The following is a 55,915-nucleotide window of genomic DNA, read 5'->3' as shown; positions in this document are numbered from 1 at the left end:
GCTTCGTCATCGGCTCCATGACCGAGGGCATGAAACCCGCGCCGCTGTCCGTAACCCCCGACGTGGTGGCGCGCTACGTCGTCGACGCCATCGGTGGGGAGGCGGACAAGGCCGCAGCCGGTGGCGCCTTGACCAGTCGGACACTGTGGATCCCCGGCACGCTGCGCCTCCTGGCGTGGGTGATGGCCCTGGTACCGCGCCCCATCTGGCGGCACATGCCGCGCTAGTCCATGGGGCTGATGATGCCCTCCGGGCTGACCGCGCTGGCGTCGAAGATGAACCCGCGGGGAGCCAGGACGCGCAGCACGACGTCGGCGTCGCCCTCGGCCAGGCCGTGCAGGACGAGCCCGCCGAAGGGCGTGACGGTAATCGGCACGCCCAGGTGGCCCAGCAGCGTGGCGTACTCGGCCGGCAAAACACCCTCGGGCAGGGCAGTGCCCAGATCCACGAGGCCGTCGTCGCGGTGATCGCCCAGCCAACCGATGGGCCCGACCGAGCCGGTATCCGTGTTGGCATCACCCGTGCCGGCCCCGCCAGCCATATCGGCGGCGTCGGCGGCTTCTTGCTGAAGAAGCTCCCGGACGTGCTCCCAGGCATCCTCCTGGGCAGCGTGGCTGGCCAGTTCCTCAGCGCCGCGGAAGACGGTAAAGGAAGACCCGGCTAAGGCTACCCGGAAGCGGGCCGGCACAACCTGCAACGGCTCGTCCCCAGCGCCGATGGCCACGCGGGCGCTACCGGGCGGACCAACGGCCCCGTCCTCGGCCAAGCGGTCGGCGAGCCCGCGGGCGAATTCGCGGGCGGCATCAGACAGGGGAGAAGCCAGAATTTGATGCGCGCTGCCCGGCCACGACAGCTGGCCCAGGCCGTGCGCTACGGCCTCCTGATCCTGGATGCCGTGCAGGGCCACGCGGCTCCACGCACCCAGGTAAACCTTGCCGTCGGCAAAGTCGTAGGCCGTTTTCCCGAGCGCAAACCAGTCGTCCGAGCGGGTAAGCCCGCCGGGGATGAGGGTATCAGCGGACGGCGCGGAACCTGAGTGGGAGAAATTCAGCAATGCCATAGGCAGTAGTCTAATTGCCGCCGCCGTGGGTGAGTCTCATCGCCGCCTTCGCGCCTGTTCCACATTGTCCAGTCAGGCAGGTAGGCTAGGGAATTATGCCGTTTCTGCTGTTTGTTGCCTACCTGGTTTTAGAAACCCTGACGTTTTGGGCTGTGGTCTCGCTCATTGGCGTGGGCTGGGCGCTGGTCGCTTTGTTCGCCACGATGTTCTTCGGGATGTCGATCGCCGGTTGGGAGGCCCGCCGGATCATGAGCTCCAAGGTGGTGCGCCAAGAGGACGGCACCGCCGTTATGCAGGACGATACCCCGGGCAAGACCGCCGGCAACGTCGGCCTGACCATGGTCGGCGGCATCCTGCTCACCCTGCCGGGATTTTTCACCACGCTGGTGGGCCTGCTCTTCCTGTTCCCGCCGACCCGGGCGCTGCTGCGCGGCTTCATCGCCTTCCGCCTGCTGCGTTCGGTGGAGAACTTCGGCGTGCGCCTGTATGACCGCAGCCCGATGTCGCAGCAGCATGACAGCTACGGCAGCTTCGGCGGGCCCGCGGGCGGCGCCGGCGCGTCGCACGAGCCGACCGTGCTCGAGGAAGAAGAGATCCGCCGCTGGTCCGAAAACGCTAACCCGTCCGACTTTGGAGAGCCGGATTCGGGGAATACAGGCGGCGAGGACGGCTCGCAGCCGGGGGATAAGCGCTAGTGTGGCGACTGCTCGCCCGGTGGCTGCTGGCAGCCGGGTCGGGGGCGGTGGTCTATACCGGTTATGCCCCGCTGAATTGGTGGCCCATGGCCTGCGTGGGCATCGCGTTGTTCTATTTCAGCCTGTCCCCATGGCGCGGGGAGCGCGTCTCGCTGCGCTTGGGCGCGGGGCTGGGGTTCGTCCACGGTTTCGCCACCTACGCGCTGCTGCTGCCGTGGATCGGGGAGCTGGTAGGTAACACGCCCTACCTGGCCCTGGCGGCGGCGCTGAGCCTCTATGCCATCCTGACCGGGCTGTGTGGGGCAGCGGTAGCTCGCTGGCGCTTCGGATTCCTCGCCTTCCCCTTCGTGTACTTGGCGGTGGAATTCGTCCGCTCGTCCGTGCCCTTCGGCGGCTTTGCCTGGGTGCGCCTGGCGTGGGGGCAGGTCAACGGGCCGCTGGCGCAGTTGGTGCAGTGGGGCGGACCCGCGCTGGTGACGGTGGCGGCCAGCCTGATTGGCACGAGCCTCGTGGCGGTCTGGTCGCGGCGCCACGCCGTTCGTTTCACGGCCCTAGGCGTCATCGTGGCGGTTGTTGCCGCCAGCTTCGTTGCCGGCTGGACCCGCGGCATGGCCGGCGAAGAGACCGGGCGGGTGACCGTGGCGGCCGTGCAGGGCAACGTTCCGCGGATGGGCCTGGATTTTAACGCCCAGCGCCGCGCGGTCCTCAACAACCACGTGCGGGTAACCAAGCAGCTGGCCGACGACGGCCACGAGCCGGACCTGGTCATCTGGCCGGAGAATTCCTCCGACGTCAACCCCTTCACGGACGAGGAAGCGCGTGCTGCCATCGAGGGCGCGGTCGAGGCCGTCGGCGTACCGATTATGGTCGGCACCTTGACCTACGACGAGGTTGGCGCCCGCAACACCATGCAGGTCTTCGAGCCCGGCGGGCACTCCGGCGACCGGCACTATAAGAAGTACCTGCAGCCATTCGGCGAGACCATGCCCATGCGGGATTTCTTCGCCAAGCTGTCCGACTACGTCGAGCTCGCCGGCGACTTCAAACCCGGCAACGGCAACGGCGTGGTGAGCATGGCCGGAGTCGCAGTCGGCGTGGCAACCTGTTACGAAGTCATCTTCGACCAGGCTTTCCGCACCGCGGTGCAGTCCGGCGCGCAGATTCTAACCACCCCGACCAACAACGCCACTTTCGGTTTTTCCGACATGACCTACCAGCAGCTAGCCATGAGCCGCATGCGGGCGCTGGAAACCGACCGCGCGGTGGTGGTCCCGGCGACCTCCGGTGTCTCCGCCATCGTTCACCCGGACGGGAAGGTCAGCCAGGAGTCGAATATCTTCGAGGCCAAATACCTGGTCGAGGACCTGCCACTGCGCAGCGGCGAGACGCTTGCGGTACGCTTTGGTTCGATCCTGGAACTGGCCATGGTTATTATTGGTGGAGTATTAGCGCTGGCTGCCCTGATCTCTGCCGGATCCCGGCGGTCGGCCGCCGCGAGCCCCACGGCCGCAAGGGCGAAGAAGAACACCCGCTCCACGCGGGCCAAGAAATAGAAGGAGTCTCCCACTCGTGACCGCTAACTCAGCGTCGACGCTGGTCATCATCCCCACCTTCAACGAGCTGGAAAACCTCCCGCTCATCACCGGCCGCGTGCGTTCCGCCACCCCGGACGTCCACGTCTTGGTTGTGGACGATAACTCCCCGGACGGCACTGGCGACCTGGCCGATGAGCTGGCCGCTAAGGATGAGAACCTTCATGTGCTGCACCGCGAGGGCAAGGGCGGCCTGCTGGGCGCCTACCTCGCCGGCTTCGAGTGGGGCCTAGAGCGCGACTACCAGGTCCTGTGCGAGATGGACGCGGACGGCTCCCACGCCCCGGAGCAGCTGCACCTGCTGCTGGAAGCTATCGATGACGGCGCCGACCTGGTGATCGGCTCCCGCTACATCCCGGGCGGCGAGACCGTCAACTGGCCGGCCTCCCGCGAGTACCTGTCCCGCCTGGGCAACATCTACATCTCGGTGGCCCTGGGCGCCGGTCTGTCGGACATGACCGCCGGCTACCGCGCCTTCCGCCGCGAACTGCTGGAGGCCCTCGACTTCGACGAGCTGTCGAACGCCGGCTACATCTTCCAGGTGGACGTCGCCTTCCGCGCCGTCAAGATGGGCTTCGACGTCCGCGAGGTGCCGATCACCTTCACCGAGCGCGAGTACGGCGAGTCCAAGCTCGACGGCTCCTTCGTCAAGGATTCTCTCTTCGAGGTCACCAAGTGGGGCGTGCAGCACCGCGCGGAGCAGGCCGGCGACGTCGCCCACGAGACCGGGCGCATCGCCCAGCAGACTCTCAAGGAGATCGGCGCCTACGACCTGCCGCACAAGGCGGGCAACAAGCTGCGTTGGCTCGGCGACTTCGGCGAGGAGCTGGGCAACCTGGCCAAGCACCAGTGGAAGGCCATGCGGCGCGGCTAGCGCGGGGCTTGCTATGGGCGCGGTAGTCTAGTCAAAAGTTATTTTCCACTCGGATCGTTCGGCACGTACCTGCCGATGGAGGAGACACCATGGCTACCGTGAGCTTTAAACACGCCAGTTTGACCTACCCGGGCGCACAAGCGCCGTCCGTGGACGACTTCGACTTGGAGATCGCCGGCGGCGAGTTCCTCGTCCTGGTCGGCCCATCGGGCTGCGGCAAATCGACCACGCTGCGCATGCTGGCGGGCCTCGAAGAGGTCACCTCGGGCAGCATCTTCATCGGTGACAAGGACGTCACCAGCCTTGACCCGCGCGAGCGCGATATCGCCATGGTCTTTCAGAACTACGCGCTCTATCCGCACATGAGCGTGCGCGACAACATGGGCTTTGCCTTGAAGCTGGCCGGGGAGTCGAAGGAAGAGATCAACCGCCGCGTCGACGAGGCCGCCCAGACCTTAGGCCTGGTCGATCTGCTGGACCGGAAGCCGAAGGCGCTGTCGGGCGGCCAGCGCCAGCGCGTGGCCATGGGCCGCGCCATCGTGCGCAACCCCCAGGTCTTCCTCATGGACGAGCCATTGTCGAACCTGGACGCCAAGCTGCGCGTGCAAACGCGCACTCAGATCGCGGCCCTACAGCGCCGCCTTGGCGTGACCACCGTCTACGTCACCCACGACCAGACGGAGGCGCTGACCATGGGCGACCGCATCGCCGTCCTCAACGGCGGCGTGCTCGAGCAGGTCGGCACCCCGCGTGAGCTCTACGAGGCCCCACAGACCACCTTCGTGGCCGGCTTCATCGGCTCTCCGGCCATGAACTTGGGCCGGTTCACCGTCGACGCCCAAGGCCGCGCGTCCTCCGGTGAGGCCTGGATCCAACTGCCTGACGATGCCGCCCAGGCCCTGGCCGATGCCGGAGAGAAGCAGGTCATCCTGGGCGTGCGTCCCGAGGCCCTGCAGTTGGTCGCACAGGGCGAAGAGGAGGCCTCCCGCAGCGCCTATATCCCGTTCGACCTGGAACTGGTCGAGGAACTCGGCGCGGATTCCTACCTCTACGGCCAGATCCCGGGCGGCAGTGAGCTCAGCTCGGGGGCCACGACAGAGGAGGCCGCCTCGCCCACGGGCAACGAGCTAGTCATGCGCGCCAAGCCGCGGACCGCGCCGGAAAAGGGCAGCCGGGTCGTGGCCACCGTGGACCACAACCAATTGCATTGCTTCAGCGTGACTACGGGTAAGCGCATCAATAGCGCGGCCACCGTGAAATAGACGCGCAAAGAAAAACCGCCGGCCCTGAACCCTTCTGGATCAGTGGCAGGCGGTTTTTCTATGGCTCGGGGAGTGCTCGCCCGGGCGAGGAGTTACTTCTTATCCTTCTTTTCCTGCTGCTCGCGCAGCAGGCGGGCAGCGGAACGACGGCGCTTGCGCAGCTGCTGGATGCGCTCTTCGAGGAGCTCGTCCAGCTCGTCCAGGGAGCGGCGTTCGCACAGCATGTCCCAGTGGGTGCGCGGCGGCTTAGCCGGCTTGGACTCCACGCCCTCGCCCTCGACCAAGGTGCCTACCTTGCCGTTCTTGCACATCCACTCCTCGGGGATTTCTGCGTCATCGGCAAAGGGGACCTCGTAAATGTCGCCATCTTCGGTGCGGTACTTCACCATCTGGCGGGGCGCAAGGTCGTGGTCGCGATCTGTTTCGTAGCTAACGGCGCCCATTCGGCTGCCACGGAGTACGCGATCTGCCATGCAACATCATCCTTTACTAAATTTACCTATGAAGGTGCGGGGAGATTACTATTCCCGCGTCCAGTCCTAACAGTATAACGAAGAACGCGGTGTGGTTGTTCCCAGGTAGGGGTTAATGGGCTAAGGTGGATTACCGTGATGCGTACTTCGGCTCATTCCCGCACAAAGATCACTTGTCAGTGGTGCAATAAGGAAATGGACCAAAACGGCAGGGGGCGACCCCGGAAGTTTTGCAGCGCGGCCTGCAAGCAGCGCGCTTACGAGCAGCGCAACGCGGTCTCGGGGACTACAATCCCGGAGGACGCGATTATCATGTCGCCCAAGAGCGCGGCCGAACTTGCCGATGGCTTGTTCGAGCTGCGCTGCGGGGCGCAGGATATCCAGACCGCCGTCCAGGAGGGTGCCGAAGCCAGCGAAATCAGCCAGTTATGCGAAGAGATGGTGGCCTTGGCCCGCCACCTAGAGGAGTTAAGGTAAAACGCCATGTTAAAGAAGCTTTTCTACAACCGGACTCTGGTGATCAGCGTCTTCGTAATCCTCATTATCGGGCTGACCATCGTGGGCCTGGGCCCGCTGATCTACTCGATGATCGCTGGCCCCGGAGTGACCACCGAGCCGCTCGATGACTCCCGGGCGAAGGAGGCCAGCACCGACGTCAACGGCCAGTGGCGCGTTGGCGACGGAACGGCCCCGAATCTTACCTCCGTGGGCTTTAGCTTCAACGAGGTGCTACCGGCAGAACGCCGCCTGACTTCGGGCTCGACCACGGCCGTCGACGGCGAGATCGAGGTCACCGACCAGGAGGTGACCGAGGGCTCCATCAAGGTGCTCATGGAGGAGTTGACCACCGATAAGAAGGTGCGCGACCAGAACATGAAGTCCAAGCTCTTCGAGACCGATAAGTTCCCCGAGGCCTTCTTCAAGCTGACGGCGCCGGTAGACCTGTCTGGCGTGCCGGAGGACGGCACCAAGGGGAAGGTCACCATGGAAGGGGAGCTGACCATCAAGGACGCTACCCAGGAAATCAAGCAGGACTTCGACGTCCTCCGCGACGGCGAGCACCTGGTTATCGGCGGTACCATCCCAATCAACCGCCTTGACTACAACGTGAAAACCCCGGAGTTCCTGGCCGCCAAGGTGGCCGAGGAGGGCGACGTGAACATCCTTATCTCCTTCGAGAAGCAGGATTAGTTCCTTTCGCAAACTAAGTAATTTACGGACAAAGCACCGCTCTTCGCCACTTAACCCAATACATCGACCACAGTCAGAGCCCGCCGCATAAGTTGCGGGCGCCACACGAGAACGAGAGGACCCACAATGTTGACCGAACGCATGATTCCGATGCTGTGGTTCCGCCTCGTGGTGGTCATCGGCTTCGCCATCTTCGTGGCCACGCAGAAGATGTGGCTCGTCATGGTCATCGCCATCGCGCTAGCTGGCCTGACCGGCTGGCAGCTCCAGCAGGCCTACCAGAACAAGAAGAAAAAGTAGCGCGCCCGCCATACCGGGGCCCGGGAGATCTGCCGGAGGCATGCCGAAGGCCTCCCGGATATCAAATAGGGATCCGGCGCCGACAGGGTGATCGGTCGTCCCCCCTGATATTCCCGCTATTAAAGTCACAGTGACGTTAATAGGGCGAACTTCCCCCTAGGGGTGAAGGGGTCTAGATCTGCGGATCTCCTGCGGAATAGGTCATGAGACCGAGGTTGTCCACGAGAGCTTAGGGGCTAAGAAGGCTGCCGCCCGGGCTCGGTAAGGCACGGAGATGTCCGCAGGACCCTGCGTCCCAATTTGGATGGCTTACGACTTAGCCGGGCCAACGAGCGCCACAGGAGCATTGGCGGCGTCGAGTGCCACGAAGAGGTTGTCGGCGTAGTGACACTGAGAGTCGCAACAAGCGACCGTCGTTGACGAGTCCGTAGAACCGAACCGGGCTAGCCTTGGTGAACGCCCGATATACGTTATTGTCCGATAATGTACATTATGTCATTTTAGATCCGGGGCCACTCCCCGCCATTTCTACAAACGGCGGTATTGCGTGCCGGCGGCTTGCGGCACGCAGTCGCCCAAGTGGTTGGCCTACTGGTTGTTGTCGAGCGTGTAGTACTCGGACTGGTTCGGGTAATAGCTTTCCCATTCCAGGATGTCCGGGTCGTCGCCGGAGACTGCGGCCATGAGGCGGTCCAGCAGGAACTCCCACATCGGTCCGATGAACTCCGCGCGGTCCTCGAGGCCGGCCAGGCCGTGGCGCAGTTCGAGCTCGGAGCCATCCGGGGTGTCCGTCAGGCGCAGATCCATCCAGGCGTTCGGGCGGTTGGCGAAGCTGACCTCAAAGCGCAGGTATTCCGGCTTCACCTTCTCGGTGACCTCGATGTGGACATCCTTGGTGCGGCCGACGTGGTCGACCAAGTAGCACGGGTGGCCCTCGGGGCTGTCGGACTCCTTGGTCCACTCCCCGTGCCAACGACCCAGATCCTTGGTGTCCGTCAGGTAGCCCCAGATCACGGACGGGCCCTGGTGAAATTCCCGCTCAATCACTAGCTCCGGGCCGCCGTCGGCGTCCTCGATCTCCCCTGTCGGGTCGTAAAAATCCAGTTCTTGACTCATTTATCTTAGCCTAGCTGGCCATTAAGGCCGTCGCGCAACTAGCTGCGGACAGCCTACCCCGTTAAAGGGTAAACAATAGGTGGCCGTGAGCTAGCGCTGTCCGCCACGGCTGCGGTGCGTGGCGACGAACTGGACCGAGTCGAGCATCTCCGCCTTCAGGAGGGCTTCGCGGAGGGCGAATTGGAACATCCAGAGCCGGCGGTAGACGGGATCGAAGCCGGCCGCGGCCGCCTCCCGCAGGCGCCCGGAGAAGAACGAGCGCTGCTGCGTGATGGATTCGCGGTAATGCGAACCGGTGTGGGTCTCCCCGATGATCCGCAGATGTCCGTTCTTCTCAAAGGCCTTGTGCACGTCGGCGACCGTCGGGTACTCCAGGCCCGGCCAGATATAGGCGCGCAGGACCTGGCACGCTGAGCGGGCGGCCGGAGTCATGTGCTCGGTGGCGACCAAGGACTGGACGGCTGCCTTTCCCCCACTGATCAGCAGCCGTGCCAGGGTGCCGATATAGTCGGCGCGCTGCCGCGGGGTCAGCGCCTCGAAAAGCTCGACGCTGATAATCGAATCGTAGCGGCCGCGCCACTGGCGAGGACCGGGAATCGGGGCGTCGATAAGCTGGCAATGCACGGAGTCATCCGCGCCCTCGAGGAGGAAGAACTCCTCCAGCGGCCGCAGGCTGTCCGGATCGGCAGAGAGCAGATCCACGGTCGCCTTGCGCCCGGCCGCCTCCACTGCGGCTCGCGCGCCGGAGGAAGGAAAGACCAGGCAATGCGAGCCGGCGCGGACGCCGGTGGCATCGAGTAGCCAGTTCGCCGCCCGCGTCTGGGCCGACCTGAGATCCTCGCGGTCGACCGCCTGGGGCTCCGTCATGGTGGTCACGTCGACGAAATGGGCACCGGCCGGCAGGCCGCGGCGGTTGTGCTGCTCGGTATCGACGGGTTTGCCCTGCGGGTCGATCGTCTGCCGGGTGGTGGTCGGCACGCCGGTGGCGAAGATTCCGCCCTGGTGGCTCACGCTGTCGCCAGCGTAGAGAGCCAGCAACTCCTGGGGGATCTCCCCGCCTTCGTAGGCGGCCACGGGCGCGGTAGGTGTTTTCGGGGAATAACCGCACTGCACCAGCCGGGTAAGGACGTGGACCAACTTGTCCGAGTTGGGCGTGGTCCACTCCCCGGCCAGATAGGACTCGGCCAAGCCCAGCCAGCCAGAGCTCGCAATCCGCGCGAACAAGGAGTCGTATTCGACCTTCAGGTCTAGGTCTTCCGGATCCTCGGCATCGAGGACCAGCCCCGCGCGGTCGCAGGCGCGGGCAAAATCAGCCTCCGCGTGGCGGGCCCGCAGCCCCAGCAGGCGGCCGCTGGGCACGCGGGCTACGCCTGGCCATTGCTCGGCATCGATCGCCGCAGTATGCTCCAAGGCCATTTCCTTCAAAAGTCCAATCCTGACGCCGCCCGCACAGCACCTGCTACTGCAGGCAAAAACGCTGTGTAGGCGGCCTCGCGTTCAGTCCAATCGTTCCTAGATTAATGCCGAAACCACCCGCGGCCCGGGTGCCATGCCGAGACCCCTGGTTTATATCGGGGTGAAACTATCTGTTCCGGGGAGTAGCGTTTACAATGTTCAACGGTAGGTACTTAGTTCAAGCATTTAGGAAGGTAGTCATCTACATGTCAGCAACCCCTTACCGCCCCAATGGAGGACGTCACCACGTCGTCGTTATTGGCGCTGGCTTCGGCGGCATCAACGCCGTAAAGCAGCTTAAAGGCACGGAAGTCGATATCACCATCATCGACAAGAAGAACCACCACCTGTTCCAGCCGATGCTCTACCAGGTGGCTACCGGCATGATCTCCGCTTCCGAGATCGCCCCGTCCACCCGCCAGATGCTGCGCGGGCAGCAGAACGCGAACTTTGTCAACGCCACCGTCACCGACATCGACCTGGAAAACCAGACGGTGACCGCGGAAAACGATAACTTCCACCGCACCTATGGCTTCGACTCCCTGGTCGTGGCCGCTGGCTCCAGCCAGTCCTACTTCGGCAACGACCACTTCGCCGAGTTCGCCCCGGGCATGAAGACCATCGACGACGCTCTGGAGCTGCGCTCCCGCATCGTCTCCGCGTTCGAGCAGGCCGAGCTCACCGAGGATCCGGCTGAGCGCGAGCGCCTGCTGACCTTCATCATCGTCGGTGCTGGCCCGACCGGTGTGGAGCTGACCGGCCAGATTGCTGAGCTGGCTAACCGTACCTTCACCGACGCCTTCTCCACCTACGGCCCGTCCTCGGCCAAGATCTACCTGCTGGACGGCGCTCCCCAGGTGCTGCCGCCGTTCGGCAAGCGACTCGGCCGCAAGGCCCAGCGCACGCTGGAAAAGCTCGGCGTCGACGTCCGCCTGAACGCTATGGTCACCAACGTCGACCAGGACACCGTCACCTACAAGAACACCAAGGATGACTCCGAGACCACCCTGACCGGTGCCACCAAGATCTGGTCCGCCGGTGTGTCCGCTTCCCCGCTGGGCAAGATGGTCGCCGACCAGGCCGGCGTCGAGACCGACCGCGCTGGCCGCGTCTCCGTCAACGAGGACCTGACCGTGGGCGAGTACTCCAACGTCTACGTCATCGGTGACATGATCAACCTGAACAAGCTGCCGGGCCTGGCCCAGGTCGCTATGCAGGGCGGTACCCACGTCGGCCGCCTCATCGACGCCAAGGTCGACGAGGAGTCCACCGCCAACGAGAAGGAACCCTTCGACTACTTCGACAAGGGCTCCATGGCGATCATCTCCCGCTTCAACGCCGTGGTGAAGATGGGCAAGGTCGAGTTCACCGGCATCTTCGCCTGGTTGGGCTGGCTGGCGCTGCACGCGACCTACCTGGTCGGCATGCGCAACCGCTTCGTCACCTTCATCAACTGGATCTCCAACGCGTTTACCCGCGACCGAGGTAACCTCGCCATCACCGAGCAGATGCGCACCGCCCGCAACGCGCTGGCCAAGAAGACGAAGGATTCCGAGGCCTAAAGAGCCCCCGCGTGCGGTGCCGCCGAGCACCCGCACCTTAACCCCGCCGCAAGTGCGCGCTGGTTTCTCACCAGCGCGTACCGCGGCGGGGTCTTTTTTGTCCCTAGCGGCTCGTAGCTGTGTTCTGAGGAGCCTGCACTGGCCTTGGTCGCGTTCCCCGTTGGGGGTGTTTTCTTCCAAACCAGAAAAATTCCGGGTCCGGCTCTGTTAGGGTGGACGGCACAACATTGGGGTGCCGGAAGGACTGATTCCGGCTGAGAACATACCCATGGAACCTGCTCTTAGTTAGAACTAGCGAAGGAAAGTGTTGTGAAGGAAGCAGTATGCGCTGCTCTCGCCGCTGTGCGCGAGCGCAATCCCCTGGTCCAGTGCTTGACCAATACCGTCGTCACGAACGTCACCGCTAATGCGCTGCTGGCGATCGGCGCCAGCCCCGCCATGTGCGATACCCCGGAGGAATCCCGCGAGTTCGCGCGCCTGGCCAACGGCATCCTCATCAATATCGGCACCCCGTCCGCGGCCCAGTACGAGGGCATGCGCGAGGCGATCGCCGGTGCCAACGAGGCCGGAAACCCGTGGGTGCTCGACCCGGTTGCCGCCGGCGGCCTGTCCACCCGTACGGAATTCGCCCGCTCAGTAGTAGGCGCGAAGCCCGCGGCCATTCGTGGCAACGCCTCCGAGATCATTGCGCTGGCACAGCTGGGCGAGGGCGGCCGCGGCGTCGATGCCACCGACACGGCGACCGCCGCCCTGCCCGCCGCCCAGGCGCTGGCACAGCGCACCGGCGGCGTGGTGGCTATCTCCGGCGAGAAGGACGTCCTCGTCACCCAGGAAGAGGCCTGGGAGCTCGCCGGCGGCGTGCCGCTACTCCAGCGGGTCATCGGCACCGGCTGCAGCCTGGGCGCTATCACCGCCGCCTACTTGGGCACCGGTCAGCCGCCGCTCGCCGCGGTCATCGCCGCGCACGCCCACGTGTCCGTGGCCGGCTCCCTGGCCTACCAACAGGCCCAGTCGCCCGGCAGCTTCGCCGTCGCCTGGATGGACGCCCTCTACGACTTAGGCCCCGAGGATCTCATCACCTACAGCGCCCTCCAGCCCGTGGAACTGGCATGAGCCCGATCGACTGGAGCCTCTACCTCGTCACCGACCCGGGGCTAGCCGGCGGCCGGGACAACGTCGCCGACATCGCCGTGGCCGCCTGCCGCGGCGGTGCTACCGTGGTGCAGCTGCGGGACAAGGAAGCCAGCGACGCCGAGCTGCTCCCCTACGCCCGCCGCCTGCAGGAAGAGCTGGGCCAGATCCCGCTGTTTATCAACGACCGCGTGGAGCTGGCCGCCGAGCTCGGCTGCCACCTGCACGTCGGCCAAGACGATCTCAGTGTCGCCGAAGCCCGCTCGCTGCTGGCCGACGATGCACTGGTGGGGCTGTCCGTCGGCTCCGAGGAGGAGCTCGACGCCGCACTCAGCGCCACGGGAGCGGCCCGCCCGGACGTTCTCGGCATCGGGCCCGTCTTTAGCACCGCCACCAAGGCGAACGCGCCCGCCGGCATCGGGGTCGAGGCTGCCGCAACCCTGGCAGGCCGCGCCAAGGAGGCTGGGATGCCCGCCGTAGCCATCGGCGGGCTGAAGGCCCACAACGTCGCGGAGCTGAAAGGCAGCGCCTTCGCCGGAGTCTGCGTGGTCTCCGCCATCATGGCCGCCGAGGACCCGGCCTCCGCCGCGAGCGAACTCGTCGCCGCCTTTCGCCGTTAGTCAATCCGCCCTCTGCCGCACTGCGCACGGCTTTTGCACGCCCAGCGTTCAATGCTGCGCTCAATTTATTGCTCGATAGGAGTACAACCATGACTCACGTCTACCCACTTGGCACTCGGCCTAGCCAGCCGCTGCCCGTTGCCCGCGTCCTGTCTATCGCCGGGACCGACCCGACCGGCGGGGCGGGCCTGCACGCCGATTTGAAGGCGATTAGCGCCGCGGGCGGCTACGGCATGGCCGTGACCACCGCGATCGTCTCGCAGAATACCCAGGGTGTGGACTCCATCTTCACCCCGCCGGCGCAGGTGCTGCGCGACCAGCTGGCCTCCGTGGCCGCCGACGTGGACATCGACGCGGTAAAGATCGGCATGCTGGGCACCCCGGAGACTATCGACATCGTCCGCGAATTCATCGCCACGCTGGGTAGCACGCCGGTCGTCCTGGATCCCGTCATGGTGGCTACCTCCGGGGATCGCCTGTTGGAAAAGAAAGCCGAAGCCGCGATTCTCGATCTGGCGGGCCGGGTCGATTGCGTCACGCCCAACCTCAAGGAGCTGGCGGTCCTGTGCGGGCTAAGCCCCGAGGAGGAAGCCACCGACGTGGACCAGGCGGTGGCCATGGCCCAGGGCTGGGCGCAGCGCACCGGGACCACGGTCATCGTCAAGGGCGGGCACCTGCGCGACAACCGTGCGGATAACGCCGTGGTCGATGGCACCGGCCTTATCCACCGCGTGTCCTGCCCGCGGGTGGCGACCAAGAACACGCACGGGACCGGCTGCTCCTTGTCCTCGGCGCTGGCCACTCGGCTGGGCCAAGGCGAGGGGCTCGCCGCGGGTCTGGAGTGGTCCACCCGCTGGCTGCACGAGGCGATCGCCAACGCCGACGCCTTGGCGGTGGGCCGCGGCCACGGGCCGGTCGACCACGGGCACAGGCAGCGCCGCCTGGCCCGGGCGGCGAGCGCCGAGCCGGTGCCGGCCGTGGACCTTGCCGCCGCCTATGCCGCGGCGGATTCCCAGCCCGCCCCGCAGCCGGTCATCCCGGCGGCCGGACCGCACACGGCGGCGCTTTGGGCCGGAACCCTGGGGTTGTGGAAGGATTTAGTTGATCTGCCGTTTATCAGCCGCCTGGGCGACGGCACATTGGACGCTGACGATTTCAGCGTCTACGTGGCCCAGGACGCGATCTATCTGCGCCACTACTCTACTGCCCTGGGGCGGCTCGGCGCGCTCGCCCGGGACCCGCAGGACCGCCAGTTCTGGGCCGCCGGGGCGGCGGAGGTCCTGGTTGCCGAATCCGAGCTACACCGTGACTGGCTGGGCGGGGAAACCACCGACCGCCCCTCCCCGGTCACCAGCGCCTACACGGATTTCCTGGTGGCCACGACCTATACCGAGGATTACGCGGTCGCCGCCGCGGCCGTGCTGCCGTGCTACTGGCTCTACGCCGAGGTCGGGCGGCACCTGCTGACCCAGGATCGCGCGGATCACCCCTTCCACGCGTGGCTGCAGATGTACTCGGGCCCCGACTTCGTGGAAGGCACCCAGCGTGCCCTGCAGATGGTCGAGGACGCCCTGGAGGAGGCCACCGAGGGCCAGCGCCAGCGCGCCTTCGACGCCTTCTACCGTGCCAGCCTGGCCGAGCTGGCCTTCTTCGACCAAGCCGACCGGCGCTTCTAACCGGGGGCGGTAGAACCGCTACTGGATGAGGTCGGCGCCCGGTCGGGTCAAGACGGCGACCAGGAAGGCCGAGTTCGGGCCGAAGGGCTTGAGGTCCCAGGAGCTGAACTGGTTGTCCACGCGGAAACCGACCTGCTCGGCCTGGGCGATGAAATCGGCGAATTCCCAACCGCGGCCGGCGCCGAAGCCGGTCACCAGGCGGCCGCCGGGGCGCAGCGCCTCGAAGATGTGGCGCAGTGCCGGCTCCCGGCCCTCCGGCGCCAGAAAGCCCATGACGTTGCCCGCGGAGACGGCCAGATCGAAGCCGGACTCAGGGATCTCCTCGGCGGAGAGGTCCCCTACCACCCAGCGGCCCTCCGGGAAGTCGTGCTCCGCGTGCTCGATGAGCACGGGGTCGACGTCGACGCCCAGGACGTCGTGGCCGCGGCGGACCAGCTCGCCGCCGACGCGGCCGGTGCCGCAACCAGCGTCGAGAATCTTGGATTCGCGCTCAGCCATGGCATCAATGAGGCGTGCTTCGCCGTTGATGTCTTTGCCCTGGGCCTGCATCAGCTTCCAACGCCGCGCGTAGTTGTGGGAATGAGCGGGGTTGGCTGTCGTCAGTTCTTTCCACGTAGGCATAGGTTTCATTATAGGGCGGGGTTTCGCGCTACACTTTATTCGCCGCACAGAGCGGCTACTACTGCCCGACCACGAGGAGGAGGCCGCCATGGCAAATGTGCCCAACCCGCTTCGGCCCCGCAAGAAAAAGCTGTCGCAACCCGAGGTCACCCAGTTCAAGGTCCCCGTCGAAGAGGCAATCGAGCATTGCCGCGTCTTCGTCGATGGCGAGGCCCTGCCGGGTGAGTACACCCCGCGCTCAGCGCAAGAAGCCCTCCGCGAATACGGGCGTGGCTTCATCTGGGTCGGCATGCACGAGCCGTACGAAAGCCAGATGACCCAGGTAGCCAGCGAGTTCAATATCCACGAGTTGATCGTGGAGGACACGGTCCAGGCCCACCAGCGCCCCAAGCTGGAGCGTTACGACGATCAGCTCTTCGTGGTGGCCCGCTCGGTCAATTACCGCGACCACGACGAGGTCAAGGACAAGCGCCAGATCATTACCACCGGCGAGATCCAGATGATCGTCGCCTACGAATTCCTCATCACCGTCCGCCACGGTGCGAAGCTGCCCAACCTGGCCCACTGCATCAACGACGAGCAGGACCTGGTCGAGCTCGGCCCCATCGCGCTGGCCTGGAAGGTCCTGGACATGATGGTCGACCGCTACAAGGAGATCACTACCCTGCTCGAGACCGAGGTCGATGAGGTCGAGGAGGAGGTCTTCACCCCGGGCGCGCAGTTCAACATCGACCGCATCTACATGTTCAAGCGCGAGATCCTGGAGATGAAGCACGCCGTCGCGCCGCTGTCGACGGCCCTGCAGGCCATGGTCAACGACCACAAGGACCTGATCCCCAAAAAGATCCGTTCCTACCTGCGCGACGTCAACGACCACGAGCTGGTGGTCCGCGACGAGGTCGCCTCCTTCGATGAGCGGCTGACCTCGCTAATCGATGCCTCGGTGGCGAAGGTGTCCATGCAGCAAAACTCCGACATGCGCACCATCTCCGCCGTGGTCGGCATGGCCGCCGCGCCCACGATGGTCGCCGGTATCTACGGTATGAACTTCGACCACATGCCGGAGCTGCACACCGAGTACGGCTACCCCATCGCTCTGCTGGTCATGATCGGGATTGTGGCGCTGATGTTCTGGTGGTTCCGCCGCAACAACTGGCTCTAGGGCGCTAGCCTCCCAGGGGCATCGTCCGCAGCTGGGAGCGGGCCATCAGCTGGCCCTGCTCGTCGCAGATGTCCACGCCCCACAGCTGAGTGCGCCGGCCCAGGTGCAGCGGCGTGGCCGTGGCGGTCAGCGTGCCGGAGCTGGCCGGGCGCAGGAAGTCGGTGTTGTTGTTGACGCCGACGACGGGCCGGCGCGCGGCGACCACGCCGGCCACCGAGGCGACCGATTCCGTCAAGCACGCGTACACGCCCCCGTTGGCCACGCCCCACGGCTGGTGGTGACGGGCATCGACTGCCATGGTGGCGCGCACCTCGCCGTTGCGAATGACCGTGTAGGTGATCCCCAGGGTGGCGTCGAGGCCGGTCAGCTGCCGGTTGATCGTGGCCAGCTGGGCGGTATCCAGGGCAGTTTCGTGGGCCCCGTACAGCAGCTGTTCTAGCTCGTGAGTCGTGTTTAAGGGTTGTCCGCTAGCACTCATGCTTTCCCAATCTAGTCTTTCGGCTGTGCCGATGGTCTATGCGGTAATCTAGGCGGCATGACTGAATCTAAGGATCTCGCCCAGATTGGTGTCGTTGGCCTCGCCGTGATGGGGTCTAACCTCGCCCGCAACTTCGCCCACAATGGCAACACCGTGGCCGTGTTCAACCGCAGCCCGGAAAAGACTCGCGCCTTCATGGACGAGCACGCGGGTGAAGGCAGCTTCATCGCCTCCGAGACCATTGAAGACTTCGTGGCCTCCTTGGAGCGCCCCCGCAAGGCCATAATCATGGTCAAGGCCGGCGCCGCCACCGACGCGGTCATCGACCAGCTGGCCAGCGCCATGGATGACGGCGACATCATCATCGATGGCGGCAACGCCCACTACACCGACACCATCCGCCGTGAGCAGGAAGTCGCCGCCCGCGGCCGCCACTTCGTCGGCGCCGGCATCTCCGGCGGCGAGGAGGGCGCCCTGAACGGCCCCTCCATCATGCCGGGTGGGCCGGCCGAGTCCTGGGAGACCCTGGGCCCGATCCTGGAGTCCATCGCCGCCGAGGTCGACGGCACCCCGTGCGTGACCCACATCGGCCCCGATGGTGCCGGCCACTTCGTCAAGATGGTCCACAACGGCATCGAATACGCCGACATGCAGGTCATCGGCGAGGCCTACCAGCTGCTGCGCTACGGCGCCGGGCTGAGCCCGCACGAAATCGCCGAGACCTTCCGCGAGTGGAACTCCGGCGACCTGGATTCCTACCTGATTGAGATCACCGCCGAGGTCCTGGCCCAGGACGATCCGGCAACCGGTAAGCCCCTGGTCGACGTCATCGTGGATGCTGCCGGCCAGAAGGGCACCGGCCGCTGGACCGCCATCAACGGTCTGGAGCTGGGCGTGCCGATCACCGGCATCGCCGAGGCCGTCTTCGCTCGCGCACTGTCCTCGTCCACCGCGCAGCGCGCCGCCGCCCAGGACGCGGGGCTGCCGGCCGGTACCGAGGCCACCTTCGAGTCGCTGGACCTTGACCGCGCCGAGTTCATCGAGGACGTCCGCCGCGCGCTCTATGCCTCGAAGCTCATCGCCTATTCCCAAGGCTTCGACGAGATCAAGGCCGGCTCCGCCGAGCACAACTGGGACGTCGACCCGCGGGACCTGGCCACCATCTGGCGTGGCGGCTGCATCATTCGCGCGAAGTTCCTGGACCGCATCCGCGAGGCCTACGACGCCGACCCGCAGCTGCCGGCGCTCATCCTGGCGCCGTACTTCCAGGACGAGCTGGGCAAGCTCATCTCCGCTTGGCGCCGAGTGGTCGTCGCCGCGACCCAGCTGGGCCTGCCGGTACCGGTCTTCGCCTCCTCGCTGTCCTACTACGACTCCCTGCGCGCCGAGCGCCTACCAGCCGCCCTGATTCAGGGCCAGCGCGACTACTTCGGCGCCCACACCTTCCAGCGCACCGACAAGCCGGGCACCTACCACCTCGAGTGGTCCGGTGACCGCAGCCTGAGCCAGTGGGACTAGTCGTCTTTTAGTCATGCGGTGCTAGACTAAAGCACCTTATGACTACTTTCGCCGATCTCGGCTTACCTCGCGCCCTCGTCGACACCCTGGCCCAGCAGGGGATGGACAGCCCCTTCCCTATCCAGTCGGCCACCATCCCCGACGTACTAGCGGGCAAGGACCTGCTAGGGCGCGCCCCGACCGGCTCCGGCAAGACCCTGGGCTTCGGGCTGCCGATGCTGGCCCGCCTGGGCGGCAAGGGCGTCTCGCGCCCGGGCAAGCCCCGCGGGCTCATCCTAGCGCCGACCCGGGAGCTGGCCACCCAGATCCAGGAGCGCCTCGACGGCCTGGCGGCCAGCCTCAACCTCCGCACCCTCGCCGTGGTCGGCGGCGTCAACATCAACAACCACATCCGGCAGCTAGCCCGCCCCGTCGACGTCTTGGTCGCCACCCCGGGTCGCGCCCAAGACCTCATCAACCAGGGCTACCTGGATCTGTCCCAGGTGGAGATCACCACGCTGGACGAGGCCGATCAGATGGCCGACATGGGCTTTTTGCCGCAGGTGAAAAAGCTCCTAGCCCTGACCCCGGCGGACGGGCAGCGCCTCCTGTTTTCGGCCACCCTGGACGCCGCCGTCGAAGAAGTCGTCAACACCTTCCTAGATTCGCCGGTTGAGCACTCCACCGCGCCGGTGGAAGCCGCCGTCGACACCATGGAGCACTACGCCTTTTACGTGGGCGATCGGCCCCAGCGCAACGACGTGGTCCTGACCATCGCCGCCCGCGCCGGCAAGACCATCATGTTCATGCGCACCAAGCACGGCGTGGACCGCCAGACCAAGAAGCTGCGCCGCAACGGGATCAACGCCCAGCCGCTGCACGGTGACAAGGGCCAGGGCGCGCGCACCCGCGCCATCGAGGGCTTCCGCGACGGCAGCGTGCCGGTGCTGGTGGCCACCGACATCGCCGCCCGGGGCATCGACATCAGCGGCGTATCCTTGGTAGTCCACGTCGATCCGCCCGCCGAGCACAAGGCCTATCTCCACCGGGCCGGGCGCACCGCTCGCGGCGGCGAGTCCGGTACCGTGGTCACCCTGGGCATGGAGCAGCAGCGCGACGAAATCACCCAGCTGCTCCGCAAGGCCGGGGTGGACGCCACGGTCATCGATCTCTCCGACTCCGCGGATCCCGCCCACGACCCGCGCCTGGTAGAGGTCACCGGGGCCACCAACCCGCCTGGGACTCCCCTGCCCCCGCCGGGTCAGCAGCCGCAGGCAGGCTCGGGCAAGGCCCGCAAGAGCTCCGCTGAGCGCCAGCCCGGCACCAAGAAGCCGCGCCCGCGCCGCGGCAGCGGCAGCCGGGGCCGGAAGACGGCCGCCGGCTCCACCCGGACGAACAAGCGCACCGGCGCCGATAGGAAGAACCCGAGGAGGAAGTAGACCATGGCCGAAGTCCTTGCCCCGCAACAGTGGCAGGAACTACTCGCTGCCCATGAGGCACGGGCGGATGACCGTATGGCGCGGTTCCGCCACCCGGGCAGTTACCATCCGGTCTACGACTTCCTTTTCCAGTACTATCCGGTCCGCCCCAGCCACCTGCGGGCCTGGCATCCCGGGGTGGGTACCCGGTTGGCCGGCCACCCGCCCCACGCCGAATGGCGGGATTATCACCGCGACGCGGAGGGTACGGTCGGGCTTAATCTCGAGGCGTTCTGGGCCCGCCGGGGCGACTCCGTGTCCTATATCCACCGCCTGCTTACTCAGTCGGCGCGCAACCCAGTCAATTTCGACTGCTTCGGCCTCCACGAGTGGGCGATGGTCTACCGCACCGATTCCCCGCGGCACGATTTGCCCCTGCGCTTGGGCGCCGACGGCACCAATGCGGTGGTGGAGTCCCACCGGCTCAAATGCAACCACTACGACGCCTTCCGCTTCTTTACTCCCCCGGCCCGGCCGCTCAACATCCGGCCGCTGAACCGGCAGGAGCAGCCGAACAACGACCAGGCCGGCTGCGTGCACGTGACGATGGACCTCTACAAGTGGGCGTGGAAGCTCGGGCCCCTCGTCCCCGGGGAGGTCTTCTTGGACGCGCTAGATCTGGCCGTCGATGCCCGCGTGCTGGACATGGAGGCCTCGCCGTACGACTGCCGTTCCTGGGGTTTTGGCGTCGTCGCCATCGAGACCCCGGAAGGCAAGGCAGAATACGTGCACCGGCAGCGGGCGCTGGCCCAGCGGGCCGAACCCATCCGCCAGCGGCTTGTCGGACTCATTGAGCAGGCCCAAGCCACTAGACTGGGCAGCTAAGCACGCTTGGTCCTGCGGACTGAGCGTCGTGGCCCCGCAAGCACCACAAGTGAGGAAGACGAAATGGCCCGTCATGCCAACGACAAGAACAACTTCGCTATCGCCGGATGGCTCATCGCCGTCATTGTCCTAGTCATTTTGGTGGTGCTAGGCCTGCTTCTTTACCTGTTCACCGGCAACGACGACACCGGCGACGGGACCGATACGGCCGCTCAGGAAACTACCCAGGCCGCCGAGGAGACCGCCACCGACGAGCCGGCCGCCTCTGAGTCCTCCGCGGCCAGCGAGGCTCCAAGCTCCGCGGAATCCTCCGCGCCCGCTTCGGAAAGCGCGGCCGCGTCCACCGCCGCGGCCGCCGGCGCCACTGCCCCGGATGCTCCGGAGGCCACGCTCTTCCTGCTGGATACCTCGGATCAGATGGCCCCGTACTTCGACGCTGCGGCGGGCGGCGTGGCCGGGGCCGCCGAGGGCGTCGGTGGCGAGGACAAGGCCGTGTCCCTGTGGAACTACTCCTCCCCGATTTCCGCCACGGCTACCGTCGGATACCGCCAGAACTTGGGCTTTAGCGACGCCGGCGAGACCGCTAGCGTGGTCAACAACTTCGGCACCGGCGGCGTGCCGCAGACCCGCAGCGCCATCGTCGCCGCGGCGAACAACGCCGCCGACTATGCCCGCGAATCCAATGCGCCCGCCCGCGTCGTGCTGGTGACCACCGGCACCGACGACGCGCTGGCCGACGAGGACTTCGCCAGCCAGTTGGCCTCCGCCAAGGACAGCAACGTGGAGATTTCCGTGGTGCACCTGGGCGACGGCGAGGTCGATAAGGCCTTGGAAGACGCCGCCGACTACTTCGAAAAGGTCGACCGCGCCGACGACACCAACGCCGTCAACCGAGCCATCGGCACGGCCGCCGGCGTGAAATAGCCAGCGCGAGCGCCCTGCCGAGGCGCTTAGACTAAACACGCTTCCCCGCTTGCCACTTGCAGCCTCCCCCGCCTTACCGGCGGGCGGGGGCTTTATTCCTCTATGCACACGCCAAAAGGCTCCCCGGCCGCGTGAGCGACGGCTGGGGAGCCTAGTGAGTGGCCCGGATGAAGCCGGGCTAGGAGAGCTTCTTAGGAGGACTTGCGCTGGCGGCGGGCGGCCAGCTCGTCGAGTCCGACGACGTTGTCTTCGACGTCGATGCGCTCGGACGGGAAGGAGGAGATGGTGCCGGACAGCTCCTTCATGATGCCCGGGACGGCGATGCCGAAGACGCCCTGGCCGCCGGAGAGCAGGTCGATGACCTCGTCGTTAGAGCGGCACTCGTAGACGGTCTTGCCGTCGGAGACCAAGGTCAGCTCCGCCAGGTCGTTGACGCCGCGGTCGCGGAGGGAATCCACGGCCAGGCGGATGTTCTGCAGGGAGATGCCGGTGTCCAGCAGGCGCTTGACGATCTTGAGGACCAGCACGTCCCGGAAGGAATACAGGCGCTGGGAGCCCGAACCGCGGGCGGTGCGGATGGACGGGTTGACCAGGTTGGTGCGTGCCCAGTAGTCGAGCTGGCGGTAGGTGATGCCGGCGACCTGGCAGGCAATTGGCACGCGGTAGCCGACCTGCTCGTCGGGGCCGAGGTCGAACAGGGACTCCTGAACGTAAGTTCCGTTGTCCTCGTGTGCGTAGATGTCTTCTTCGATGCTCACGTAATTACTCCATTGAAGTTTGGGGGAAGCCCTAATGCTTTATTTAAAGTCAAGCCTAGGCAAGAGTCAAGCGTTATCTGGCGTAACACGCCGAAACTTAAACCTCGAGTTTAACTTTAGACGTTCCCTTAACTCGGGAGCACCCTATTTCACATCAGTTACTTAAGAACCGCTGTTTCCTTCGCCATCCTCTTCATCACGAGTCACATCAGTATCTTCAGTCTCACCTACACCAGTATTCCCACTGGTTTCGGAGCTCTCACCGGCGGAATCCCTACCCGGCTCGATAAAGTCGTCCGGATCCAGGGCGCGGAAATCGTCCTCCGTCATGCCGAGCTGCTGCATCATCGCGGAAAAATCGGCGTCGGCTTGGGCGTCACCGGAGGCCGAATCCGGCCCGTCCGAGGCTTCGTCAAAGTTTTCCGAGGTCGAGCCGCCGGGGGTAGTCTCCTCCACCCCCACGTAGTGATGCAGGTCCTCGGCGGACACAAATACTGCGACCTGGTTAAGCTCTTCTTCCTCGATCTCAATGGGAACGTCGAAGTGGTCGGCCAAAATGAGCGCGTCCGACATGCGCGAGTCCAGCACCGCGCCGTCGCCGGTAGTCAGCTCCACGATGAATACGCCCTCGTGGTAGCTAGTCACCACCGCAGATTCCAGGCCGCCCTGTTCATTCAGGACTTCGATGAGAAGCTCATGGGTATCCGGCCGGCGGCTCTGCGCCCCGGCCAGGTGCGCGGCCACGCGGGCGCCATCAATCGGCGACATCCACACCGGCACGACCCGCTCCCCCGCGTTCCAGCGGAACAGAGCACAGAGGAATTCCTCCGGCTCGAGCATGTGTATGCCCAAAAACTCTAGGGCTATCCGGGCCACGCGTCCTCCTTGTCCGCACGCCGCGAATCCCGCGGCGCCGATCGACTAAAACTCTTTGCGCAGATCCGTTTTTACCAAGGTGGCATGCAGGGAAACCACCAGCGCGGTCATCTGCTGCGACATTTCTTCCGCCCGCAGCTTAGCGGTGTCCGATTTCGAGTTGGCCACCGGGCTAGTGACCTGGGAGATCAGATCGGCCTGGCGACGGGCATTGTTGCGCAGGCTCTTGAACTGGCGGTCGTCGAGGCCGAAGGCGCGCAGCGCCTCGACCGATTGGACCACCGCGACATCGTCAGCCGTGAAATAGCCGGACTCGTCCGGCGCGAGCAGGCCCAGCTTGACCAGGTGAGCCACTGTCTTCTGATCGGAGCCGGCCTGCGAGGCCACGTCCCCGTCGGTCAGACGGGTAACAACCGGGGCGCGGAACTTGTCCGGGCTGACGAGGGTCTCGGTCTGGCCCGCGCTGACGATCGCGGTGACCTCGCCCGAGTCCATGGCTTCGAGCTGCTGGCGGATGACCTTCAGCGGGGTGTAGTTGTCGCGCTGCGTGGTCAGGATGTAACGCAGGCGTTCCACGTCGTCATTGGTGAAGCGCCGGTAGCCGGACGCAGTACGCTGCGGCGTGATAAGTCCCTCTGCCTCCAAGAAACGGATCTTGGAGACGGTGACCTCGGGGAATTCCTGGTTCAACTTCCCCAGGACCACGCCGATGGACATGGTCTTCGCCTTCTTGGCAGCTTGCCCTGCTGCTTGGGTCTTCTTTGGTACTGCGCTCACTGTGCCTTACTCGCCAATTCCCTAAAACAAACGGTTGATACCGCGCGTTCGCAGCCGTCTTCTGGGCCACGGGAGCGGTCCGCTCCGCGTGACACTACAAGCCGGCGCTGCGGAAGCTCCCTGGCTGTGGCCCGGGAGCCTAACGCCTGCGCGGTGTGGACTGAGTCCCGACGGTGGTCCGGGTACTAGTCCTGGTTAGCAATGAAAACTAGGCGGAACTTGCCGATCTGGATCTCGTCGCCTACCTCGAGCACCTGGCTGTTGCGCGGCTCGCGGTTGACGTAGGTGCCGTTAAGCGATCCCACGTCGACGACCTCGAACTGGCCGTCCTGCTTGCGGAACTCGGCGTGCTTACGGGAGACCGTGACGTCGTCCAGGAAGATGTCGGCCTCCGGGTGGCGGCCGGCGGTCGTGGTGTCCTGGTCCAGCAGGAAGCGGGCGCCCGCGTTCGGCCCGCGCTTAACCACCAACAAGGCCTGGCCCTCGGGCAGCTGGTCCGCGCCGGTGGCGCCGGATTCCGAGGTTGCCGCCGCGCCGTTTTCCATTTCCTTCAGCAGGTCAGCGCGGAAGACCGAGGTAGTCTCGACCTGCGGCTCCGAGGTGCCGTTGTTCTCACTCATTGTTTTACCTCCGGTTGGTGGCTCTCAATTAACTATTCCAATAATAGCGACTTCGCGCGGCGCGCGAGCGGCCTTCTACCTAAACAGATTACCTATGCTGCTCAAGGCGGAGTTGCCTGCCCCCGCGAGGGGGTTATCCGAGACCATATATGTCCAGGTGGCACTCGGGCGTGCCAGACCCGCGTCCGCTAGGTGCGCCCCGGCCTCGTCGACCGGGACTGTGCGGAATGTCTCGACTGCCTGCTCGACAGCCCGCTGCGCGAGGTCCTTGAATTCCCGCACGGCGATGCGGTGGTACTCATCGATGGGCGTCTCGCGGGCAATCGCGCGCAGGTGGATCGACTCGCGCACGTCGTCGAGGTGCTCCAGGTGGTCCGCCCAGCCGAGATCCAGGTGGTAGAGCATGATCTCCCGGGCCGCCCGCACGCGAGCCGCCTCGCTCACGCCGGCCTCGGAAAGCTCCGCGGCCCGTTCCGGCGCCCGCTGGGCAAGCTCCTCCCAGGCCTGCGGGGTGTCCAGCAACTTTGCGCGGCGCTCGTCGATGATGATGCGCTGGTCGGCCAGCAGCTGGTTGTACTTCCAGGTCTGGGCGTGGATTTCTAGCAGCTGCGCCTCGGTCACGCGCTGGCAGTGGGCCACGAAATCGCGTACCCGCTTGGACTCGATGCGTCCGTCCGCATCCGGGCGGGCCGACAAGGACTCGTCCTCGCCGCCCTGGCGGACCACGTCGTCCTCGAGCGAGACGAAGATGACGCTGCGGCCCGGGTCTCCTTGGCGGCCGGCGCGGCCGCGCAGCTGGTTGTCCAGGCGGGAGCTGCGGTGCCGCGAGGTGCCGATGACGGCTAGGCCACCCAGCTCGCTGACCGCGTCGTGGTCGGCCTCGTCCGCCCCGCCCAGGCGGATATCCGTACCGCGCCCGGCCATCTGGGTGGACACGGTCACCCGGCCGCGTTCGCCGGCCTCGGCGATGATCCGGGCTTCCTCCGCGTCGTTCTTCGCGTTGAGGACGTTGACCGGGATGCCCAGCTCCTCCAAGGCCGCGGCGAGCGCCTCCGATTCGGCGACGTCGTGGGTGCCGACCAGGATCGGCTGGCCGGCGGAGTGGAGGCGCTGGATTTCGCCGACGATGGCGCGGTTCTTTTCCGCGATGGTCGAGTAGATGCGATCGGGCTCGTCCTCCCGGATCAACGGCTTGTTCCGGTCGATGACCGAGACCCGCAGGTCGTAGAACTGCCGCAGCTGGTCGGTGGCCTCGACCGCCGTGCCGGTCATGCCGCAGACCGTCGGGTAGCGACGCATGAGCTCCTGCAGCGTGATGGTGTCGAGGATGCGCCCGCCCTCGGAGACCTCGAGGCCCTCCTTGGCCTCGACCGCGGCCTGCAGGCCGTCCGGCCACCGCTGGAGATCGGCGACGCGGCCGCGGGAGGCATCGATAAGCTGCAGCTGCCCGTCGGCCACCAGGTAGTGGATGTCGCGGATGAGCAGCGCCTTGGCGTGCAGCGCCAGGTTGACCTTGACCAGGATGGTGCCGATGTTGTCTTCCGAATACAGCGAGTCGATCCCCAGGGCTTTCTCGACGCGCTGGGCCCCTTCGTCGGTCAGGGAGACCGTGCGGCCGTCCTCAGCGACGATATAGTCCTTGTTCTCGGTCAGGTGCCCGACCACGTCGGTGATCTGCCCGGTCGGGGCCTGCCCCGGCTCGGAACCGGCCAGCACCAGCGGGACCAGGGCCTCGTCGACCAGCACGGAGTCCGCCTCGTCCACGAGCGCGACGTCCGGGCGGGCCTGGACCGTCTGCTCGCGTTCGGTGATCTGGTTGTCGCGCAGCACGTCGAAGCCGAGCTCATTGACCGGGGCATAAATGACGTCGCTGCGATAGGCGGCGCGGCGCTCGTCAGAGGTCATCTTCTCGGTCACCGGCGCCACCGAAAGGCCGAAGAACTCGACGAGCGGGCGCATCCACTCGGCGTCGCGGCCGGCCAGGTAGTTGTTCACGGTGACCACGTGCACGCGCTTGCCGGTCAGCGCGAAGCCGGTGGCGGCCATGGCACCCACCAGGGTCTTGCCCTCGCCGGTGGCCATCTGGATGACGTCGCCTTCCAGCAGGCGCAGCACGGCCTGGGACTGGACGTTAAAAGGAGACATGCCCAGGCGGCGCTCGGCGGCTACGGCAAGCGCGGCCAGGAAGGCCGGCTTGTCGGCTACTTCCCCACCGCGGATGGCGTCGCGGCCGGCCTGTGCCACCGCCGCGTCGTCCAGCTCGCGCAGCGAGGCGACGGAATCTTCCGCGCTCGTTACTACCGCCTTCGACTTTTTATCGTTGCGCTCAGACTGCGCGCCCATCGCTTTCCAGAACCAATCAAATGCGCCCATGGTCTTGTGGCATCCTCCTCGAACGTCGGTCCCTTCAACTCTAATAAACCCGCAGTAGCTCGTGCGCAGTCGCCTCGTTATCCTTATAGGCATGCAATCAGTGAACGTCACCTTACCGTCGTCCACCGGCCTGAAGATGGCCGGGACTATAGACTTCCCCGACACCCCGCCGGAAGCCTTCGCCATCTTTGCCCATTGCTTCGCCGGCTCGCGCCACACCCCGGGCGCGTCCCGCACCTCCAAGAAGCTCACCGACTTCGGAATCGCCACCCTGCGCTTCGATTTCCCCGGCCTAGGCCAGTCGGAAGGCGCTTTCGCGGATACCACGTTCCACCAGAACGTCGCCGATATCCAGGCCGCGGCGGAATGGTTGGCGGAAAACTACCACGCCCCGCAACTGCTCATGGGCCACTCCCTCGGCGGGGCGGCCTCCCTGGCGGCTGCCGCCACCGGTATCCCGTCCCTGCGCGCCGTCGCCACCATCGGCGCGCCTTTCGATCCCGCCCACTCGGTCCTCCACTATGCCGACAAGATCGGTGAGGTCGACGCCAACGGGGCCGTCGACGTCGTGCTGGGCGGGCGCACGCTGACGATCTCCCGCGGCTTCCTCGAGGACCTCGCGGAGACCAATCCGGTCGACTACCTGAGCAAGCTGCGCAAGCCGCTCATGGTGCTGCACTCGCCCATCGACCAGACCGTCGGCATCGACAACGCCCAGAACATCTTCCGCGTGACCCGCTACCCGAAGTCCCTGGTTGCCCTCGACAAGGCCGACCACCTCATCACCAAGCAGGGGGCCGCCCAGCGCGCCGCCGATCTCATCGGCGCGTGGGCAGAACAGTTCATCGTGCCGGATAACCAGCCTCCAGTCGTGGCCGCCGATGCCGCCGAAGCACACCTGGCCTACGGCACGAAGATGGGCGTGATCGTGCGCCACAACGAGCGCTCCGTGACCTCCGACCGTCTCAAGGCCGACGGCGGCAAGGGCCAGGGCTTTACCCCGGAGGGCCTGCTGATGTCCGCCGTCGCCGCCGGCACAGCCCAGGCCATCAAGGCCGCGGCCCGCGGCATGAAGCTCGACGATGTCCACGTGACCGTCACCCAGGGCGAGGGGGCGACCTTCACCCGCTCCATCAAGCTTCTCGGCGACTTGGACGCCGGCCAGGAGAAGGCGCTGCTGGCCGCCGCCCGCCAGGCGGAGATCCTTAAACTCATCGGCAACGCCCGATTGGTGGATGAGGACAAGTGAGCCTTCACCGTCCCCTAGCCGACGACGCCCGCTGCCCCTGCGGCACCGGGCTGACTTTCGGCGAATGCTGCGGGCAGTACCACGCTGGTAAGCCGGCGCCGACCGCGGAGACCCTCATGCGATCTAGGTTTAGCGCCTTCGTCACCGGCAACGAGGATTACCTGCTGGCCACCTGGGATCCTTTCACCCGCCCCAGCGAACTCAACCTCGCCGATGATTCCATCCGCTTCTATCGGCTGGACATTCTGGACACCGTGGCCGGCGGTCCCTTGGACGATCACGGGGTCGTCGAATTCGAGGCTTTCTACAAGGGCGCGGCCACCGGCAAGCAGCGCGAACGCTCCAGCTTTAGCCGCCAGAACGGGCGCTGGATATACTCCAGCGGTAACTAGGCCCGCGAGCTTGCCCAGCGCCCACCCCGGATGTGCAGGCGATTCGACTAGCGCAATGACACTGTTGTAACCTTAGTCAACGTTGCAACAAGCAACGGCGGACTATGGCGCAGTTTGGTAGCGCACTACACTGGGGGTGTAGGGGTCGCAGGTTCAAATCCTGTTAGTCCGACAAACACCACAAAGGCCCGTGCTTTCGCACGGGCCTTTGTCATGTCGGCCGGGATTATTGACTCAGTTTCCTGCCCGCTGGACGGCCACGTTCCGGGGCGGCAGCACAGCAGCCGGTTAGAATGACCGTCATTATGCGTACCAGCCGCCACCAGCTCTGGGCTCTTTTGAGCATCGGGATCCTGGGATGGATCGTGCGCATGGCCGTTGCCGCCCGCGGTTGGTTCTATTGGGACGATTTCATCCTCCTGGCGCAGGCTCCGGAGGCCGGCCTTTTTGCGCCCCACGACGGGCACCTGATGCCGGGCGCCCGCGGGATTATGCGGCTGGTGGCCGCGGCCGGCGATCTCAATTGGGTGGCCGCGCTCTGCGTCCTGGGGTTGCTCAACGCCGCGGTCCTCGGCGCGGTGGGCTACCTCGTCCATCGCTTGCGTGGCGGGTGGCCGGTCTTGCTCGCCTTCGTCCTCTATTGCCTGTGCCCGCTCAACCTGCCGGCCACGAGCTGGCTGTCCGCGGCGATCAACCTCCTCCCGCTGCAAGCGGCGATGGCCGCCGCGACCGCGTGCGTGCTCGGCGGTGCTCGCGCGGGCGGGGATCACAGCCGCCGGCCGGCGTGGGCGCCCGGCTGGGCCGCGGCACTCTGTGTGTTGGTCGGCTGTTTGTTCAGCGAGCGCATGCTACTGGCCCTCCCCTTCCTCGCGGCCTTCTGGTTCCTCCTGGGGTGCCGGCGCAGTATTCTTCCCTCGCTGGGCGTCGGCGTAGCCTGGGCCGCCGTCTACGCCCTACGCGTGGACTTCCCCCGCACCGATAGCCTCGGGTTGGTAGAGACCCTGCAGCACGGTTTCTTGCGCGGTTTCCTGCCGGCCGCGGCCGGTGGGCCCCTGTCCTGGGACAGGTGGCACCCGGGCCCGCCCTTTGCGTCTCCCACGGTCGCCATGGTTGTCCTCGGGGCACTCGCGGCAGCAATCATCCTGGCGCTTAGCACCCGCAGCCGCCGCGGCCTTATCGGTTTTCTGCTGTGCGGCGGCTACGTCGGGGCCTGCCTAGCCGCAGTGAGCCTGGGGCGCGGCGGGCAGGACACCGCCCTGGAAATCGTGCAGACGCTGCGGCATTTCTCGGAGGCCAGCGTCCTCCTCGTCATCGCCGCCGCGCTAGCCTTCCCCGGGTTGCGGATTGCTACTGGGCTGGGAAGAATGCTCCTGGCCTTGGGGGCGGTCGCGGCCTGCCTGAGTGTGGCCAGCACCCTGACCTATTCGGCGGCGTGGTCGCAGCAGCCCGCGCGCGAGTACTTCGCCAGTCTGGAACAGGAATTGGCGGGACGTGACAGCCCGCAGCTCGACCAAGAGGTCGACACCCAGGTCCTGCTGCCGGTCGCCTACCCGCACAACCGTCTGAGCAGGATCCTGCCCGGTGCAAACATCGCGGCGTGGACTGAGCAGCCAGGTGTCGTCGGCGGCGACGGCCATATTGTCCCGGCCGATTTCCATCCCGCCCGCAACACCACGCCCGGCCCCGCCCCAGGGGCCGGGCACGCCGGCATTGAGCAGTGCGGGCAGGAGCTGGGTTCTGGGCATGAGCTGACGATGGACTTGGACGGACCCTTGCTGGACCGCGAGTGGGTCGTGGAGCTGAACTACCTGGCCGGCAAGGAGGCCACCGCGGGGATGTCGCTAGGCGGCGAGCGAACCGAGGTGCCGCTGCGCGCCGGGCTCCACCAAGTCTTTGTTCAGGTCACTGGCGGCGGGACCGAGCTCACGGTCGACCTGCCGGAGGGAGCGGATCCCGTCTGCGTGCAGACCAGCCGCGTGGGCACCCTCTGGCCGGCGGGTTAGCGCCCTCTTAGTCGTGCCGATGGCACGCGGTTGCGGGGATTTCGAGGCCGATGGATTTAGCCACGCCGATGAGCGCCAGATCCATGATGTGGCTGGAGGAACGCAGCTTTTCTTCCAGCGATAAGTGCCGGAAGGAACCGACCGAGAACTGGTGCGCCATGCCGTGGGCCGCGCACCACAGCGCCATGGAATAGGTGTAGAGCGCCCAGGTATTTCTCGCTTCGGGGTGGTCCTGCATGGCGTCGCGCACCTGCTCCACGAGGAAGCGCAGCGTGGGACCTAGCCTTTCGGCCTTCCCATCCAGCCCGAAGGTGGACGGGATGATGGAGCCGGAGCCGATACACGACATGGCCAGGAAACCGGCCGGGTCCGACAGCGCGAAGGCCCAAGTAGCCGGCGCCCAGGGCTTTGATGCGGTTGAAGGGGCTGGCGTCCGCGCGGAGATTGCTCAGGAATACCTCTGTTGCCTCGCGGCACTGGTGGTCCAGGAAGCGTTCGATCTGGGCGTCGAAGCGGTTGTCGCCGTCGACGAGCCGGCGCGCCTCGGCCGGATCGAGACCCGCCTGTTCGGCGGCCTCTTCGATGGAGACGTCAAACGTGGTGGACGCCGCCAACAGTTCGACCCCGCCGCGGTAAAGCGCTACAGTCCTTTCCTGGTCGGTCGATCGCGGCAACTGGCGGGCCGGTGGCACCGGGGAAAAAGCTTGGGAGGGACGGAAATTAACCGGTTCGATGCAGCACTGCGTGTGGCCGTCGAGCTCGTATTCCAGCCCGGTGATGAAAACATCGAAAACCCGCGTCATCGTGTGCCGGCGTCCGGCCGGGGCCAGGTGCCGCGCGGCGCCAAAGACACACATGTGGGAAGCCCCATGGACGACAGCCAGCGCCGTCAGAGAATAGCGGTTCAACAAGTCGACGCTGCGGGGCGCGCCGTATTCGACCAATACCGCGCGGGTGCGCCGAAGCATCTCGGCGTAGGACCACTGCCACTCGGCCTGGTTCGGGCTCTCCTCGAACTGGATGGCCGGCTCGCCGTCCCAGCGCAGGGCGATAAACGCGGCGAAACCGGCGGGCTCTTCTTGGCCGAAATGGAAATAGGAGTTCATGTTCGCCCGCAGTCGCTCGACCGCGCACGCTCCTTCTGGCAACCGCGCGTCCTCTTCCGTGCACAGGGCGCGCAGGCGCGAGTTGAGGTGGTCGTTGAGCTCGCGAATGAGCCCCGGGGTGTCCTGGAAGATCGCTTGCGCCGTGGCAGGATCCACGCCCGCGTAGGAGGCCGCTCGCTCGAGCGAGAGCTGAGCTTCGCCGAGGTGCGCGGTGATTCGCAGCGCCTGTCGGACAATAGCGGTCTTCGATAAGGCTGCGACTTCGGATGAATCCTGAGACATAGCCACAAGCTCTAGCCTAGCGGTTAAATCCACGGGTCCACCCAGTAGTTAGCAAAAAGTAACATAGTTAACATGTCGGCTGCGCATGAAAAACCGCCGCGGAACCACGTTGCCACGGCGGTTGTTGAGCGAGACGATTTACTTCTCGTCCTCACCCTTCTGCTCGTCGTTGCCGGTGCCCAGGCGATCCTCGACCTTGCCGCGGACGTCGGAGATCTGGTCGGACTTGTCCTCGCCCAGCTTGTCCTTGGCGAAGTCCTCTGCCTTGTTCAGGCCCTGGGAGGTAGCTTCCTTGCCCTTGTCAGAGTTCAGTGCGTCCTTAGCCTTGTCCATAAAACCCATTGTATTTACTCCTAATAGTTTCGAGTATCTCGACTGCTTAAATTTTCACTTATCTGGACCGTTTGACCGGCCGCTACCGATCGTACAGACTTCTTTGGCTCTCGCCCACCGTGCGCCGCAACAAATTCATAACTGTCGGCCCGAAATTGCACCTAACCCTCGGGTGTAGCCCTGGCTACGGGCGGTTGCCGAACTCGGAAAGCTTGACATTATTTACCCCCAAATTGAGGGGTGAGTTTCCTTCTGTTTCCAAAGACCAAACACGCCCATTCCCAAGTGTTAGCGTAATTCCCAAGGTATTGGCTCCTACGCTGCTGATGTCGTTTTGCACCGTTTTACCTCCCCTACAAGGAGATCTATTCATGACCTCTTCTGCCCCGGCCCAGGCATCCGGCCGGACCGTCAACACTAGCTGGGCTTTTTCGCTCTTCGGCACCGCCGTAGGCGCGGGCATCCTCTTCCTGCCGATTAACGCGGGCAGCTTCGGCTTCTGGCCACTGCTGATTGCGACCATCCTCATCGCACCCATGACCTACCTGTCCCACCGCGCGCTCGCCCGCATCATGTGCGTCTCCCCGCGCCAAGGCGAGGACATCACGGTCGTCGTCACGGACTACTTCGGCAAGAAGATCGGGCTGGTTATTTCCGTGCTGTATTTCTTCGCGATCTACCCGATCGTGCTGATCTACGGCGTATCCATTACCAACACGGTGGACTCGTTCATCGTCAACCAGTTCAACGGGCCGCAGATCAACCGCGTGCTGCTGTCCTTCCTTCTCATTGGCGCGATGACCCTGGTCTTCGCCTTCTCCGAGAAGCTCATGCTGTACCTGACCCAGTTCATCGTCTACCCGCTCATCCTGTGCCTGGCGGGCGTGTCGATTTACCTCATTCCGCAGTGGGACCTGCAAAGCTTCATGGAGGTCGACTCCGGCAACTCGCTGGCGCTTATCGGCGGCATCATCATGATTCTGCCGGTGCTGGTTTTCTCCTTTAACCACTCCCCGGCCATTTCCCAGTTCTCCCTGGCCATGCAGCGTCAGTGGGGCATCAAGTCCCACGAGAACGCCTCCAAGGTCCTGCTGGCCACTGCCCTGATGCTGACCGTGTTCACCATGTTCTTCGTCTGGTCCTGCACCCTGGCCCTGGGCGCCGACGGCCTGCAGGAGGCCCGCGAGCAGAACATCCCGGTGCTGTCCTACCTGGCGAATATCTCCGGTGTGCCGGTGCTGGCCTACCTCTCCCCGGTCATCGCCATCCTCGCGATTATTTCCTCCTACTTCGGCCACGTGCTGGGTACGACGGAGGGCGCGCGCTACATCCTCAAGAAGATCTCGCCGTCCCTGGCCGAGCGCACCACGCACCAGCAAATCACCAACATCGCTTACGCGCTCATTTTCGTCACCACGTGGATTGCGGCCGTGCTGAACCCGGACATCCTGGGCCTTATCGAGAGCATCGGCGGCCCGTTCATCGCGGCTATCCTCTACCTGATGCCCATCTGGGCCATCTACCGCATCGACGCCCTCAAGCGCTTCCGCGGCCGCTGGACCAACTGGTTCGTGGTGGTCCTCGGTATCATCACCATCTCCGCCGCGGTCTGGGGCCTGTTCACCTAAAACAGCCCCTCTCCCCTAAGACAGAGCTTCGCTGTCACCGCGTGGGCAAGAAGACTGCGCTGCGAAAAACCAAAGGGCCCTAGGTTCGCCTAGGGCCCTTTAGCGATCGATGCGCGCCCTGTGCGACTCTGCGTGGCGTCGCGGGCTTTGGGGCGCTTAGGTCTCCCGCGTGCCCTCGGGGCGGCCGGGGATGCCGAAGAAGTCGAGCACCTTGTCGGTGGCAAAGCCCTTGCCCACCTTGGCGTCCTTGTCGTAGGCGCCGCCGGGCCAGACGTGCTTGCCGCCGCCGATGCGGATGTGCTGCAGCGGTTCCTCACAGCCGCTCCAGGTCTGCAACAGGGCCGAGTTGGCAAGGCGCTCGGTCCGGATGCGGGAGCTGCAGCGGTTGCGCTCCTCGTCGTGGGCCAGGACATCCGCCACCGAGTTGTAGCGGGTGCCGTGGCGCTTGCCGCCGTAGTACTTGACCACGGGATCGTTGGTGCCGTGCAGGTCCAAGCGCCCTACGGGGTCGTCGGCGCAGTCCTTGTGGATCGCCTCGTAATAGGCGGCCGAGATACTGGCGATGGACTTAAAGGTCCCGGACATCTGGCAGGCGAGATACGCCACGAAGCCGCCGCCGTTGGACATGCCGGTAGCGTAGATCCGCTCGTCGTCGATGGTGTAGGTGGCGCGCAGGGTGTCGAGGATCTCCTCGACGAAGGCGATGTCCTCCGTCCCCTTCGTGTCCGCGTAAGGGGCCGGAGACCACGCGCCGTTCTTGCCCTGCGGGTAGACGGATATGGCCTCCGCGTACCGGAAATCGGTGTACTTAAAGTTATTCCAGCTGGATTCTTTCCAACCGTGGAAGGACATCAACAGCGGCCATTTCTTGCCCGGGTCGTAGTCTTCCGGCACCGCGAGGACGTAGGTCCGCCCCGAGGGCAGGTTGATCTCCTTGAAGCTACCGGGTTCCGGCCCGTCCAGCGGCGCTGAACGCGGGATACCCAGGTCGCTAAACGCCCGGGAGCTGGTAGCGGGCGCCTCCTCGTCCGGGGTGCCTTCGGTCGAGCACCCGGCCAACAAGGCGGCACCGGCGGTCACCGCTGCTACTGAGCGGAGGATGGGTTTCACTGCGCTTTATCCCGGCCTTTCTTCCATGCGGCCCACAGGCGGGCGTATTGCCCACCGCGGGCGACTAGTTGCGAGTGGCTGCCCCGTTCGATGATCCGGCCGCCATCCATGACGAGAATCTCGTCGGCATCGCAGGCCTGATCGAGGCGGTGGGCGACGACGAGCGCGGATCGGGATTGCGTGACCGCCTGGGCCGCGTCGGTGAGCACCGCCGCGCCCGAGGTGCCGGCCTCCGCGGTTGCCTCGTCCATGATAACCACCTTTGGATCTAACAAAAGGATCCTAGCCAGGGCGAGTTGCTGCGCCGCGACCGGGTCCAGTTGTTGCCCGCGAGCGCCGACCTGAGTATCGAGGCCGTCCACCAGCTCGGGGAAACCGACGCGGTCAAGCGCGGCCTGCATCTCGGCATCGCTGGCCTCAGGCGCCGCCAGCGCCAGGTCGTCGCGCAGCGTGCCGGAGAAGACGTGGACCTCCTGGGAGATCAGCGCCAGCCGGGCCACGCGCTCGCGGTCCGACAGCGCGGAGACCTCTACCCCGTCGACGGTGACGCTGCCGGCGTCCGGGACGCGCAGGCCCGCGACCAGGGCGGCCACGGTCGTCTTGCCCGCGCCGGAGGCGCCCACTAGGGCGATCTTCTGTCCCGGCTGCACGCGCAGGCTGACGTCTTTAACCGCCCAGCCGTCGCCGTAGCCGAAGCTCACGCTATCCATCTTGACCTCGCCGCGGCTGCTTGGTGCGCCCGCGGCGGTCACCGGCCGCGGCGGATCGATGACCACGCCCACGATGCGTGACAGGGAGGCGTATCCGGACTGGACGGTGTCCAGAATGCGCATGAGCCCCAGCAACGGGCCGCGCAGGCGGATGAGCATCAGCATGGCGGCGGTGACCGCGCCGACGCTGAGGCCGGCGGACTGGGTGGCTAGGTAGCCGGCGATAAGCCCCGCGCAGAGCATGACCAGCTCGACCATGGTCATCCAGAACTGCAGGGTGATCATCGTGCGGCGGGCCTTATAGCCGCGCTCGACGACCTGCCAGGAGGCCTGCCCTACCTTGTCGTGCATCTTGTCTTCCAGGCGGAAGGCCCGCACGGTCGCGCTGCCGCGGATGACCTCGAGGACGCGACGGGCGCGGGTCGCCATGGACTCGCGCTCGGCCACGTAGCGGCCGGGCGCGACCCGAAGGTAGGCCCGCGCGGCGAAGAAGTACAGCGGGGCGGCGCAGGCGACGACCAGGAGGAACTGCCAGTCCAGGGTCACTAGGGCGATGGCGGTGGCGACGATGGAAAAGGCGGAGTTACTGAGCACCGGCGCGGTTTCCGTGACGGCAGCAGATAGCTCAGCAACGTCGTCGGTAGAACGTGAGACCAGGTCCCCCGTGCCGGCCTCCTCGACCCGGTGGGTGGGCAGGCCGACGGCCGTGGAGACCATTTGCAGGCGCAGCTGCGCGATGATCTTTTCCGTGACCCGCGAAATGAGGTAAAAGCCCAGCGCCGCCAGCACGGCGGCGGCAACCGCCGCGCACAGCAACTGCGCGGCCAGCTGGCCTAGGCGCTCCGGCTGGCCGGCGATGACGACGTCGACGATCCGGCCCAGCCAGATGGGGATGAGGATATTGGCGGCCGCGCCGGCGCTTAAGACCACCAGCGCCAGGATCAGCCGCCAGCCCGCCCCGGGGATGGCCTTCACGTTTTCGGTCACGCAGCGGCGTACCTGCGGACACGTGGCGTTCGGGAACTGCATTAGGCGCTCACCTCCTGGGCCAGCCAGGCTGGTGAGGACGTGTAGACCACCGTCGGTTTGCCGGCGCGGGCGGCGGCAACGCGCTCGACGATCGTGGCCTCGGTGACCGAGTCCACCGCCGAGGTCGGCTCGATAAGCACGAGGACTTCTGGGTCCGCCGCGATGGCGCGGGCCAGGGCCACGCGTTGGCGCTGGCCTCCGGACAGGTGTCCGCCGTTCTCGCCCACCGCGCGGTCCATGCCACCGGGAATCTCCTCGGCCGCGGCCACCCACAGGGCCCGGGCGGCGGCCTCGTCGTCTCCGGAAACATTGGTGCGCACGGTGCCGTCGAAGATATCGGCCTGGTGCGGTGCGACCAGGTAGCGCTCGCGCGGCAGCCGGACCAGGTAGTCCGGGACCTCACCGGTCACCACGTGGATGCCCGGGCTCAGCGCCGGCAGTTCCGCGGTGTCGGCGGCGGAGAATTCCGCGGGCTGGCTTAGGAGGTCGACGATCCGTGATCCGCTGGCCTGGGCGGCGGCCCAGCGCGAGGCGATATTGCGGCCCAGCATGGTCATCGGGGTGATGATGAACTGGGTCAAACCGATGATGGTGATGAGCTCACCCACGCTGACATGCCCCTGCAGCGCCAGCCAGCCGGCCACGCAGCCGACGACGATGACGTAGAGGCTGCCGATGCCGTTGGTCACCGCGTTCAGGCGCGACTGGGCGGCATTGGCGTAGATGGTCTTGTCGTAGGCGTTATCGGAGGCCTCCGCGTAGCGGCGCCGGACTGGATCCACCGCGCCGATGCCCTTGATGATGCGCAGCCCCTCCACCACGTCGGTGGCCGTGGCGGCCGCCTGGGCCAGGGCGGCCTGGCGGACGCTGGAGCGCTTGCGCAGCGGGCGCGCCGCCGTCAGCGAGCACCAGACGATAATCGGCCCTCCCAAAAGGACGGCCAGGCCCAGCGGGAGGTAGATGACCCCCACCATGATGGCCACGTAGATGATGGAGACGATTTCGGCGACGGGAAAGACCGTCATGAACACCGCATTCGCTACCCGCTGGGTGTCCGTCGAGGCGATAGACAGCAGCTCGCCGGCAGTGCGGCGGCGGCCGCCGATGCCCCGCGGGTGGGTGATCCGGTCCGTGACCGCCATGCGCAGCTCGTGCGCGATGAGCAACATCGCCCAGTTAAACAGGCCCCGCGAGGTCCAGCTCGCCGCCGCATTCACGGCGAAGAGCCCGACCAGCACCGCGATCCAGACCCCAAGGGCGATCAGCGAGCTGCGGGCGATGGCGTCGTCGACGGCCTTGCCGATGACCACCGGGGTCAGTCCGTTGCACACGAAGGTCACGGCCATCAGCACCGCGGCCGGGATAGTGCGCCGCTTCTGCGAGAAGACAGTCTTCAACAGCCAACGCTGGTCGCCGGGAGCTGGGAGACTAGACATAGGCATCCATTCTATAAGGGAAGTTGAGAAACAGGTAAGTTTATTAGCGATGTCCACTCAGCCTGACCCGCGCAATTTCCCGTCGTACCGCCGCCCCTCGGAAAAAGAAGGCCCCGAGTTCCGTGGGGCCGCCCACCGCACGGCCACGGCCCGGGCCTTCGGGCACGGCGCCGGCACCTACCACGACGTGCGTCCGTCTTATCCGACTGAGGTCGCGCAGCTGCTGGCCGGCCACTCCACCGTTGTCGATGTCGGAGCCGGCACGGGGAAGCTGACCCAGCTGCTGGCGGCGGTGCCGGGCGTGGAGCGCGTCTGGGCCGTCGATCCTTCCGCCGACATGGCGCGGGTGCTCAATAAGCGCCTCGCCGTCCCTACGTGGCGTGCCAAGGCCGAGGCCACTGCCCTGCCGGAGGCAAGCGTGGACGCCGTCGCGGCGGCGCAGACCTGGCACTGGGTGGACGTGCCGGCCGCCTGCGCGGAATTCGACCGGATCGTCCGGCCCGGCGGTCACGTGTTGCTGGTGTGGAACACCCTGGACGTCACCGACGATCCGTGGCTGCTGCGGCTCGCCCGCATTATGCACAGCGGCGACGTCCAGAAGCCGGGATTTCTGCCGACCCTGGCCGCGCCCTGGGTCATCGAGCGCGAGTTGCGCACGACGTTTTACCAGGAGCTCTTTCCGCCGCAGCTACACCAGCTCATGCACACCCGGGCCTACTGGCTGCGCAATGGGGAAAAAATCCACCAGCGGATGACGCACAACCTCAACTGGTACCTGCGGGAGCACACCGGGTTGCGCGACGAGGACGCGGTGCAGCTGCGCTACCGCACCGACGCCTTCCTGCTGCGTCGTGCCTAGCGCTTCTTGCGGCGCTCGCGTACGCGCACCGCAATTCGGACCGGGGTGCCATGGAAGCCGAATCGCTCGCGGAACTTCCGCTCCAGGTAGCGGCGGTAGCCGGCATCCAGGAAGCCGGTGGTAAAGAGCACGATGGTCGGCGGCTGGGTCGAGGCCTGGGTGGAGAAGAGCACGCGCGGCAGGCGGTTGTTCTTCATCGGCGGCGGGTTGGCCGCGATCGCCTCGCGCATCCAGTTGTTCAGCTGGCCGGTGGTCACGCGCTGGTCCCAGCTCTCCAGGGCCTCGATCATGGCCGGCTCTAGCTTCTGGAGCGCGCGCCCGGTTTCCGCGGAGATGTTGATGCGGGTGACCCACGGAAGGTGCGCCAGCTGCTGGTCGATTTCCCGATCCAGGTAGTAGCGGCGGTCCTCGTCCATCAGATCCCACTTGTTGAAGGCGATGACCAGGGCCTTACCGGCCTCGAGGACCATGTTGAGCACGCGCTGATCCTGCTCGGAGATCTCCTCCGAGGCATCGATGAGCATGACGCAGACCTCGGCCGCGTCGATAATGCCGCGGGTGCGCAGGGAGGCGTAGTACTCATGCCCCTGGGCGTTTTTGACCTTCTTGCGCAGGCCGGCGGTATCGATAAACCGCCACAGCTGCTGGTCCAGCTGGACCAGGGAGTCGACTGGGTCCACGGTAGTACCCGCGACGTTGTCGACGACCGCGCGGTTCTCACCCGTGAACTTATTCAGCAGCGAGGACTTGCCCACGTTCGGCTTGCCCACCAGCGCCACGCGGCGCGGGCCGGCGGTAATCGAGTGCGAGCGCGGGGTCTCCGGGAACAGGCGCAGGACCTCGTCGAGCACGTCCGCGCCACCCCGGCCGTGCTGGGCCGAAACCGGCCACGGATCGCCCAGGCCCAGGCCGTAGAACTCCGCGACGTCGGCGTACTGGTTGTCCGAGTCGAACTTGTTGGCCACCAGGATGACGGGGACCTCGGACTTCTGCAGGCGCCGCGCCATGACCGAGTCGGTCTCCGTGATGCCGACCTTGGTGTCGACCACGAAGACGATGACGTCGGCGGTTTCCATGGCGACCTCGGCCTGGCGGGCGATGGCCGCGTGGATGCCCTTCACGTTGGGATCCCAGCCGCCCGTGTCCTGGACAAGGAAGCGCTGGCCGTTCCAGTCGCCGATATAAGACACGCGGTCGCGGGTCACGCCCGGGTGGTCCTCGACGACGGCCTCGCGCCGGCCCAGGAAGCGGTTGACCAGCGAGGACTTGCCCACGTTCGGGCGGCCGACGATGGCCACGGTGCACAGGGCCTCCGAGTCGTACTGCTGGCCGCCCATCCCGTAGGCGGCCTCGATCTCGGCCCATTCCTCTTCCGTTAGCGGGGTCTCCGGGTCCTCGTCCTCGCCATAGTCGGCGTCACCGAACTCGGAGTCGTCGAATTCGTAGTCGAAGTCCTCGGCGTCGAAGTCGGCCGCCGCCCAGCCCTCGTGGGGGTCGCGCTCGAGGCCGTCCTCGGCCGGCTGGGCGTCCGGGGTCTGCCCATGCGGGTAGAAAAACTCAGTGTCGTTGTCGTTGGGGTTATGAGTCATTACGGGACTCCTCTACTAGCTGCACTAAACGCTCGACTACCTCGGGGAGGGTGAGCTCGGAGGTATCAATGACGGCGGCGTCGTCGGCCGGGCGCAACGGCGAGGTCGCGCGCGAGGAATCCGCGGCGTCGCGGCGCTCGACGTCGGCCAGCACCGCGTCGAAGTCGGAATCGCGGCCGGCGGCGAGGTTTTGGTCGTGGCGGCGCTGGGCGCGGACCTGCGCGCTGGCAGTCAGGTAGGTCTTCGCCGGGGCATCCGCCAGCACGACGGTGCCGATGTCGCGGCCCTCCACGATTGCCCGGTGGGCCTGGTGGGCCAGCTTGCGCTGCAGGGCTACCAGGTTGTCGCGAACCTCGGGGATGGCCGAGACCGCCGAGACGTTGCGGGTGACCTCGTCGCCGCGGATCTCGCCGGAGACGTCCTCGCCGCCCAGGAAGACGGCGGTCGTGTCCGGGTCGTCGGAGACCTCCAGAGGGAGGTCCTTCGTGGCCTCGATGACCGCTGGCGCATCGGCCGGGTCCACGCCGTCGCGCAAGACCGCCAGGGTCGCCACGCGGTACATGGCGCCGGTGTCGACGTACTTGGCCTGCAGCCGCTTGGCCAGCTCGCGGCAGGTGCTGGACTTGCCGGTGCCGGACGGGCCGTCTACGGCCAGCAGCAGGCCGTCGTTGGGCATATTGCTTAACATCTACATCCCCACTTCGTTGTACAGGCTGGTCAGTTCACTGTCGTTGAGGGCGCGCATCTTGCCCGGCTTGAGCTCGCCCAGCTGCACCGTGTGGATCTTGGTGCGGACCAGGCGCTGGACCGGGTAGCCGGCGGCCTTGAGCATGCGGCGCACGATGTGCTTGCGGCCCTCGTGCAGCTCGAGGCGTATCAGGGAATAGCCCTGGTTCTTGTCCACGACCTGGACGAAATCGGCCTTGGCGACCCCGTCGTCGAGCTCGATACCTTCCTTGAGCGCGCGCACCAGCTTCTTATCGCCCTCGCCCAGCACCGTGGCGAGGTAGGTCTTGCGCACCTCGTACTTGGGGTGCATCAGGCGGTTAGCCAACTCCCCGTCGTTGGTCAGCAGCAGCAGGCCCTCGGTGTCGGCGTCGAGGCGGCCGACGTGGAAAAGCCGCTGGCCGGCGGCCACGCGTTCGGAGATCAGATCGCCCACGCAGGGACGGCCCATCTCGTCGGCCATGGTGGAATGGACCCCGCGCGGCTTGTTGAGCACGAAGTATTCCATGTCCTCGTTGACGTTGACGCGGGTGCCGTCCACGCGGATGATGTCCACGTTCGGGTTCACGCGCACACCCTGGCGGGTGATCTTCTTGCCGTTGACTTCGACGCGGCCCTTCTCAATGAGGACCTCCGCGTGGCGGCGGGAGGCGACCCCGGCCTTGGCGAGGACTTTCTGCAGGCGCTCGCCCTGCTGGGCGGGCGCGGCGGAATCCGCGGAGTCTTCGTCGGCATACAGCCAGTCGGCGCCCAATTCTTCGGCTACCGATTGCGCGGTAGCGGCGCGGTCTTTCTTAGAAACGTGCTGATGGCGTGCCGGTTTTGCGTTCGAGACGATGATCTCGTCGACGCGCTCCTTCTTGTCCGGTGTGCCATCGCGGCGAGCGGGTGGATTCACAGGTGCATCCTTTTCGATATATGCAGTTGAATAGGTACCCCGCCATGCTACCCCAGCGCCCGCAGACCACGCTAAACGCCGCGAGCGGGCCGCGGGCCTAGTACTCCTCGTCGATGGCGTCGACGTCGGGCAGCAGCGGGGCCAGGTCGGGCAGGCGGGAAAGAGAGTCAATGCCCAAAAGCTCGAGGAAGAGTTCGGTCGTCTCGTAGCGGTGGGCGGAGCCCTCGAAGTCCTCCTCCGGTAGCTCCCGGATGAGCCCGCGCAGGGTGAGCGTGCGCATCACGCCGTCGACGTTGACGCCGCGCACGCCGGCGACTTGGGCGCGAGTGACCGGCTGGCGGTAGGCCACGACGGCCAGGGTCTCCAGCGCGGCCCGGGACAGCTTGGACTGCGCGCCGTCGAGTACGAAGCGCTCGACCACCGCGGCGTTGGCGGGGCGGGTGTATAGACGCCAGCCTTCGGTGGTCTCGCGCACGTCGATGCCGGAGCCGCGCGCGTCGTATTCCTGCGCCAGCTCCCGCAGCAAGTCGCTGACTACCGTGGTCTCCTCGCCCAGTGCCGCGGCCAGCTGCTCTACCGGCGCGGGCGCGTCCAGCACCAGCAGGATCGATTCCAGGCGGGAGCGCTGCTGGGAAATCATCGGCAAATCCATGCGCCACAGTCTAGACGCCCGGTGCGCCCCAGGCCGCACGGGGAGAAAGTTTATCTAACCTTTACCCAATCACACTTGACACTACGTGTGACGTGAATAACATGGCGTCATGGATACGATCACACGAACTGACCGCCTGCTCCTGATCCCGCTGTCGACGGCCAACGTGGAAGAAGCCCACAAGGTCTACGGTGACAGCCGCATCTGGACCCACCGCCCGAACGCGCGCCACATGGACATCCGCACCACGCGCGCGCTGACCGAAGTAGCCAGCAACTCCTGGTCCGAGCACCAGCTCGGCCCGTGGAGCGCCTATTTCCGCGACCGCCCCAGCGAGTTCCTGGGCGTCGGCGGCGCCGAATACGTCGACGGCGCCGGTGGCTTCTGGGACATCAAGTACCGCCTCCTGCCGGAGCACTGGGGCCAGGGCATCGCGACGGAGCTGACTAAGCAAGCTATCGACTCCGCCCGCCGGGTCAACCCGGACGCCCCGATCACCATCCGCGTGACCACCAACCACCCGGCCTCCTCGCACATCGCCGAGAAATTCGGGTTGGAGAAGATGTGGGAGGGCCGCCGTGTCGGTACCGAGGACAACCCGGACGAGCCGGACGTGCGCGTCTACGCCGACCGCCAGCTGTCCGCCGAGGTGCTCGAGTTCATTCAGCAGCGTCCTTAATACCGCCCCTAATACCCCGCTGTTGTTGCCGCCTAGTCCCAGTTGGCCGCGGCAACCACGGCGGGGTCTACGTCTAGCCCGGTCCAGCTCACCGAGAGCGGACCGAGCGACTCCGGCTGCTCGGTGTCGACGGCCTTAGCCTTATACAGCTCGAGCAGCGCCAGGAACCGGCCGACCACCTGCATGGATACCGTGCAGTCCCGGGTCAGGGCCGAAAAACTCATCCACCGGGCCTGGCCCAGCAACTTGAGCGTGTCCATGATCTTGCCGGCCTGCTCCGGGACGGACACGGCCACCTGGTGCACGTGCCCGATGCCCACTTCCTCCGGCGGCTTCGGCCGGAAGACGCTGGCGGCCAGCTCCGCAAAGCTAGCCGGGCTATGGCCGAGCCGAACCGGGGGCAGCAGATCCGCGAAGCGCTCTTCCATACTGACCGCCCGCGGGTAGCGCCGCTGCGCGTGGCGCTGCCACTCCGCGAATTGATCCGCGACCTGCTTGTAGGCCTTGTACTGCAACAGGCGCGCGAAAAGCAGATCCCGGGATTCGAGAAGCTCTAGATCCTCCAGGTCATCGACCTCCCCGCGCGGAAGCAGGCGCGCGGCCTTGAGATCCAACAGCGTGGCGGCGACGACGAGGAATTCCGTGGTCTCGTCCAAGTCCGCGTCCACCCCCAGAGCGCGGGTGTATTCGACGAATTCGTCGGTCACCTCAGATAGCGCGAGGTCGGTGACCGCCATCTTTTTGGACTGGATGAGCTGCAAAAGCAGGTCGAAGGGGCCCTCGAAATTATCCAGTGCGATCCGGAAGCCGGTGATTTCGGGCTGAACCGGATCCCCCGCCGGCGCCTCGGCTACCGCGGCTTCGTTCTTAGCCACGCGACGGGCTGGTGCGCTCAATGACCTCGAGCGCCAGGTTGTGGTACTGCGAGGCCGCCTGCGAGCTCGGTGCCCAGGTAGTGATCGGCTCGCCGGCCACGGAGGTCTCCGGGAAGCGGACGGTGCGCGTGATGACCGTGTCGAAGACCTTGTCGCCGAAGTACTCGACCACCCGCGACATGACCTCACGGGCGTGCTTGGTGCGGCGATCGAACATGGTCACCAGGATGCCCAGGATCTCCAGGTCGAAGTTGATGCGGTCGGAAACCTTCTCCACGGTGTCCGTCAGCAGGGCCAGGCCGCGCAGGGAGAAGAACTCGCACTCCATCGGGATGATCACGCCTTGGGAGCAGGCCAGCGCGTTGACGGTCAGCAGGCCGAGGGAGGGCTGGCAGTCGATGATGATGAAGTCGTAGTCACGGCGCACCGGGCGCAAAGCGCGGGCCAAGGTGTGCTCGCGGCCGACCTCGTTGACCAACTGGATTTCCGCCGCGGACAGGTCAATATTGGCGGGCACGAGATCCAGGCCGTCGACCGCCGTGTGCTTGATGGCCGAGTGGATAGAGGTCTGGCTATCCAGCATGACGTCGTAGATCGTGTCTTCAATCTCGTCGTGGGTCAGCCCCAGCCCCGCCGAGAGCGCGCCCTGCGGGTCCAGGTCCACGAGGAGCACGCGGCGGCCGAGCTCCGCGAGGCACGCCCCCATGTTGATGGTCGAGGTGGTCTTGCCGACCCCGCCCTTCTGGTTGCACATGGAGATGATGGTCGCGGGCCCATGGGAATCAAGGGGTGCGGGCTCGGGCAGCTCACGAACCGGCCGGCCCGTCAAGCCCACTTCGACCTCAGAGGCATCGAACAGACCATCGTCGCTCACAGTCACACCTGCTTCCTTGACTAGCTAGCGCGCCACGCAACGCCGGTACCGCAACTAGCAATTACACGCTTGTAATTAACACATTACCCTTAGACCGTAACGCGGCGACACCCAACCGTCACAGTCAAGGCTATTTGGTTGATTTTACGCGCGCGGGTGGGCCGTCCGCCACACCTCGCGGAGGGAATCCGCGCTGACGTGGGTGTAGATCTGCGTCGTCGTCACCGAGGAATGCCCCAGCAGCTCTTGCACGGTGCGCACGTCCGCGCCGCCCTCCAACAGGTGCGTGGCAAAGGAGTGGCGCAGGGTATGTGGGGAGATCTTCTTGGTCAGCCCGGCCCGCCCCACGGCCTGTTGGATCACCGCCCACGCGGATTGGCGCGACAGGCGCTTGCCGCGGGTGTTCAAGAACACCGCCGGGCTTAGTCCGCGGCTCAGAGCCGGGCGCCCGCGCACTAGGTAGGCGTCTACGGCGGCCTGGGCCATCGAGCCCACCGGCACTAGGCGCTGTTTGCCGCCCTTGCCCTCGAGCTTGAGGATGCCTTCGCCCCCGGACACCTCATCCACGTCCACGCGCATAAGCTCCGAGATGCGCGCGCCGGTGCCGTAGAGCATCTCCAGCAGCGCGCGGTCGCGCAGATCCAGCGCGGTGGCTTCCGGTCCGTGCGGCACGGCATCGATGAGCGCGGAGACCTCGTCCACGGACAGCGTCTCGGGAAGGTGGGTGCCGGTCGACGGCGGCGAGACCTCCGCGGCCACATCGACGGCTACCTCCCCCTCGGTCACCGCGAATTTGTGCAGTCCGCGGGCCACCACCAGCGCGCGGTTGGCCGAGGAGGCGGCCAGCGGCTTGTGCCCGGCATAGCCGCGGCGCAGATCCGCCATATAGGCCTCGACCTGGCTGGTGGTGACCTCCCGAAGGTCGCTGACCCCGGCCTGCTCCAGCCATTCCAGGTAACGGTTGACGTCTCGGCGATAGTTGCTCAGCGTATTGCCCGCGGCGCCGCGCTCGACGGCCAAGTGGTTGAGCCAGGTATCCGCCACCTCGCGCAGCGGGCTGTGGTGATCACTCACCGCTGCTTACTCACAGCTTCTTGAGATCGGGGCCGGGCCGGCGCGCCGCGATCGAAGTCGGGCGCAGCTCGAAGGGGGCATCGACCCCGCGCAGGGTACGCCCGCCCTGCTGGTAGGCGAAGGCGGCGAGGATTCCGGCGACCGCGATGGAGTTGACCACCTGGCCGGAAAAGACCATATCGACGGCCTCCCCCAGGTCGACCCAGGCCCGTTCCATGTCAGCTTCTTCGTCGCCCACCGCGTCCAGCAGTTCCACCTCGCGCAGGTTCTGGGCCAGGTAGATCCGGCTGGCCTCCTCGCAGAAACCGGGTGAGGTCACGATGTCGGCCAGGACCGCCCAGTCCTCGGCGGCGAGGCCGGCTTCTTCCTGCAGCTCCCGCTGGGCGCCGTCGAAGGCGGGTTCGTCCTTGACGTCGAGCAGCCCGGCGGGGATCTCCCACAGCCGCTGCCCCACCGAGTGGCGGTACTGCCGGATGAGCGCTACCTGACCCTTATCGTTGAGTGCCACGATGGCGACCGCGCCCATGTGCTCGACGACCTCGCGGTAGGCCTGGTGGTCGTCCGGCATGGAGACCAAGTCCTTGCGGACGGCGATGATCGGAGCGTCCAGGAGGAGCTCAGAGTCGAGCGTTTTAAATTCGTGGGCCACGGTATCCCTCTCGTGCTAGTTGGATTCGGGTTTGGCCGGCGCGGCGGCTTCCGCCGAGGCCGCGGAGCCATAAGCGCCGTGTCCGCCGTCGAGCTGCTCGGCGATCGCCAGGACCGCCGCCATCCGGGCGAAGGAGCGGTCCACCGAATCCACGGTGGACACCTGCGAGTCGGAACCGCGCAGCGAGCCGATCACGCCGTCCGGGGCGGCCTGCTCCACGCGGCCGGCCAGGACGGTGTTACCGCCCACTTCCTCGAGCGCCTCGGCAAAGGTGCCCAGCGTCTCCGTGGCGTAGCCTTCCTTCTCGGAGCCGGTCACCAGCAGCACCGCCTGCGCCGGGCGCATGGTGCCGTCCTCGTAATCGATGAAGCCGGCCTTGCGCAGCGCCTGCAGCAGCTGTGCCCGATCATCGACGCTGGCCAGCGGCTGGGCGTCGTCCGGGTCCATGAGCATGGCCGCCCCCAGGGCCTGGCCGGCGTGCGTGCCGGGCGAGATCTTGTCCTCGCTCAGCTTCGCCCCGGCAGGCAGGGTGTTGGCCACGATGGACTTGAGCTCGTCGGCCTTGTCCTGGGTGAAGAAGTCTTCGGTCAGCTTGAGGTGGCCGGCCTTCGGCGCGCCGGCGCTGTGCAGCAGGGACTGCAGGCCGCGCAGATCGCCGTCGGCGGCGTCCGGGGTGCTGATGACCAGCACCGGGCGATCGCTCAGGGTCTCGCGCACGGTCTCGGAGCTAAATTCCCGCACGACCGAGTCGGAAGAATTGGCCTGGGCGCGAGCGATCTCCTTGTCCTGGACGGCCTTCTCGTAGTCGCTGCTGTCATTGTTGCCGCCACCGGCCTGGGAGGTATCCATGGACGGGGCCAGCACCAGCGCGCCCAGGGCCACGCCGGCGGCTACGCCGAAACCGAGCCCGGCGATGACGCCGCCGGGAACTGCGCTAGAGCCTTTCACTTGAACCACCCTTGGACGGTCAGCGCCAGGTTATTCCAGGTGTCGACGAGGTTGTCGGTAAAGCCGGCGTCGCCGCCGAGGCCGACCACCAGCACGATGACTGCCAGGGCGACCAGGATGCCCAGGATGGCCCACAGCCACGCGCTCCCGCCGCCGCGGTTGACCGTGTAGAGGTTGATGATGGCGTCCGCATCCACCACGCGGGTTCCCGCTTTGACCCGCGACAGGAGTGCGGCCGGAGTGGCGTGCGGGCGGTCGGCGAAGACATCATCCAGATCCACGGCGTTGCCGACCTGCACGATCATCTGGGCGTCGTGGTAGTCGGCCAGCAGCAGAGCCAGGTCCGTCGCGGACTGGGTGGCCGCCGGGAAGGTCATTGCACCGATGCCCAGGTCCTGGATGCGCTCCAAGCCCTCGGCGGTCCCGTCCGGCTCGGCCGGCAGGATCACGCGCGCGCCAGAGCGCAGCGTCTCGGCGGCGATACCCGCCGGGTTGCCCACGATGAGATCCGGCTTGTAGCCGAGCTCCACCAGGGTGTCGGCGGCGGCGTCGACGCCGATGAGGTACGGCTCGTATTCGCGGATGAAGTTGTGCAGGTCCTTGACCTTGCCGCGGTGGCCCTCGGTGTCCGAGACCACGACGACCTTCCGGCCCTGCATTTCGGATCCCGCGTCCGGAACGCCGAGGCCGTCGATAAGCAGCGGGCCCTCGGAGTGGATGAACTCGATGGAGTTGCCGAAGTAGGCCTCCATGTGGTCGATGAGGCCGCGCTGGGCGTTGGCGAACTCGTCCTCGGCCGCGGCACGCTCGACGAGCTTGCCAGTGCCGATCGCCTTGTCGCCGAGGTAGACGGTGCCGTCGTCGGTGATCCGCGCCTTCTTACCGTCGCGGAACTCCGACATGAAGGCCTCGCCCAGGTCCTCGAGGAGAACGACCTCGGCGTCGAGCAGCATGTGCGGGCCATAATTCGGGATGGCGCCCGTGGTGAACTTGTTGAGGTTGATTACGGCAGCAGGCGAAATATCCACCAGGGCCTGGGCCTCCTGGCGGGAAATATCTGCGGCACTAATAACGGCAATATCACCGGCATGGAACTTCTTCATGCCTTTGCCGCCCGGGGTGCAATCGCGCAATGCGCCGTGCAGCCCCGGCAGGTCGTCGTTGCGGGAAAACAAACTCATGTGTGGCATTGTTCCCTGTCCCGGGGCAAAAGTGGTCAAGGCGCGCGGAAAGAAGCGACTTCCGCTTGCGCTTTGTCAAATAATTCCGCCGCGTGGGCGCGGCCGGTGGCCGTGTCGTCGAGGCCGGCCAGCATGCGCGCGAGTTCCTCAATGCGCTCCTGCCGGTCCAGGTTGGTCACGCCCGAGGTCACGGTCTCGTCGGAGACCTCCTTGGCCACGTGCAGGTGGGAGTCCGCGTAGGCGGCTACCTGCGGCAGGTGGGTGACCACGATGACCTGGTGGTTGCGCGCAAGCTTGGCCAGGCGGCGGCCGATCTCGACGGCCGCGCGGCCGCCCACCCCGGCGTCCACCTCGTCGAAGACCATCGTTCCGCCCTCGTTGTCCGCGGAGAGGATCACCTCGAGGGCGAGCATCACGCGCGAGAGCTCACCACCGGAGGCCGAGCTAGCCAGGGGGCGGGCGTCGGCGGCGTCGTTAGGTGCCATCGCCAGTTCCACCTCGTCGGCGCCGGTGCGCGAGTATTTGGCCGGCCGGACGGCTACCTCGATGCGCGCCTTGGGCATCGCCAGCCCGCGCAGCTCCTGGGTCACGGCCTCCGCCAAGTCCCCCGCCGCGCGCGTGCGCTCCCGGGTGAGCACTTCCGCCGCGGCGATCATTTCCTTTTCGGCAGCCGCGACGTCCTTCTTCAGCTCCTCGAGCGCCTCGCTGGAGACATCCATGGTGCCCAGCTTGGCGACGGCCTCGTCCCGCCAGGCGATTACCCCCTGGATATCCGGCGCGTATTTGCGGATGAGTTGTTTGAGCTCCTGCTGGCGGACCAGGGACTTTTCCAACAGGTTGGGGTCGGCCGGCAGCTGGCCGAGGAACAGCCCCAGCTCCCCGGAGATATCCGCCAGCTGGGCGGTGATCTCCTGCATCCGCTCGCCCAGCGCCTGCAGCTGAGAATCCGAGCTGGCAGCCAGTGCCGCCGCGGCGGCACCCAGCTGCGTGGAGGCAGCCTCCTGCTCGGCGTAGCCTTCGCCGGCCGCGGCGCCGCCCGCACCCTCGATGCCCTCCGGGCCGTCGATGCCAGCCAGCGCCGTCGTCGCCGCGTCCCGCAGAGCGTCGACGTCCTGGAGGCGCCGGATCTGTTCGACCAGCTCGGTGTCTTCCCCCTCCGCCGGGCTGACCTTATCGATCTCGTCCACGGCGAACTGCAGGCGGTCGACCTCTTGGGCCATCTCGCGGCGGGATTCGGTTTTGCGCTTGAGTTCGCGGGCCAGCTTGCGCCAGGCGGTGAATTTCTCGGTATAGGCCTCGCGCAGACCGGGCAGCGCCTCGTCGGAGCGGTCCAGGGCCGCCAGCTGTTGCTCCGGCGCGAGCAGGCGTAGCTGATCGTTTTGCCCGTGGATGGTCAACACCTCGCCGGTGAACTCGGCCAAGGTGGCGGCCGGAACGGCCCTCCCGCCTAGGTGGGCCTTGGAGCGGCCGGCTGCCCAGACGGTACGGGTGGTGATGAACTCGCTGTTGTCGTCGGGCTGTCCACCGGATTCCTCCACGATCTCGGCGGCGCGCTGGGAGGAGGTAGCAAAGGTGCCTTCCACGACGGCTTTCTTCGCCCCGCTGCGCACCCGGGAGGCGTCCGCGCGGGCGCCGGCCAGCAGGCGCAGGCCGGTGACCACCATGGTCTTACCGGCGCCGGTCTCACCGGTGAGTACTGTCAGGCCATCGGCGAGCTCGGCGCTCGACTTATGGATGACACCCAGATCTTCGATGGTGATATCGGTTAGCACGCCTATCACTGACTCCTTCCGTGGGGGCGTTTAGCGCTGCGGTCCCCGCCAGCCCTCGACGGGAAGTCGCAACTTGGACACCAGGCGGTCCGTGAACGGATGATCGTCGAGCCGGACCCAGCGCACCGGCCGTTCGCCGCGGACGACCTCGACGCGGGAGCCGGGTGGCATGGCGATCTCGCGGAACCCGTCCATGTTAACCAACGCCGCCGACGTTTCGGAGGCGGATTCAACGGCCACGGTAGATTTCGGGGAAACGACCAGCGGCTTGGTAAACAGCGCGTGGGCGTTGTTGGGCACCACCAGGATGGCATCGAGCTCCGGCCACAACACCGGTCCGCCGGCGGAAAAGGCGTAGGCGGTGGAGCCGGTAGGCGTGGAAATCAGCACGCCGTCGCAGCCGAAGGCCATCACCGGGCGGGCGTCGACCTCCAGGATGGCGTCCAGGACCCCGGAACGGTTGAGGTTTTCCATGCTGACCTCGTTGAGGGCCCAACTGCGGCCGATCAGCTCGTCGTCGGGGCCGGTGACCGTGACATCGATGGTCATCCGATCCTCAATGCGGTACTGGCGTGCCACTACCCGCTCGATGGCCTTATCCAAGGACTCGGCCTCCCATTCGGCCAGGAAGCCAACGTGGCCCAAGTTGATCCCCAGCACCGGCACGTCCACGGCGCGGGCCATGTCCGCCGCGCGCAGGAAGGTCCCGTCCCCACCCAAAACCAACACCAGCTCGCAGCCTTCAGCTGCCGCCGCGGTGTGTTGGACGTGCGGGAAGTCGGGCAGGATCTCGGCCGGGGCGCACACGCGCACAACGATGCCGGCCTCGTCCAGCAACTGCGCCGCCCGGTCCGTGGCCGCCAAATTGGTGCTGCGACCGGCGTGGGGCACCAACAGGATTTCCCGCTCCTGCGAAACCGAATTCTCCTGGCTCACTGCGGCCCCTCCTTGATTGCCTTGTCGATCATTGATTCCAATTCTGCCTGCCCCGGCTGGGTCTGCGCTGCATCGGCGACCAGATGCAGGAAGTATTCCACGTTCCCGCTCGGTCCCGGCAGCGGCGAGGCACACACACCGCGGCAGCTTAAGCCCAGCTCCTGAGCAAAAAGCGCGATGTCGCGCGTGACCTCGGCGCGCAGCTGCGGCGAACGCACTACCCCGCCCTGGCCCAGGCGGTCCTTGCCGACCTCGAACTGGGGCTTGACCATGGGCAGCAAGAAGGCCCCGGGCTGAAGGCAGGACACGATGGCCGGCAGCACCAGCTTCAGGGAGATAAACGATAGGTCGCCGACCATGGCATCGGCCGGCTCGCCGATGGTTTCCAGATCCAGGTGCCGGATGTTAGTCCGGTCGAAGACCCTCACGCGCGGATCGTTCTGGAGGCGCCAGAGCAACTGGCCGTAGCCAACGTCGACGGAGAGCACTTCCTTCGCGCCGTTGCGCAGGCAGACGTCGGTGAACCCGCCCGTCGATGCCCCGGCGTCGAGCACGCGCTTGCCTTCCAACGAGACGTCAAAGGCTTCCAGCGCGCCCAGCAGTTTGTGGGCGCCGCGCGAGGCCCAATCGTCCTCGGCGGCGTGTTCGACCCGGATGGAGGCCTCCGGCTCCACGATAGTGGCGGGCTTGGCCGCCTTGAAGCCGTTGACGAAGACCCGGCCGCCTTTAATCATCTCGACGGCCTGCTCCCGAGAACGCGCGATTTTCCGCCGGACGAGCTCCGCGTCCAGCCTCCTGCGTGCTGGTGGCATTAGTTCTCCTGCAGCGCCGCACGCAGGACCTCGTGGGCGTTGTTGAGTTGGTCGACTTCCTCCGGCAGGTCCCCAGCCGGTTCGTTGAAGATCTCCGCGATCTTCGAGTCCACGTCCTCCGGGCTGACCTGGGTCTGCCGCGGGTCGTGTGGGATCGGACGGGCCATTACCACCACGCCCCGGTGGCCTGGTCGGCGGCGTCGGAGGCCGGGCGCACGTACCGCGGCGGGTGCGGCATGGCCCAGGCCACCTCGAGGACGGTACGCAGCGCCTGCACCGGGGTCGAACCCGGGTCACCCGCGCTCAGGATGATGTCCTCTCCGTCGACGCGGGCGTGGAAACCGCCCTGGGCGCCAGGCCGCAGCTCGGCTTCTGGCAGGTTGATATCCTGCAAGGACTCGCCGATAAAGGTCGGGTGCTGGTCTTCTTCTGCTTCGATGAGCGCCAGCGGGCCGGAGACCCCCGTGAGCACGTGGAAGGTATCGACGCCGGCGGCGTTGCCGCCCTGGATGTCGGTGTCTAAGCGATCTCCTACCGCCAGCGGGGCCTTCGAGCCAATCTCTTGGACGGCCTGGGTGAACATGGCCGCGGCGGGCTTGCCGGCGGAGGCCGGCTCGACACCGGTTGCGGTGGATACCGCAGCTACCAAGGAACCGTTGCCCACGGCCAAACCGCGTTCCATCGGCAGCGAGGTATCCAGGTTGGAGGCATAGAACTTCGCCCCGTTGCGGATAGCCAGGGCCGCCTCGGTCAGTTCCGCCCAACCGATAGCGGGGTCGAAGCCCTGCAAGACAGCTTGCGGGTTATCGTCCGCGCTAGTTACGACGTTAAAGCCCGCCTGCCGAGCCAGCTGTCGGAAAGACTCCGCGCCGACGACGAGCACCGTCGCGCCGGCGGGCAGCTCTTCGCTGGCCAGCTTCAGGCAGGCCTGGGCCGAGGTCAACACGTGCTCCGCATCAGCCTTGATTCCCATGCCGACCAGCTTGTCGACTACCGCCCCGGGGCTCCGGGAAGCGTTGTTGGTGATGTACACGCACGGCAGGCCGCAGGCGTTGATGATATCCACGCTGGCGCCGATGGGCCGGTCGCCCTCCCACACCGTGCCGTCTAGGTCAAGCAGCAAAGAGTCGTGGGACTCCAACAGGGACGCCATCTAGCCGATTTCCTTCACGCGCTCGGCGGCATCGGTCCACTCGCCCTCATCAATGGCGACAGTGTGCTGGAACCAGTCCTTGGCCTCGTCCTTGCGTCCGGCCAACTCGAGCGCGTTGGCGTAGGCGTAGGACAAACGGCAGGCGCTAATCCCGCGGTCGTCCTTGTTCGGGTTCAGCCGGGACAAGGTCACCACGGCGGATTCGTTCTGGCCCAGATCCTGGCGGGCGCCGGCCAAGACGATGGCCAGCTCGATACGGGACTCGTCGTCCAGCTCCTTCGCCTCCGGCTCCTTCGCGAGCTCCAGAGCCTTCTCCGGCTTGCCCAGACCGCGCTCGCAGTCCGCCATCACGGCCATCAGGCCGGGCCCGCCCGAGATACGCCGCGCGGCACGCAGCTCCGAGAGGCCTTCCTTCCACTCTTGGGCGCGGTATGCGGCGATGCCGTTGACCTCCCGCACCACGGAGACCCGCCCCGCGCGGTTTTTCGCTGCCCGGGCGTGGCGCAGGGCCAGCTGCGGGTCGTCGTCCATCCAGGTGGCGGCCATGATCATGTGCTTGGCAACAGCCTCCGCGTTGTCCTTGGACAGCACCTTCAGGTCCTGCAGAACCATCGGGTCGAGGTCCCGCACGTCGATATCGTTCGGGAGATCCGGATCGGCCATACGCTGGTTCAGACGCTCCTCGCGGAAACCGCTGCGCTGCGGGTGGCTACGGCGCTGCTGGGAATTGGACTTGCCCCCGCGGCCCTTGTGGGCCGGCTTGCGACCACCCCGGTTGCCGCCGTTGCCGCGGCGTTCATCGCGGGGGCCTTCCGAGCGCTTCCCGTAGGGCTTGCGACCGCCTTTGTGGCCACCGCCGCGACGCTCTCCGCCGGCGGAATCAAAAGACTTACGGCCACCTTCGTTGTCTGACATACCTAAATCCATTTCTACCATCGCGACAGCAAACTAATACCCGCCCATTCTACTAGGCCCGGGCGCTCAGTTATGAACCCGCACCCGGGGTGAACTAACACCACGTGGCCCAAGAACCGGCAAGCCTAGTGCGGGCATGAAAAAGCGCCCGGTAAGACAGTCATCGGGTGACTGCCCTACCGAGCGCCTTTAGTTATTGAGTTATTTTTCGTTTGGTGTCGGCGGTAACCTACTCTCCCACAACCTCCCGGTTGCAGTACCATCGGCGCGACGCAGGCTTAGCTTCCGGGTTCGGAATGGGTCCGGGCGTTTCCCTGCCGCTATTGACCACCGACAAACATCCGGGACACTCTTGGTGCCTGGTTTTTCGGGTGTTGTGTCAGATACTGCATAGTGGACGCGAACACGACAAAATGAACGATGTCTTGCTTTGCTTTTGCTTGTTCCACACCGCTTAACATTATTTAAGCTTGTGTGGTGTTGGTTGTTTGGCCGATTAGTACCAGTAGCCTCCACATCTTACGATGCGTCCAGGTCTGGCCTATCAACCCGGTAGTCTTCCGGGGGCCTAATAATGAAACCTCATCTTAAAACAGGCTTCCCGCTTAGATGCTTTCAGCGGTTATCCCTCCCGTACGTAGCCAACCAG

The 55,915-nt window shown here is 66.1% G+C and carries 56 protein-coding genes, 1 tRNA gene and 2 rRNA genes (1 of these 59 cut by a window edge); 25 read left to right on the top strand and 34 right to left on the bottom strand.

Features of this window, described 5'->3' with window-relative positions:
- Window positions 1-227, top strand: the 3' end of a protein-coding gene (locus tag ACEE23_RS00295; RefSeq protein ID WP_368519355.1) for an SDR family oxidoreductase. Its footprint begins 583 nt before the window's first position; only the last 227 of its 810 coding nucleotides appear in the window; the start codon falls outside the window, past its left edge; its stop codon occupies window positions 225-227.
- Here the strand turns inward: ACEE23_RS00295 and ACEE23_RS00290 are convergent.
- Window positions 224-1,060: a hypothetical protein gene (locus ACEE23_RS00290; RefSeq protein WP_368519356.1), complete on the bottom strand. Its 837-nt coding sequence runs from the start codon at window positions 1,058-1,060 to the stop codon at window positions 224-226. The two genes, ACEE23_RS00295 and ACEE23_RS00290, sit on opposite strands and share 4 nt — an antisense overlap.
- Window positions 1,061-1,155: 95 nt before the next feature.
- Here ACEE23_RS00290 and ACEE23_RS00285 point away from each other — a divergent pair, with 95 nt between their 5' ends.
- From ACEE23_RS00285 to ACEE23_RS00270, 4 genes are all read left to right on the top strand, one after another.
- Window positions 1,156-1,755, top strand: a complete 600-nt coding sequence (locus ACEE23_RS00285; RefSeq protein WP_368519357.1) for an FxsA family protein — start codon at window positions 1,156-1,158, stop codon at window positions 1,753-1,755.
- The gene (lnt, locus tag ACEE23_RS00280; protein WP_448871231.1) at window positions 1,755-3,308 is read left to right on the top strand and encodes an apolipoprotein N-acyltransferase; all 1,554 of its coding nucleotides are present in this window, start codon (window positions 1,755-1,757) and stop codon (window positions 3,306-3,308) included. Before ACEE23_RS00285 ends, lnt begins: the two co-directional genes overlap by 1 nt.
- Before the next feature lie 16 nt (window positions 3,309-3,324).
- A complete protein-coding gene (locus ACEE23_RS00275; RefSeq protein ID WP_368519359.1) occupies window positions 3,325-4,221 on the top strand; it encodes a polyprenol monophosphomannose synthase in 897 nt (298 codons plus the stop codon).
- An 89-nt stretch (window positions 4,222-4,310) separates the two neighbouring features.
- A complete protein-coding gene (locus ACEE23_RS00270) occupies window positions 4,311-5,483 on the top strand; it encodes an ABC transporter ATP-binding protein (RefSeq protein ID WP_368519360.1) in 1,173 nt (390 codons plus the stop codon).
- 92 nt (window positions 5,484-5,575) lie between these two features.
- Here the strand turns inward: ACEE23_RS00270 and ACEE23_RS00265 are convergent, their stop codons facing one another.
- Window positions 5,576-5,956, bottom strand: coding sequence for an RNA polymerase-binding protein RbpA (locus tag ACEE23_RS00265; RefSeq protein ID WP_296203648.1), 381 nt, complete (start codon window positions 5,954-5,956; stop codon window positions 5,576-5,578).
- A gap of 312 nt (window positions 5,957-6,268) precedes the next feature.
- Here ACEE23_RS00265 and ACEE23_RS00260 point away from each other — a divergent pair, with 312 nt between their 5' ends.
- The 3 genes from ACEE23_RS00260 (at window position 6,269) to ACEE23_RS00250 (ending at window position 7,447) form a co-directional block, all read left to right on the top strand.
- Entirely contained in the window at window positions 6,269-6,433 is a 165-nt protein-coding gene (locus ACEE23_RS00260; RefSeq protein ID WP_368519361.1) for a hypothetical protein, read from the top strand.
- Window positions 6,434-6,439: 6 nt separating this feature from the next.
- The gene (locus ACEE23_RS00255; protein ID WP_368519362.1) at window positions 6,440-7,147 is read left to right on the top strand and encodes a YceI family protein; all 708 of its coding nucleotides are present in this window, start codon (window positions 6,440-6,442) and stop codon (window positions 7,145-7,147) included.
- Window positions 7,148-7,273: 126 nt separating this feature from the next.
- On the top strand, window positions 7,274-7,447 hold the full coding sequence (locus ACEE23_RS00250; protein ID WP_368519363.1) for a hypothetical protein: 174 nt from the start codon (window positions 7,274-7,276) through the stop codon (window positions 7,445-7,447).
- A 588-nt stretch (window positions 7,448-8,035) separates the two neighbouring features.
- On the opposite strand, the gene ACEE23_RS00245 is transcribed toward ACEE23_RS00250, so the two are convergent.
- A complete protein-coding gene (locus ACEE23_RS00245; RefSeq protein ID WP_368519364.1) occupies window positions 8,036-8,563 on the bottom strand; it encodes an SRPBCC family protein in 528 nt (175 codons plus the stop codon).
- 90 nt (window positions 8,564-8,653) lie between these two features.
- The gene (locus tag ACEE23_RS00240; protein ID WP_448871235.1) at window positions 8,654-9,979 is read right to left on the bottom strand and encodes a class I SAM-dependent methyltransferase; all 1,326 of its coding nucleotides are present in this window, start codon (window positions 9,977-9,979) and stop codon (window positions 8,654-8,656) included.
- 245 nt (window positions 9,980-10,224) lie between these two features.
- Between ACEE23_RS00240 and ACEE23_RS00235 the strand changes: the two genes are divergently transcribed.
- From ACEE23_RS00235 to ACEE23_RS00220, 4 genes are all read left to right on the top strand, one after another.
- Complete coding sequence (locus ACEE23_RS00235) at window positions 10,225-11,580, top strand: NAD(P)/FAD-dependent oxidoreductase (protein WP_368519366.1); 1,356 nt, start codon at window positions 10,225-10,227, stop codon at window positions 11,578-11,580.
- Window positions 11,581-11,889: 309 nt separating this feature from the next.
- Entirely contained in the window at window positions 11,890-12,693 is an 804-nt protein-coding gene (thiM, locus tag ACEE23_RS00230; protein WP_368519367.1) for a hydroxyethylthiazole kinase, read from the top strand.
- Window positions 12,690-13,331 carry a thiamine phosphate synthase gene (thiE, locus tag ACEE23_RS00225; protein WP_368519368.1) on the top strand — a complete coding sequence of 214 codons (642 nt, stop codon included), beginning with the start codon at window positions 12,690-12,692 and terminating at the stop codon, window positions 13,329-13,331. The genes thiM and thiE overlap by 4 nt, the downstream gene beginning before the upstream one ends.
- Before the next feature lie 89 nt (window positions 13,332-13,420).
- Window positions 13,421-15,007 (top strand): bifunctional hydroxymethylpyrimidine kinase/phosphomethylpyrimidine kinase, encoded by a 1,587-nt coding sequence (locus tag ACEE23_RS00220; RefSeq protein ID WP_368519369.1) that lies wholly within the window; start codon window positions 13,421-13,423, stop codon window positions 15,005-15,007.
- Between the two features lie 18 nt (window positions 15,008-15,025).
- On the opposite strand, the gene ACEE23_RS00215 is transcribed toward ACEE23_RS00220, so the two are convergent.
- Window positions 15,026-15,628, bottom strand: a complete 603-nt coding sequence (locus tag ACEE23_RS00215; RefSeq protein WP_368519370.1) for a class I SAM-dependent methyltransferase — start codon at window positions 15,626-15,628, stop codon at window positions 15,026-15,028.
- A gap of 88 nt (window positions 15,629-15,716) precedes the next feature.
- Between ACEE23_RS00215 and ACEE23_RS00210 the strand changes: the two genes are divergently transcribed.
- Window positions 15,717-16,790, top strand: a complete 1,074-nt coding sequence (locus ACEE23_RS00210) for a magnesium and cobalt transport protein CorA (RefSeq protein WP_368521130.1) — start codon at window positions 15,717-15,719, stop codon at window positions 16,788-16,790.
- 4 nt (window positions 16,791-16,794) lie between these two features.
- On the opposite strand, the gene ACEE23_RS00205 is transcribed toward ACEE23_RS00210, so the two are convergent.
- A complete protein-coding gene (locus tag ACEE23_RS00205; protein WP_448872298.1) occupies window positions 16,795-17,268 on the bottom strand; it encodes a PaaI family thioesterase in 474 nt (157 codons plus the stop codon).
- A 57-nt stretch (window positions 17,269-17,325) separates the two neighbouring features.
- Between ACEE23_RS00205 and gndA the strand changes: the two genes are divergently transcribed.
- The 4 genes from gndA to ACEE23_RS00185 all read left to right on the top strand — a co-directional run bounded on the left by gndA (window position 17,326) and on the right by ACEE23_RS00185 (window position 21,992).
- On the top strand, window positions 17,326-18,786 hold the full coding sequence (gndA, locus tag ACEE23_RS00200) for an NADP-dependent phosphogluconate dehydrogenase (protein ID WP_368519373.1): 1,461 nt from the start codon (window positions 17,326-17,328) through the stop codon (window positions 18,784-18,786).
- Window positions 18,787-18,824: 38 nt separating this feature from the next.
- A complete protein-coding gene (locus tag ACEE23_RS00195) occupies window positions 18,825-20,204 on the top strand; it encodes a DEAD/DEAH box helicase (protein WP_368519374.1) in 1,380 nt (459 codons plus the stop codon).
- A 3-nt stretch (window positions 20,205-20,207) separates the two neighbouring features.
- Window positions 20,208-21,068: a 3-methyladenine DNA glycosylase gene (locus ACEE23_RS00190; protein WP_368519375.1), complete on the top strand. Its 861-nt coding sequence runs from the start codon at window positions 20,208-20,210 to the stop codon at window positions 21,066-21,068.
- A gap of 63 nt (window positions 21,069-21,131) precedes the next feature.
- On the top strand, window positions 21,132-21,992 hold the full coding sequence (locus ACEE23_RS00185) for a VWA domain-containing protein (RefSeq protein ID WP_448872301.1): 861 nt from the start codon (window positions 21,132-21,134) through the stop codon (window positions 21,990-21,992).
- Window positions 21,993-22,183: 191 nt separating this feature from the next.
- Here the strand turns inward: ACEE23_RS00185 and ACEE23_RS00180 are convergent, their stop codons facing one another.
- From ACEE23_RS00180 to secA2, 5 genes are all read right to left on the bottom strand, one after another.
- Complete coding sequence (locus ACEE23_RS00180; protein WP_368519432.1) at window positions 22,184-22,744, bottom strand: MerR family transcriptional regulator; 561 nt, start codon at window positions 22,742-22,744, stop codon at window positions 22,184-22,186.
- Between the two features lie 168 nt (window positions 22,745-22,912).
- Window positions 22,913-23,626, bottom strand: coding sequence for a bifunctional nuclease family protein (locus ACEE23_RS00175; protein ID WP_368519377.1), 714 nt, complete (start codon window positions 23,624-23,626; stop codon window positions 22,913-22,915).
- 45 nt (window positions 23,627-23,671) lie between these two features.
- A complete protein-coding gene (gene ftsR / locus ACEE23_RS00170) occupies window positions 23,672-24,403 on the bottom strand; it encodes a transcriptional regulator FtsR (RefSeq protein ID WP_368519378.1) in 732 nt (243 codons plus the stop codon).
- A 185-nt stretch (window positions 24,404-24,588) separates the two neighbouring features.
- On the bottom strand, window positions 24,589-25,023 hold the full coding sequence (gene odhI / locus ACEE23_RS00165; protein ID WP_290221697.1) for an oxoglutarate dehydrogenase inhibitor Odhl: 435 nt from the start codon (window positions 25,021-25,023) through the stop codon (window positions 24,589-24,591).
- Window positions 25,024-25,098: 75 nt separating this feature from the next.
- Window positions 25,099-27,396 carry an accessory Sec system translocase SecA2 gene (gene secA2 / locus ACEE23_RS00160; protein ID WP_368521128.1) on the bottom strand — a complete coding sequence of 766 codons (2,298 nt, stop codon included), beginning with the start codon at window positions 27,394-27,396 and terminating at the stop codon, window positions 25,099-25,101.
- 91 nt (window positions 27,397-27,487) lie between these two features.
- Between secA2 and ACEE23_RS00155 the strand changes: the two genes are divergently transcribed.
- From ACEE23_RS00155 to ACEE23_RS00140, 4 genes are all read left to right on the top strand, one after another.
- Window positions 27,488-28,645: a bifunctional alpha/beta hydrolase/OsmC family protein gene (locus tag ACEE23_RS00155; protein WP_448872304.1), complete on the top strand. Its 1,158-nt coding sequence runs from the start codon at window positions 27,488-27,490 to the stop codon at window positions 28,643-28,645.
- Window positions 28,642-29,037, top strand: coding sequence for a YchJ family protein (locus ACEE23_RS00150; protein ID WP_368519382.1), 396 nt, complete (start codon window positions 28,642-28,644; stop codon window positions 29,035-29,037). Before ACEE23_RS00155 ends, ACEE23_RS00150 begins: the two co-directional genes overlap by 4 nt.
- Before the next feature lie 98 nt (window positions 29,038-29,135).
- Window positions 29,136-29,209: transfer RNA gene (locus tag ACEE23_RS00145), tRNA-Pro, on the top strand.
- A 133-nt stretch (window positions 29,210-29,342) separates the two neighbouring features.
- Window positions 29,343-31,040 carry a hypothetical protein gene (locus tag ACEE23_RS00140; RefSeq protein WP_368521127.1) on the top strand — a complete coding sequence of 566 codons (1,698 nt, stop codon included), beginning with the start codon at window positions 29,343-29,345 and terminating at the stop codon, window positions 31,038-31,040.
- A 7-nt stretch (window positions 31,041-31,047) separates the two neighbouring features.
- On the opposite strand, the gene ACEE23_RS00135 is transcribed toward ACEE23_RS00140, so the two are convergent.
- Window positions 31,048-31,389, bottom strand: a complete 342-nt coding sequence (locus tag ACEE23_RS00135; protein WP_448872307.1) for a hypothetical protein — start codon at window positions 31,387-31,389, stop codon at window positions 31,048-31,050.
- Here ACEE23_RS00135 and ACEE23_RS00130 point away from each other — a divergent pair.
- Window positions 31,361-32,398 (top strand): hypothetical protein, encoded by a 1,038-nt coding sequence (locus ACEE23_RS00130; protein ID WP_448872309.1) that lies wholly within the window; start codon window positions 31,361-31,363, stop codon window positions 32,396-32,398. The two genes, ACEE23_RS00135 and ACEE23_RS00130, sit on opposite strands and share 29 nt — an antisense overlap.
- A gap of 168 nt (window positions 32,399-32,566) precedes the next feature.
- Here the strand turns inward: ACEE23_RS00130 and ACEE23_RS00125 are convergent, their stop codons facing one another.
- Window positions 32,567-32,761 carry an antitoxin gene (locus ACEE23_RS00125; protein ID WP_409338326.1) on the bottom strand — a complete coding sequence of 65 codons (195 nt, stop codon included), beginning with the start codon at window positions 32,759-32,761 and terminating at the stop codon, window positions 32,567-32,569.
- A 371-nt stretch (window positions 32,762-33,132) separates the two neighbouring features.
- Here ACEE23_RS00125 and ACEE23_RS00120 point away from each other — a divergent pair, with 371 nt between their 5' ends.
- Window positions 33,133-34,389, top strand: a complete 1,257-nt coding sequence (locus tag ACEE23_RS00120; protein WP_368519386.1) for a septum formation initiator — start codon at window positions 33,133-33,135, stop codon at window positions 34,387-34,389.
- Window positions 34,390-34,545: 156 nt separating this feature from the next.
- Here ACEE23_RS00120 and ACEE23_RS00115 read toward each other — a convergent pair whose 3' ends face one another.
- The 3 genes from ACEE23_RS00115 to ACEE23_RS00105 are packed head-to-tail and all read right to left on the bottom strand — an operon-like array spanning window position 34,546 to window position 38,674.
- Complete coding sequence (locus ACEE23_RS00115) at window positions 34,546-35,499, bottom strand: alpha/beta hydrolase family esterase (protein WP_448872311.1); 954 nt, start codon at window positions 35,497-35,499, stop codon at window positions 34,546-34,548.
- The gene (locus tag ACEE23_RS00110) at window positions 35,496-37,238 is read right to left on the bottom strand and encodes an ABC transporter ATP-binding protein (protein WP_448872313.1); all 1,743 of its coding nucleotides are present in this window, start codon (window positions 37,236-37,238) and stop codon (window positions 35,496-35,498) included. The genes ACEE23_RS00115 and ACEE23_RS00110 overlap by 4 nt, the downstream gene beginning before the upstream one ends.
- Window positions 37,238-38,674 carry an ABC transporter transmembrane domain-containing protein gene (locus ACEE23_RS00105; RefSeq protein WP_368534039.1) on the bottom strand — a complete coding sequence of 479 codons (1,437 nt, stop codon included), beginning with the start codon at window positions 38,672-38,674 and terminating at the stop codon, window positions 37,238-37,240. Before ACEE23_RS00105 ends, ACEE23_RS00110 begins: the two co-directional genes overlap by 1 nt.
- A gap of 49 nt (window positions 38,675-38,723) precedes the next feature.
- Between ACEE23_RS00105 and ACEE23_RS00100 the strand changes: the two genes are divergently transcribed.
- Complete coding sequence (locus ACEE23_RS00100) at window positions 38,724-39,533, top strand: class I SAM-dependent methyltransferase (RefSeq protein ID WP_448872315.1); 810 nt, start codon at window positions 38,724-38,726, stop codon at window positions 39,531-39,533.
- On the opposite strand, the gene der is transcribed toward ACEE23_RS00100, so the two are convergent.
- From der to scpB, 4 genes are all read right to left on the bottom strand, one after another.
- A complete protein-coding gene (der, locus tag ACEE23_RS00095) occupies window positions 39,530-41,122 on the bottom strand; it encodes a ribosome biogenesis GTPase Der (protein ID WP_448872317.1) in 1,593 nt (530 codons plus the stop codon). The genes ACEE23_RS00100 and der overlap by 4 nt on opposite strands.
- Entirely contained in the window at window positions 41,112-41,810 is a 699-nt protein-coding gene (gene cmk, locus ACEE23_RS00090) for a (d)CMP kinase (protein WP_448872319.1), read from the bottom strand. Before cmk ends, der begins: the two co-directional genes overlap by 11 nt.
- On the bottom strand, window positions 41,811-42,746 hold the full coding sequence (locus ACEE23_RS00085; RefSeq protein ID WP_448872321.1) for a pseudouridine synthase: 936 nt from the start codon (window positions 42,744-42,746) through the stop codon (window positions 41,811-41,813).
- Between the two features lie 97 nt (window positions 42,747-42,843).
- Window positions 42,844-43,398: an SMC-Scp complex subunit ScpB gene (gene scpB / locus ACEE23_RS00080; RefSeq protein ID WP_448872323.1), complete on the bottom strand. Its 555-nt coding sequence runs from the start codon at window positions 43,396-43,398 to the stop codon at window positions 42,844-42,846.
- 109 nt (window positions 43,399-43,507) lie between these two features.
- Here scpB and ACEE23_RS00075 point away from each other — a divergent pair, with 109 nt between their 5' ends.
- Window positions 43,508-44,077 (top strand): GNAT family N-acetyltransferase, encoded by a 570-nt coding sequence (locus ACEE23_RS00075; protein WP_368519395.1) that lies wholly within the window; start codon window positions 43,508-43,510, stop codon window positions 44,075-44,077.
- Window positions 44,078-44,109: 32 nt separating this feature from the next.
- On the opposite strand, the gene ACEE23_RS00070 is transcribed toward ACEE23_RS00075, so the two are convergent.
- From ACEE23_RS00070 to ACEE23_RS00005, 14 genes are all read right to left on the bottom strand, one after another.
- Window positions 44,110-44,952: a segregation and condensation protein A gene (locus ACEE23_RS00070; protein ID WP_448872325.1), complete on the bottom strand. Its 843-nt coding sequence runs from the start codon at window positions 44,950-44,952 to the stop codon at window positions 44,110-44,112.
- On the bottom strand, window positions 44,945-45,826 hold the full coding sequence (locus ACEE23_RS00065; protein WP_368519434.1) for a ParA family protein: 882 nt from the start codon (window positions 45,824-45,826) through the stop codon (window positions 44,945-44,947). Before ACEE23_RS00065 ends, ACEE23_RS00070 begins: the two co-directional genes overlap by 8 nt.
- Window positions 45,827-45,970: 144 nt before the next feature.
- Window positions 45,971-46,900, bottom strand: a complete 930-nt coding sequence (gene xerD / locus ACEE23_RS00060) for a site-specific tyrosine recombinase XerD (protein ID WP_448872327.1) — start codon at window positions 46,898-46,900, stop codon at window positions 45,971-45,973.
- Window positions 46,901-46,910: 10 nt separating this feature from the next.
- Window positions 46,911-47,549, bottom strand: coding sequence for an NUDIX domain-containing protein (locus tag ACEE23_RS00055; RefSeq protein WP_448872329.1), 639 nt, complete (start codon window positions 47,547-47,549; stop codon window positions 46,911-46,913).
- Window positions 47,550-47,564: 15 nt separating this feature from the next.
- Window positions 47,565-48,497, bottom strand: a complete 933-nt coding sequence (locus ACEE23_RS00050; RefSeq protein WP_448872331.1) for a copper transporter — start codon at window positions 48,495-48,497, stop codon at window positions 47,565-47,567.
- Window positions 48,494-49,687: a putative cytokinetic ring protein SteA gene (gene steA / locus ACEE23_RS00045; protein WP_448872333.1), complete on the bottom strand. Its 1,194-nt coding sequence runs from the start codon at window positions 49,685-49,687 to the stop codon at window positions 48,494-48,496. The genes ACEE23_RS00050 and steA overlap by 4 nt, the downstream gene beginning before the upstream one ends.
- Window positions 49,688-49,713: 26 nt before the next feature.
- Window positions 49,714-51,450 (bottom strand): DNA repair protein RecN, encoded by a 1,737-nt coding sequence (gene recN / locus ACEE23_RS00040; protein WP_448872335.1) that lies wholly within the window; start codon window positions 51,448-51,450, stop codon window positions 49,714-49,716.
- Window positions 51,451-51,480: 30 nt separating this feature from the next.
- Complete coding sequence (locus ACEE23_RS00035; protein WP_368519401.1) at window positions 51,481-52,386, bottom strand: NAD kinase; 906 nt, start codon at window positions 52,384-52,386, stop codon at window positions 51,481-51,483.
- Window positions 52,383-53,198 (bottom strand): TlyA family RNA methyltransferase, encoded by an 816-nt coding sequence (locus ACEE23_RS00030; RefSeq protein ID WP_368519402.1) that lies wholly within the window; start codon window positions 53,196-53,198, stop codon window positions 52,383-52,385. Before ACEE23_RS00030 ends, ACEE23_RS00035 begins: the two co-directional genes overlap by 4 nt.
- Window positions 53,198-53,365, bottom strand: a complete 168-nt coding sequence (locus tag ACEE23_RS00025; protein ID WP_290226144.1) for a hypothetical protein — start codon at window positions 53,363-53,365, stop codon at window positions 53,198-53,200. Before ACEE23_RS00025 ends, ACEE23_RS00030 begins: the two co-directional genes overlap by 1 nt.
- On the bottom strand, window positions 53,365-54,351 hold the full coding sequence (locus tag ACEE23_RS00020; RefSeq protein WP_448872338.1) for an HAD-IIA family hydrolase: 987 nt from the start codon (window positions 54,349-54,351) through the stop codon (window positions 53,365-53,367). Before ACEE23_RS00020 ends, ACEE23_RS00025 begins: the two co-directional genes overlap by 1 nt.
- The gene (locus ACEE23_RS00015) at window positions 54,352-55,266 is read right to left on the bottom strand and encodes a hypothetical protein (RefSeq protein WP_368519404.1); all 915 of its coding nucleotides are present in this window, start codon (window positions 55,264-55,266) and stop codon (window positions 54,352-54,354) included.
- Window positions 55,267-55,482: 216 nt separating this feature from the next.
- Window positions 55,483-55,601: ribosomal RNA gene (gene rrf, locus ACEE23_RS00010) — 5S ribosomal RNA — on the bottom strand.
- Between the two features lie 140 nt (window positions 55,602-55,741).
- Window positions 55,742-55,915, bottom strand: a 23S ribosomal RNA gene (locus tag ACEE23_RS00005); the annotation flags it as partial.

The organism is Corynebacterium sp. 32222D000AT (assembly GCF_053546955.1).
The sequence above is the reverse complement of the archived record's forward strand: the minus strand, read 5'-3'. Positions and strand labels throughout refer to the sequence as shown.

Coding starts and splice junctions, on each gene's coding strand:
- odhI (WP_290221697.1), bottom strand. CDS start 25,023: ATGAGTGAGAACAACGGCACCTCGGAGCCGCAGGTCGAGACTACCTCG.
- ACEE23_RS00215 (WP_368519370.1), bottom strand. CDS start 15,628: ATGCCTACGTGGAAAGAACTGACGACAGCCAACCCCGCTCATTCCCAC.
- ACEE23_RS00190 (WP_368519375.1), top strand. CDS start 20,208: ATGGCCGAAGTCCTTGCCCCGCAACAGTGGCAGGAACTACTCGCTGCC.
- ACEE23_RS00020 (WP_448872338.1), bottom strand. CDS start 54,351: ATGGCGTCCCTGTTGGAGTCCCACGACTCTTTGCTGCTTGACCTAGAC.
- ACEE23_RS00255 (WP_368519362.1), top strand. CDS start 6,440: ATGTTAAAGAAGCTTTTCTACAACCGGACTCTGGTGATCAGCGTCTTC.
- ACEE23_RS00195 (WP_368519374.1), top strand. CDS start 18,825: ATGACTACTTTCGCCGATCTCGGCTTACCTCGCGCCCTCGTCGACACC.
- ACEE23_RS00210 (WP_368521130.1), top strand. CDS start 15,717: ATGGCAAATGTGCCCAACCCGCTTCGGCCCCGCAAGAAAAAGCTGTCG.
- ACEE23_RS00245 (WP_368519364.1), bottom strand. CDS start 8,563: ATGAGTCAAGAACTGGATTTTTACGACCCGACAGGGGAGATCGAGGAC.
- ACEE23_RS00140 (WP_368521127.1), top strand. CDS start 29,343: ATGCGTACCAGCCGCCACCAGCTCTGGGCTCTTTTGAGCATCGGGATC.
- ACEE23_RS00290 (WP_368519356.1), bottom strand. CDS start 1,060: ATGGCATTGCTGAATTTCTCCCACTCAGGTTCCGCGCCGTCCGCTGAT.
- ACEE23_RS00030 (WP_368519402.1), bottom strand. CDS start 53,198: ATGCCACCAGCACGCAGGAGGCTGGACGCGGAGCTCGTCCGGCGGAAA.
- gndA (WP_368519373.1), top strand. CDS start 17,326: ATGACTGAATCTAAGGATCTCGCCCAGATTGGTGTCGTTGGCCTCGCC.
- ACEE23_RS00270 (WP_368519360.1), top strand. CDS start 4,311: ATGGCTACCGTGAGCTTTAAACACGCCAGTTTGACCTACCCGGGCGCA.
- thiE (WP_368519368.1), top strand. CDS start 12,690: ATGAGCCCGATCGACTGGAGCCTCTACCTCGTCACCGACCCGGGGCTA.
- ACEE23_RS00100 (WP_448872315.1), top strand. CDS start 38,724: ATGTCCACTCAGCCTGACCCGCGCAATTTCCCGTCGTACCGCCGCCCC.
- secA2 (WP_368521128.1), bottom strand. CDS start 27,396: ATGGGCGCATTTGATTGGTTCTGGAAAGCGATGGGCGCGCAGTCTGAG.
- ACEE23_RS00135 (WP_448872307.1), bottom strand. CDS start 31,389: ATGTCGTGTATCGGCTCCGGCTCCATCATCCCGTCCACCTTCGGGCTG.
- scpB (WP_448872323.1), bottom strand. CDS start 43,398: ATGGATTTGCCGATGATTTCCCAGCAGCGCTCCCGCCTGGAATCGATC.
- ACEE23_RS00220 (WP_368519369.1), top strand. CDS start 13,421: ATGACTCACGTCTACCCACTTGGCACTCGGCCTAGCCAGCCGCTGCCC.
- ACEE23_RS00260 (WP_368519361.1), top strand. CDS start 6,269: ATGTCGCCCAAGAGCGCGGCCGAACTTGCCGATGGCTTGTTCGAGCTG.
- ACEE23_RS00130 (WP_448872309.1), top strand. CDS start 31,361: ATGATGGAGCCGGAGCCGATACACGACATGGCCAGGAAACCGGCCGGG.
- ACEE23_RS00250 (WP_368519363.1), top strand. CDS start 7,274: ATGTTGACCGAACGCATGATTCCGATGCTGTGGTTCCGCCTCGTGGTG.
- ACEE23_RS00205 (WP_448872298.1), bottom strand. CDS start 17,268: ATGAGTGCTAGCGGACAACCCTTAAACACGACTCACGAGCTAGAACAG.
- ACEE23_RS00015 (WP_368519404.1), bottom strand. CDS start 55,266: ATGTCAGACAACGAAGGTGGCCGTAAGTCTTTTGATTCCGCCGGCGGA.
- ACEE23_RS00240 (WP_448871235.1), bottom strand. CDS start 9,979: ATGGCCTTGGAGCATACTGCGGCGATCGATGCCGAGCAATGGCCAGGC.
- ACEE23_RS00075 (WP_368519395.1), top strand. CDS start 43,508: ATGGATACGATCACACGAACTGACCGCCTGCTCCTGATCCCGCTGTCG.
- der (WP_448872317.1), bottom strand. CDS start 41,122: ATGACTCATAACCCCAACGACAACGACACTGAGTTTTTCTACCCGCAT.
- ACEE23_RS00105 (WP_368534039.1), bottom strand. CDS start 38,674: ATGTCTAGTCTCCCAGCTCCCGGCGACCAGCGTTGGCTGTTGAAGACT.
- ACEE23_RS00265 (WP_296203648.1), bottom strand. CDS start 5,956: ATGGCAGATCGCGTACTCCGTGGCAGCCGAATGGGCGCCGTTAGCTAC.
- ACEE23_RS00235 (WP_368519366.1), top strand. CDS start 10,225: ATGTCAGCAACCCCTTACCGCCCCAATGGAGGACGTCACCACGTCGTC.
- steA (WP_448872333.1), bottom strand. CDS start 49,687: ATGCCACACATGAGTTTGTTTTCCCGCAACGACGACCTGCCGGGGCTG.
- ACEE23_RS00285 (WP_368519357.1), top strand. CDS start 1,156: ATGCCGTTTCTGCTGTTTGTTGCCTACCTGGTTTTAGAAACCCTGACG.
- ACEE23_RS00155 (WP_448872304.1), top strand. CDS start 27,488: ATGCAATCAGTGAACGTCACCTTACCGTCGTCCACCGGCCTGAAGATG.
- ACEE23_RS00110 (WP_448872313.1), bottom strand. CDS start 37,238: ATGCAGTTCCCGAACGCCACGTGTCCGCAGGTACGCCGCTGCGTGACC.
- cmk (WP_448872319.1), bottom strand. CDS start 41,810: ATGTTAAGCAATATGCCCAACGACGGCCTGCTGCTGGCCGTAGACGGC.
- ACEE23_RS00025 (WP_290226144.1), bottom strand. CDS start 53,365: ATGGCCCGTCCGATCCCACACGACCCGCGGCAGACCCAGGTCAGCCCG.
- ACEE23_RS00185 (WP_448872301.1), top strand. CDS start 21,132: ATGGCCCGTCATGCCAACGACAAGAACAACTTCGCTATCGCCGGATGG.
- ACEE23_RS00125 (WP_409338326.1), bottom strand. CDS start 32,761: ATGGACAAGGCTAAGGACGCACTGAACTCTGACAAGGGCAAGGAAGCT.
- ACEE23_RS00120 (WP_368519386.1), top strand. CDS start 33,133: ATGACCTCTTCTGCCCCGGCCCAGGCATCCGGCCGGACCGTCAACACT.